The sequence below is a fragment of the Azospirillum halopraeferens DSM 3675 genome, assembly GCF_000429625.1.
Taxonomy (GTDB): domain Bacteria; phylum Pseudomonadota; class Alphaproteobacteria; order Azospirillales; family Azospirillaceae; genus Azospirillum; species Azospirillum halopraeferens.
Window position 1 is genome coordinate 565,667 of sequence record NZ_AUCF01000001.1, and the last position, 55,725, is coordinate 621,391.

The 55,725-nt window shown below is 70.9% G+C and carries 56 protein-coding genes (1 of these 56 running past the window's edge); 30 read left to right on the forward strand and 26 right to left on the reverse strand.

The genetic code is table 11. The annotated features are described in order from the left end of the window. Nucleotides 1–8: 8 nt before the first annotated feature. Together accB and aroQ are read right to left on the reverse strand one after the other, a co-directional pair. Nucleotides 9–467 carry an acetyl-CoA carboxylase biotin carboxyl carrier protein gene (accB, locus tag G472_RS0102685; RefSeq protein WP_029007136.1) on the reverse strand — a complete coding sequence of 153 codons (459 nt, stop codon included), beginning with the start codon at nucleotides 465–467 and terminating at the stop codon, nucleotides 9–11. A gap of 23 nt (nucleotides 468–490) precedes the next feature. Beyond that, on the reverse strand, nucleotides 491–940 hold the full coding sequence (gene aroQ, locus G472_RS0102690; RefSeq protein WP_029007137.1) for a type II 3-dehydroquinate dehydratase: 450 nt from the start codon (nucleotides 938–940) through the stop codon (nucleotides 491–493). 55 nt (nucleotides 941–995) lie between these two features. On the opposite strand from aroQ, the gene G472_RS0102695 reads away from it, so the two are divergent. Together G472_RS0102695 and G472_RS0102700 are read left to right on the forward strand one after the other, a co-directional pair. Beyond that, nucleotides 996–1,763: a methyltransferase domain-containing protein gene (locus tag G472_RS0102695; protein WP_245593364.1), complete on the forward strand. Its 768-nt coding sequence runs from the start codon at nucleotides 996–998 to the stop codon at nucleotides 1,761–1,763. 72 nt (nucleotides 1,764–1,835) lie between these two features. Continuing rightward, nucleotides 1,836–3,299, forward strand: coding sequence for a helicase HerA-like domain-containing protein (locus tag G472_RS0102700; protein WP_051340216.1), 1,464 nt, complete (start codon nucleotides 1,836–1,838; stop codon nucleotides 3,297–3,299). Nucleotides 3,300–3,373: 74 nt separating this feature from the next. On the opposite strand, the gene phbB is transcribed toward G472_RS0102700, so the two are convergent. The 3 genes from phbB to G472_RS0102715 all read right to left on the reverse strand — a co-directional run bounded on the left by phbB (nucleotide 3,374) and on the right by G472_RS0102715 (nucleotide 6,717). After that, entirely contained in the window at nucleotides 3,374–4,096 is a 723-nt protein-coding gene (phbB, locus tag G472_RS0102705) for an acetoacetyl-CoA reductase (RefSeq protein WP_029007140.1), read from the reverse strand. A 109-nt stretch (nucleotides 4,097–4,205) separates the two neighbouring features. Next, nucleotides 4,206–5,381: an acetyl-CoA C-acetyltransferase gene (locus G472_RS0102710; protein ID WP_029007141.1), complete on the reverse strand. Its 1,176-nt coding sequence runs from the start codon at nucleotides 5,379–5,381 to the stop codon at nucleotides 4,206–4,208. Nucleotides 5,382–5,493: 112 nt separating this feature from the next. Then, nucleotides 5,494–6,717 carry an alpha/beta fold hydrolase gene (locus tag G472_RS0102715; RefSeq protein WP_029007142.1) on the reverse strand — a complete coding sequence of 408 codons (1,224 nt, stop codon included), beginning with the start codon at nucleotides 6,715–6,717 and terminating at the stop codon, nucleotides 5,494–5,496. A 533-nt stretch (nucleotides 6,718–7,250) separates the two neighbouring features. Here G472_RS0102715 and phaR point away from each other — a divergent pair. The 13 genes from phaR (at nucleotide 7,251) to queG (ending at nucleotide 18,253) form a co-directional block, all read left to right on the forward strand. Continuing rightward, nucleotides 7,251–7,862 carry a polyhydroxyalkanoate synthesis repressor PhaR gene (phaR, locus tag G472_RS0102720; RefSeq protein ID WP_029007143.1) on the forward strand — a complete coding sequence of 204 codons (612 nt, stop codon included), beginning with the start codon at nucleotides 7,251–7,253 and terminating at the stop codon, nucleotides 7,860–7,862. Nucleotides 7,863–7,980: 118 nt separating this feature from the next. Continuing rightward, nucleotides 7,981–8,259: a HypC/HybG/HupF family hydrogenase formation chaperone gene (locus tag G472_RS0102725; protein WP_029007144.1), complete on the forward strand. Its 279-nt coding sequence runs from the start codon at nucleotides 7,981–7,983 to the stop codon at nucleotides 8,257–8,259. Beyond that, entirely contained in the window at nucleotides 8,256–8,951 is a 696-nt protein-coding gene (gene hybE / locus G472_RS40745) for a [NiFe]-hydrogenase assembly chaperone HybE (RefSeq protein WP_051340218.1), read from the forward strand. Before G472_RS0102725 ends, hybE begins: the two co-directional genes overlap by 4 nt. Beyond that, nucleotides 8,948–10,111, forward strand: a complete 1,164-nt coding sequence (locus tag G472_RS0102735) for a hypothetical protein (protein ID WP_029007145.1) — start codon at nucleotides 8,948–8,950, stop codon at nucleotides 10,109–10,111. Before hybE ends, G472_RS0102735 begins: the two co-directional genes overlap by 4 nt. A gap of 12 nt (nucleotides 10,112–10,123) precedes the next feature. Further along, nucleotides 10,124–10,456, forward strand: coding sequence for a hydrogenase maturation nickel metallochaperone HypA/HybF (locus tag G472_RS0102740; protein ID WP_245593365.1), 333 nt, complete (start codon nucleotides 10,124–10,126; stop codon nucleotides 10,454–10,456). Then, nucleotides 10,456–11,433, forward strand: a complete 978-nt coding sequence (hypB, locus tag G472_RS0102745; protein ID WP_029007147.1) for a hydrogenase nickel incorporation protein HypB — start codon at nucleotides 10,456–10,458, stop codon at nucleotides 11,431–11,433. The genes G472_RS0102740 and hypB overlap by 1 nt, the downstream gene beginning before the upstream one ends. Before the next feature lie 13 nt (nucleotides 11,434–11,446). Further along, nucleotides 11,447–11,671, forward strand: coding sequence for a HypC/HybG/HupF family hydrogenase formation chaperone (locus G472_RS0102750; protein ID WP_029007148.1), 225 nt, complete (start codon nucleotides 11,447–11,449; stop codon nucleotides 11,669–11,671). 41 nt (nucleotides 11,672–11,712) lie between these two features. Continuing rightward, a complete protein-coding gene (hypE, locus tag G472_RS0102755) occupies nucleotides 11,713–12,759 on the forward strand; it encodes a hydrogenase expression/formation protein HypE (RefSeq protein ID WP_029007149.1) in 1,047 nt (348 codons plus the stop codon). Nucleotides 12,760–12,994: 235 nt separating this feature from the next. Further along, nucleotides 12,995–14,446: a S41 family peptidase gene (locus G472_RS0102760; protein WP_035690716.1), complete on the forward strand. Its 1,452-nt coding sequence runs from the start codon at nucleotides 12,995–12,997 to the stop codon at nucleotides 14,444–14,446. 61 nt (nucleotides 14,447–14,507) lie between these two features. Continuing rightward, nucleotides 14,508–15,539: a tRNA preQ1(34) S-adenosylmethionine ribosyltransferase-isomerase QueA gene (queA, locus tag G472_RS0102765; RefSeq protein ID WP_029007151.1), complete on the forward strand. Its 1,032-nt coding sequence runs from the start codon at nucleotides 14,508–14,510 to the stop codon at nucleotides 15,537–15,539. Beyond that, nucleotides 15,536–16,723: a tRNA guanosine(34) transglycosylase Tgt gene (gene tgt / locus G472_RS30890; RefSeq protein ID WP_035690719.1), complete on the forward strand. Its 1,188-nt coding sequence runs from the start codon at nucleotides 15,536–15,538 to the stop codon at nucleotides 16,721–16,723. The genes queA and tgt overlap by 4 nt, the downstream gene beginning before the upstream one ends. After that, nucleotides 16,720–17,187 (forward strand): preQ(1) synthase, encoded by a 468-nt coding sequence (gene queF, locus G472_RS0102775; protein WP_029007152.1) that lies wholly within the window; start codon nucleotides 16,720–16,722, stop codon nucleotides 17,185–17,187. The genes tgt and queF overlap by 4 nt, the downstream gene beginning before the upstream one ends. After that, nucleotides 17,174–18,253, forward strand: coding sequence for a tRNA epoxyqueuosine(34) reductase QueG (queG, locus tag G472_RS0102780; protein WP_029007153.1), 1,080 nt, complete (start codon nucleotides 17,174–17,176; stop codon nucleotides 18,251–18,253). The genes queF and queG overlap by 14 nt, the downstream gene beginning before the upstream one ends. Nucleotides 18,254–18,484: 231 nt before the next feature. Here queG and G472_RS0102785 read toward each other — a convergent pair whose 3' ends face one another. The 4 genes from G472_RS0102785 to G472_RS36705 all read right to left on the reverse strand — a co-directional run bounded on the left by G472_RS0102785 (nucleotide 18,485) and on the right by G472_RS36705 (nucleotide 21,058). Then, nucleotides 18,485–18,949 (reverse strand): DUF2892 domain-containing protein, encoded by a 465-nt coding sequence (locus G472_RS0102785; protein ID WP_029007154.1) that lies wholly within the window; start codon nucleotides 18,947–18,949, stop codon nucleotides 18,485–18,487. Nucleotides 18,950–19,016: 67 nt separating this feature from the next. Then, the gene (locus G472_RS40775; RefSeq protein ID WP_156926961.1) at nucleotides 19,017–19,421 is read right to left on the reverse strand and encodes a hypothetical protein; all 405 of its coding nucleotides are present in this window, start codon (nucleotides 19,419–19,421) and stop codon (nucleotides 19,017–19,019) included. Between the two features lie 241 nt (nucleotides 19,422–19,662). Then, nucleotides 19,663–20,007 (reverse strand): arsenate reductase (glutaredoxin), encoded by a 345-nt coding sequence (gene arsC / locus G472_RS0102795; protein WP_029007156.1) that lies wholly within the window; start codon nucleotides 20,005–20,007, stop codon nucleotides 19,663–19,665. Nucleotides 20,008–20,020: 13 nt separating this feature from the next. Beyond that, entirely contained in the window at nucleotides 20,021–21,058 is a 1,038-nt protein-coding gene (locus G472_RS36705; RefSeq protein ID WP_051340219.1) for a DUF3298 domain-containing protein, read from the reverse strand. Between the two features lie 160 nt (nucleotides 21,059–21,218). Here G472_RS36705 and serA point away from each other — a divergent pair, with 160 nt between their 5' ends. From serA to G472_RS0102815, 3 genes are all read left to right on the forward strand, one after another. Continuing rightward, a complete protein-coding gene (gene serA, locus G472_RS0102805; RefSeq protein WP_029007157.1) occupies nucleotides 21,219–22,466 on the forward strand; it encodes a phosphoglycerate dehydrogenase in 1,248 nt (415 codons plus the stop codon). A 42-nt stretch (nucleotides 22,467–22,508) separates the two neighbouring features. Further along, nucleotides 22,509–23,252 (forward strand): hypothetical protein, encoded by a 744-nt coding sequence (locus G472_RS0102810; protein WP_051340222.1) that lies wholly within the window; start codon nucleotides 22,509–22,511, stop codon nucleotides 23,250–23,252. An 80-nt stretch (nucleotides 23,253–23,332) separates the two neighbouring features. Next, nucleotides 23,333–25,162, forward strand: a complete 1,830-nt coding sequence (locus tag G472_RS0102815; RefSeq protein ID WP_029007159.1) for an SLC13 family permease — start codon at nucleotides 23,333–23,335, stop codon at nucleotides 25,160–25,162. An 18-nt stretch (nucleotides 25,163–25,180) separates the two neighbouring features. Here G472_RS0102815 and G472_RS0102820 read toward each other — a convergent pair whose 3' ends face one another. Together G472_RS0102820 and G472_RS0102825 are read right to left on the reverse strand one after the other, a co-directional pair. Further along, nucleotides 25,181–26,983 (reverse strand): chloride channel protein, encoded by a 1,803-nt coding sequence (locus tag G472_RS0102820; protein ID WP_029007160.1) that lies wholly within the window; start codon nucleotides 26,981–26,983, stop codon nucleotides 25,181–25,183. A 16-nt stretch (nucleotides 26,984–26,999) separates the two neighbouring features. Continuing rightward, nucleotides 27,000–27,662, reverse strand: coding sequence for a TlpA family protein disulfide reductase (locus tag G472_RS0102825; protein ID WP_035690721.1), 663 nt, complete (start codon nucleotides 27,660–27,662; stop codon nucleotides 27,000–27,002). Nucleotides 27,663–27,707: 45 nt separating this feature from the next. Between G472_RS0102825 and argH the strand changes: the two genes are divergently transcribed. From argH to lysA, 3 genes are read left to right on the forward strand one after another with little or no spacing between them, the layout of a single operon-like run. After that, on the forward strand, nucleotides 27,708–29,120 hold the full coding sequence (argH, locus tag G472_RS0102830; RefSeq protein WP_029007162.1) for an argininosuccinate lyase: 1,413 nt from the start codon (nucleotides 27,708–27,710) through the stop codon (nucleotides 29,118–29,120). Beyond that, on the forward strand, nucleotides 29,117–29,332 hold the full coding sequence (locus G472_RS0102835) for a hypothetical protein (protein WP_035690723.1): 216 nt from the start codon (nucleotides 29,117–29,119) through the stop codon (nucleotides 29,330–29,332). The genes argH and G472_RS0102835 overlap by 4 nt, the downstream gene beginning before the upstream one ends. After that, nucleotides 29,329–30,591, forward strand: coding sequence for a diaminopimelate decarboxylase (gene lysA / locus G472_RS0102840; RefSeq protein WP_029007164.1), 1,263 nt, complete (start codon nucleotides 29,329–29,331; stop codon nucleotides 30,589–30,591). Before G472_RS0102835 ends, lysA begins: the two co-directional genes overlap by 4 nt. Nucleotides 30,592–30,631: 40 nt before the next feature. Here lysA and G472_RS0102845 read toward each other — a convergent pair whose 3' ends face one another. The 8 genes from G472_RS0102845 to cobD all read right to left on the reverse strand — a co-directional run bounded on the left by G472_RS0102845 (nucleotide 30,632) and on the right by cobD (nucleotide 38,781). Next, nucleotides 30,632–30,871 carry a hypothetical protein gene (locus G472_RS0102845; protein WP_029007165.1) on the reverse strand — a complete coding sequence of 80 codons (240 nt, stop codon included), beginning with the start codon at nucleotides 30,869–30,871 and terminating at the stop codon, nucleotides 30,632–30,634. Nucleotides 30,872–31,035: 164 nt separating this feature from the next. Then, nucleotides 31,036–31,860, reverse strand: a complete 825-nt coding sequence (locus G472_RS30900) for an ABC transporter permease (RefSeq protein WP_051340224.1) — start codon at nucleotides 31,858–31,860, stop codon at nucleotides 31,036–31,038. Then, nucleotides 31,857–32,789 (reverse strand): ABC transporter permease, encoded by a 933-nt coding sequence (locus tag G472_RS0102855; RefSeq protein WP_029007166.1) that lies wholly within the window; start codon nucleotides 32,787–32,789, stop codon nucleotides 31,857–31,859. The genes G472_RS30900 and G472_RS0102855 overlap by 4 nt, the downstream gene beginning before the upstream one ends. Beyond that, nucleotides 32,789–34,273, reverse strand: coding sequence for an ABC transporter substrate-binding protein (locus tag G472_RS0102860; RefSeq protein ID WP_169732764.1), 1,485 nt, complete (start codon nucleotides 34,271–34,273; stop codon nucleotides 32,789–32,791). The genes G472_RS0102855 and G472_RS0102860 overlap by 1 nt, the downstream gene beginning before the upstream one ends. 229 nt (nucleotides 34,274–34,502) lie before the next feature. Beyond that, complete coding sequence (locus G472_RS37855; RefSeq protein ID WP_169732765.1) at nucleotides 34,503–35,000, reverse strand: ribbon-helix-helix domain-containing protein; 498 nt, start codon at nucleotides 34,998–35,000, stop codon at nucleotides 34,503–34,505. Between the two features lie 70 nt (nucleotides 35,001–35,070). Then, a complete protein-coding gene (locus G472_RS38635; protein WP_029007169.1) occupies nucleotides 35,071–36,126 on the reverse strand; it encodes a helix-turn-helix transcriptional regulator in 1,056 nt (351 codons plus the stop codon). 183 nt (nucleotides 36,127–36,309) lie between these two features. Continuing rightward, nucleotides 36,310–37,602, reverse strand: coding sequence for a sensor domain-containing diguanylate cyclase (locus tag G472_RS0102875; protein ID WP_245593366.1), 1,293 nt, complete (start codon nucleotides 37,600–37,602; stop codon nucleotides 36,310–36,312). A 138-nt stretch (nucleotides 37,603–37,740) separates the two neighbouring features. Next, nucleotides 37,741–38,781 (reverse strand): threonine-phosphate decarboxylase CobD, encoded by a 1,041-nt coding sequence (cobD, locus tag G472_RS0102880; protein ID WP_035690725.1) that lies wholly within the window; start codon nucleotides 38,779–38,781, stop codon nucleotides 37,741–37,743. 42 nt (nucleotides 38,782–38,823) lie between these two features. On the opposite strand from cobD, the gene cbiB reads away from it, so the two are divergent. The 4 genes from cbiB (at nucleotide 38,824) to G472_RS0102900 (ending at nucleotide 42,710) form a co-directional block, all read left to right on the forward strand. After that, nucleotides 38,824–39,786, forward strand: coding sequence for an adenosylcobinamide-phosphate synthase CbiB (gene cbiB / locus G472_RS0102885; protein WP_029007172.1), 963 nt, complete (start codon nucleotides 38,824–38,826; stop codon nucleotides 39,784–39,786). A gap of 107 nt (nucleotides 39,787–39,893) precedes the next feature. Next, nucleotides 39,894–40,889, forward strand: a complete 996-nt coding sequence (locus G472_RS0102890) for a hypothetical protein (protein WP_029007173.1) — start codon at nucleotides 39,894–39,896, stop codon at nucleotides 40,887–40,889. Between the two features lie 23 nt (nucleotides 40,890–40,912). Continuing rightward, nucleotides 40,913–41,938, forward strand: coding sequence for a hypothetical protein (locus tag G472_RS0102895; protein ID WP_029007174.1), 1,026 nt, complete (start codon nucleotides 40,913–40,915; stop codon nucleotides 41,936–41,938). A gap of 52 nt (nucleotides 41,939–41,990) precedes the next feature. Continuing rightward, nucleotides 41,991–42,710 carry a protein tyrosine phosphatase family protein gene (locus tag G472_RS0102900; RefSeq protein WP_029007175.1) on the forward strand — a complete coding sequence of 240 codons (720 nt, stop codon included), beginning with the start codon at nucleotides 41,991–41,993 and terminating at the stop codon, nucleotides 42,708–42,710. A gap of 4 nt (nucleotides 42,711–42,714) precedes the next feature. Here the strand turns inward: G472_RS0102900 and G472_RS0102905 are convergent, their stop codons facing one another. After that, a complete protein-coding gene (locus tag G472_RS0102905) occupies nucleotides 42,715–44,499 on the reverse strand; it encodes an ABC transporter ATP-binding protein (RefSeq protein ID WP_245593367.1) in 1,785 nt (594 codons plus the stop codon). 264 nt (nucleotides 44,500–44,763) lie between these two features. Between G472_RS0102905 and G472_RS30905 the strand changes: the two genes are divergently transcribed. Next, complete coding sequence (locus G472_RS30905) at nucleotides 44,764–45,621, forward strand: patatin-like phospholipase family protein (RefSeq protein WP_245593368.1); 858 nt, start codon at nucleotides 44,764–44,766, stop codon at nucleotides 45,619–45,621. Between the two features lie 28 nt (nucleotides 45,622–45,649). On the opposite strand, the gene G472_RS30910 is transcribed toward G472_RS30905, so the two are convergent. After that, nucleotides 45,650–45,898 (reverse strand): hypothetical protein, encoded by a 249-nt coding sequence (locus G472_RS30910; protein WP_035690727.1) that lies wholly within the window; start codon nucleotides 45,896–45,898, stop codon nucleotides 45,650–45,652. A 44-nt stretch (nucleotides 45,899–45,942) separates the two neighbouring features. Beyond that, a complete protein-coding gene (locus G472_RS39370) occupies nucleotides 45,943–46,119 on the reverse strand; it encodes a hypothetical protein (RefSeq protein WP_169732766.1) in 177 nt (58 codons plus the stop codon). Between the two features lie 165 nt (nucleotides 46,120–46,284). On the opposite strand from G472_RS39370, the gene G472_RS0102925 reads away from it, so the two are divergent. Further along, complete coding sequence (locus G472_RS0102925) at nucleotides 46,285–46,764, forward strand: RT0821/Lpp0805 family surface protein (RefSeq protein WP_245593369.1); 480 nt, start codon at nucleotides 46,285–46,287, stop codon at nucleotides 46,762–46,764. A 22-nt stretch (nucleotides 46,765–46,786) separates the two neighbouring features. Here the strand turns inward: G472_RS0102925 and G472_RS0102930 are convergent, their stop codons facing one another. Then, the gene (locus G472_RS0102930; protein WP_029007178.1) at nucleotides 46,787–47,554 is read right to left on the reverse strand and encodes a porin; all 768 of its coding nucleotides are present in this window, start codon (nucleotides 47,552–47,554) and stop codon (nucleotides 46,787–46,789) included. Nucleotides 47,555–47,755: 201 nt separating this feature from the next. On the opposite strand from G472_RS0102930, the gene G472_RS30915 reads away from it, so the two are divergent. Further along, a complete protein-coding gene (locus tag G472_RS30915) occupies nucleotides 47,756–49,597 on the forward strand; it encodes a potassium/proton antiporter (RefSeq protein WP_051340225.1) in 1,842 nt (613 codons plus the stop codon). Between the two features lie 12 nt (nucleotides 49,598–49,609). Here G472_RS30915 and G472_RS30920 read toward each other — a convergent pair whose 3' ends face one another. After that, nucleotides 49,610–51,415 (reverse strand): putative bifunctional diguanylate cyclase/phosphodiesterase, encoded by a 1,806-nt coding sequence (locus G472_RS30920; protein ID WP_245593370.1) that lies wholly within the window; start codon nucleotides 51,413–51,415, stop codon nucleotides 49,610–49,612. Nucleotides 51,416–51,723: 308 nt separating this feature from the next. On the opposite strand from G472_RS30920, the gene G472_RS0102945 reads away from it, so the two are divergent. Further along, nucleotides 51,724–53,715, forward strand: coding sequence for a tetratricopeptide repeat protein (locus G472_RS0102945; RefSeq protein ID WP_029007179.1), 1,992 nt, complete (start codon nucleotides 51,724–51,726; stop codon nucleotides 53,713–53,715). A 375-nt stretch (nucleotides 53,716–54,090) separates the two neighbouring features. Here the strand turns inward: G472_RS0102945 and G472_RS38640 are convergent, their stop codons facing one another. Then, entirely contained in the window at nucleotides 54,091–54,249 is a 159-nt protein-coding gene (locus G472_RS38640; protein WP_156926963.1) for a hypothetical protein, read from the reverse strand. Between the two features lie 166 nt (nucleotides 54,250–54,415). Beyond that, entirely contained in the window at nucleotides 54,416–55,297 is an 882-nt protein-coding gene (locus G472_RS30925; protein WP_035690729.1) for a LysR family transcriptional regulator, read from the reverse strand. A 135-nt stretch (nucleotides 55,298–55,432) separates the two neighbouring features. Between G472_RS30925 and G472_RS30930 the strand changes: the two genes are divergently transcribed. Beyond that, nucleotides 55,433–55,725, forward strand: partial view of a TerB family tellurite resistance protein gene (locus G472_RS30930; protein WP_084536396.1) — the 5' portion only. Its footprint extends 166 nt past the window's final position; 293 of the gene's 459 nt are visible here — the first part of the coding sequence; it begins with the start codon at nucleotides 55,433–55,435; its stop codon lies beyond the right edge, outside the window.

The following is a 55,725-nucleotide window of genomic DNA, read 5'->3' on the forward strand; positions in this document are numbered from 1 at the left end:
TGCCCCTCTCACTCGATGATCATAAGGACTTCGCCGAACTCGACCGGCTGGGCATCCGCGACCATGACCTCGGTCACGGTACCGCCGCGCGGCGCCTTGATCGGGTTCATCACCTTCATGGCCTCGATGATCAGCAGGGTCTGCCCCGCCTTCACCGTGTCGCCGACCTTGACGAAGGGCGGGCTGTTCGGCTCGGCCGCCACATAGGCGGTGCCGACCATGGGCGAGGTCACCGCGCCGGGGTGCCCGGCGGGGGCCGCGCCGCGGGAGGGGCCGGCCGCGGGAAGGACCGCCGGCGGGGCGGCGGGCGCCGCAACCGTCGGTACGGCCAGCGCGGCCGCCGGGGCGCTGCGCGTCACGCGGATGCGCTTTTCGCCCTCGGCGAACTCGATCTCGCTGAGGCCCGTCTCGCGCAACAGGTCCGCCAGCTTGCGAATCAGGTCGCCATCGATGTCGAAGCTCGCCATGTCTCCTGGAATCCCGTGCTGTCTCAATCGCGACCGACGATCTGCGCCATGGCGTCGAGCGCCATCAGGTATCCCTGAGGGCCGAAGCCGCAGATCACCCCCTGCGCCACCGCCGAAATGTAGGAGTGGTGACGGAAGGTTTCGCGCTTGTAGATGTTCGAAAGGTGCACCTCGATCACCGGCCGCTCCGACAGGGTCAGGGCGTCGAGGATCGCGATGGATGTGTGGGTGTACGCCCCGGCATTGATCACGATGCCGTCGTGGTCGGTGCGCGATTCCTGAATCCAGGACACGAGTTCGCCCTCGTGGTTCGACTGGCGGAAGTCGATCGACAACCCGAGCTGCTCCGCCCGTTCCTGGCACAGCGCCTCCAGGTCGTCGAGCGTCGTCGCGCCGTAGATGTGCGGTTCGCGCACGCCCAGCATGTTCAGGTTGGGTCCGTTCAGAACCAGAATCGACGCATCGATCGCCACGAGACGGCGCCCTCTCACTCTCCGGGGTCAGGACGGGCGTTTATAGCACGCCGTCATGGGAGGGCAAGGCCGGGGGCAGCCGAATTCCACTTTCGACGGCCTGAATGGCGGTGGTCACGCGGCCACCGGTGACACAGCCTCCGGCATGCTACAGAATTCCTCCAAGGGATCTCCACCACAGACGAGGCGCAGCGCCATGGCGACCGAGACGTTCGACCGCCGAAGCCATTGGGAATCCGCCTATGCGTCACGCGATGAGGTGGAACTGAGTTGGTTCCAGGAGACCCCGGAACCGTCCCTGCGCCTGATAGCGGAGTCCGGGGTATGTCCGGACGATCCGTTGGTCGACGTCGGCGGCGGGGCGTCGCGCCTCGTCGATGCCCTGCTCGACCGCGGATTCGGCCGTGTCGCCGTGCTCGACATTGCCGCATCGGCGCTGGCCGCGGCGCGGGCCCGGCTGGGGATCCGTGCCGACTCCGTGGCCTGGATTGCCGCAGATGTCACCGATTGGCAGCCACCGCACCCCTTCCGTCTGTGGCACGACCGTGCCGTTTTCCATTTCCTCACCGATCCGGCGGATCAGCGACGTTATGCCGCCGCCGCCGCGCGCGGGGTGGTGTCCGGCGGCCATCTGGTGATGGGCATCTTCGCCCCGGACGGGCCGGAACGGTGCAGCGGCCTGCCGGTCCGGAGGCATGACCTCCACTCCCTGTCCGCGGTCTTCGAACCGGCCTTCACGATCGAGCATGCAGAACGCGTCACCCACGTCACCCCGGCGGGCCGGGAGCAGCGCTTCGGGTTCGCCCGGTTCCGCAGAACCTGATTGCACCACCCTTGCCAACCGGCCGGGGTACCGCAACATAGTCCGCCCGGAAATCCACGGTCGGAGGGGGCGATGACGACGGACAGCGCGGGACTCGTGATCGGCGGGGCGGACGGGCCGGTGCGCCTGCTCGCCCGCTATGCCAACCGGCACGGACTGATCGCCGGCGCCACCGGCACCGGCAAGACGCTGACGCTCCAGGTTCTGGCGGAGGGGTTCGCCGACCTCGGCACAGCGGTGTTCGTGGTGGACGCAAAGGGCGACCTCGCCGGGATCGCCCGTCCCGGCACGCCGCGTCCAGCCTTCGCGGATCGGCTGGACCGTCTGGGGCTGCCGGCCGACGACTGGCGGGGCAATCCGGCCCTGCTGTGGGACGTGTTCGGGCGTCAGGGTCATCCCGTACGCGTGCCGGTGTCCGAGATCGGGCCGCTGCTGCTGGCCCGCCTTCTGGACCTCAACCCGATTCAGACGGGGGTGCTGACCGTCGCCTTCGCCGTGGCCGACGACGAAGGGCTGCTGCTGCTCGATCTCAAGGACCTGCGCGCCATGCTCGGCTACGTGGGGGAGAACGCGAAGGCGCTGGCCGCCCGTTACGGCAGCGTCAGCGCCGCCTCCGTCGGTGCCATCGGCCGCGCCCTGCTGGCCCTGGAGCAGGAAGGCGGCGACGCGCTGCTGGGGGAGCCGGGACTCGACCCCGGGGATCTGATGCGCACCGACGCGCAGGGGCGCGGCGTGGTCAGCGTGCTGGCCGCCGACGTGCTGCTGGAACGCCCCCGCCTGTACGGCACGGTGCTGGTCTGGCTGCTGTCGGAGCTGTTCGAGACGCTGCCCGAGGTGGGGGACCTCGACCGGCCGCGGCTGGTGCTGTTCTTCGACGAGGCGCACCTGCTGTTCGACGGCACCCCGCGGGAGCTGACCGACCGCATCGAGCGGGTGGTCCGCCTGATCCGCTCCAAGGGGGTCGGCGTCTATTTCGTCACCCAGAGTCCGCTGGACATCCCCGAAAGCGTGCTGGGCCAGCTCGGCAACCGGGTGCAGCACGCGCTGCGCGCCTTCACCCCACGCGACCGCAAGGCGGTGCGGGCGGCGGCCGACACCTTCCGCCCCAACCCCCGCTTCGACACCACCGCGGTCATCGGCGAACTGGGCGTCGGCGAGGCGCTCGTCTCCTTCCTCGACGAGCGCGGCGCGCCGGCCATGGTGGAACGCACGCTGATCCGCCCGCCCCGCTCCCGCGTCGGTCCGCTCACCGCCGACGAGCGCGCGGCAACCGTCGCCGCCAGCCCGGTCGCCGGGGTCTACGACACCGCCATCGACCGCGAGAGCGCCTACGAACGCCTGCGCGCCCGCGAGGGCGCATCGCCGCCGCCATCCCCGGCGCCGGCGCAGCGGGCGGCGGGCCGCTCCCGCGTCCCGGCAACCGCGTCGCGCGGCTCGACGGCGGAGCGCATCGCCACCGGCATCGCGCGCGAGATCGGCACCCAACTGGGCCGCCGCATCGTGCGCGGCATCCTCGGTTCGATCCTCAAAGGGTAGGCGGAAACAGCAACGCCCCTTCCCCGGGCCGGCGGGGAAGGGGCGTCCACGTCACGGCGGAGGACCGCCGCGGATCAGTACATGTGCTGGCCGCCGTTGACCGACAGGGTCGATCCGGTCATGAAGCCGTTGTCGTCGTCGACGAGATAGAGAACGGCCTTGGCGATCTCCTCCGCCTTGCCGAGACGGCCGACGGGGATGCGGGCGACGATCTTCTCCAGCACGTTGGCCGGCACCGCGCGCACCATATCGGTGTCGATGTAGCCGGGGGCGATGGCGTTGACCGTGATGCCCTTGGCCGCGCTCTCCTGCGCCAGCGCCTTGGTGAAGCCGTGGATGCCCGACTTGGCCGCGGCGTAGTTGACCTGACCGTACTGGCCGGCCTGGCCGTTGACCGAGCCGATGTTGACGATGCGCCCGAAACCGCGCTCGCGCATGCCGTCGATGACGTTGCGGCACATGTTGAAGCAGGACGAGAGATTGGTGTGGATCACCTCCTCCCACTGCTTGTAGGTCATGCGGTGCATGACGCCGTCGCGGGTGATGCCGGCGTTGTTGATCAGCACGTCGATCGGGCCGAGTTCGGCGGTGATCTTCTCGCAGCCGGCCTTGCACGCATCGAAGTCCGACACATCGAACTTGTACACAGGAATGCCCGTGCGCTCCGAGAACTCGCGGGCCTTTTCGTCGTTGCCGGCATAATTCGCCGCGACCTTGTAGCCGGCGTTCTTCAGCGCGACGCAGATCGCCTCGCCGATGCCGCGGGTCCCGCCGGTAACCACTGCCACACGTGCCATGAGCTTTCCCCCACTATGGTCTATTGTTGGATTCGAATCGGATCGGACCGCGTGACGCCGGCCGGCGGACCGCCCCCGATCGGAGGCGGCCGCGGCCGGCCGGGCCGCATCAGTCGCGGGCGACGCAGAGGGCGATGCCCATGCCGCCGCCGATGCACAGAGTGGCGAGCCCCTTCTTGGCGTCGCGCTTCTGCATCTCATGCAGCAGCGTGACGAGGACGCGCGCGCCCGAGGCGCCGACCGGGTGGCCCAGCGCGATGGCGCCGCCGTTGACGTTCACCTTGCCGGTGTCCCAGCCCAGGTCCTTGTTGACCGCCAGCGCCTGCGCGGCGAAGGCCTCGTTCGCCTCGATCAGGTCCAGGTCGTCGATGGACCAGCCGGCCTTTTCCAGGGCCCTGCGGCTGGCCGGGATCGGGCCGGTGCCCATGATCGCCGGATCGACGCCCGCCGTCGCCCAGGCGACGATGCGGGCCAGGGGGGCGACACCGCGCCGGGCGGCGTTGTCGGCGCTCATCAGCACCAGCGCCGCGGCGCCGTCGTTGATGCCCGACGCGTTGCCGGCGGTCACCGTGCCGTCCTTGGAGAAGGCCGGGCGCAGCTTGGCCAGCGTCTCCATGGTGGTGCCGTGCTTGGGATACTCGTCGGTGTCCACAACCACGTCACCCTTGCGGGTCTTGAGGGTGACCGGGACGATCTCATCCTTGAAGCGGCCGGCCTTCTGCGCCGCCTCGGCCTTCTGCTGGGAGGAGGCGGCGAATGCATCCTGCTCATCACGGGTGAGCTGCCACTTCTGGGCGACGTTCTCGGCGGTGTTGCCCATGTGATAGCCCTGGAAGGCGTCCCACAGGCCATCCTTCAGCATGGTGTCCAGCATCTCCGCCGAGCCCATCTTCACCCCGCCGCGCAGGTGCATGACGTGGGGAGCCATGCTCATGCTCTCCTGGCCGCCGACCACCATGATGTCGGCGTCGCCCTCGCGGATCGCCTGATGACCGAGAGCCACGGCGCGCAGACCCGAACCGCAGAGCTGGTTGATGCCGAAGGCCGTCGCCTCGGCCGGGATGCCCGCGTTGATGGCAGCCTGGCGGGCCGGGTTCTGGCCCTGACCGGCGGTGAGGATCTGGCCCATGATCACTTCGTTGACCTCGCCGGCTTCCACCTTGGCGCGGGTCAGCGCCTCGCGGATCGCCACCTCACCGAGAAAGTGCGCGGGAACGGAGCTGAGGCTTCCGTTGAAGGATCCCACGGGGGTACGGGCGGCACCGGCGATAACGACCTCGGTCATGTTGACGCTCCTCGATTCTTGACGGATTTATTATGTCGGCGGAAAGGAGATCGGACGCCGATCACCTTAGTTGCAAGAACCCCCTCAATGCAAGACAACCGTGGTTAGCCTCCTAGCCGGTGAGGTTAATCCATTCGGCTATTGGTCGCCATACCCCCTGTTCCGCACCCGAACCAACGACCATCCCGATATGTCCCAGCGGCGGAACGATCATTTGCCCGCCCGGTATTCTGTCGACCAGAGCCTTTGCCGATGCCGGCGGAACGATGCGGTCGCGACCGGGCACCAGGGCCAGCGTCGGCACGGCGACCCGCCGGGGGTCTACCGGCAGGCCGCCGACCAGCCAGGTGCCAAGCGCCGTATCGTTGCGTCCGTACCATCCCGCCAGGGTGTCGCGCGCCACCGCGGCGGCCAGCGGCACGCCGTCGTTCAGCCAGTCCTCCAGCGCCACGAAGGCGCGGGCCGCGGCACCGTCGGGCGCCATCCGGGCGAACCGGCTGAACTTCTTCAGGACGAGGAAGGGGTCGAGCTGGGCGAACAGGGACTGGATGGCGTCCACCGGCAGTTCGCCCCACGCCTCCACCAGCGGCCCGAAGGGCTGGAAGAAGGCCGCGGCCCGGCGCGCCGTGGCGGCGTCGTCGGCATGGAAATCCCAGGGCGTGGCCAGCAGCAGCAGCGACGCCACTTCCCGCGGGCGGCGCAGGGCCAGTGCGGTCGCCAGCAGACCGCCCATGCAATAGCCGGCCACCGCCACCCGCCGCCCGGTCAGGTCGACCGCCGCCTCCAGCGCGCGCTCCAGCCGGCCGGCGATGTAATCGGTCAGGGTGAAGCGACGCTCCAGCGGCCCGACCGACCCCCAGTCCAGCAGCAGCGGCCGCACCCCTTGCCCCGCCAGCCAGCGCATCAGGCTGCGCTCCTCCGACAGGTCCAGCACATAGGCGCGGTTGACCAGCGACGGCACGAACAGCACGGGAACCCCGCCGTCGGGACCGTGGTCGAGCAGGCGGCTGGCACCTTCCGTCCACACGGCGGGCGGGTCGGGCAGCGTGCGGCGGTAGGGGTGATGGCGGTAGCGCTCCAGCCCGGTGAGCATCAGGTCCAGGCGCCGCCGCACCTCCCGGTCAAGAGCGCGGCGCAGCCCGTCGGGGTCGGCGCCGGCCAGGTCCCGGTGCAGCGCCTGCGCCCGTTCCCGCAGGTCCGGATTCCAGTTTGGCCAGCCGCTCCTCCAGGGCGGCAACCCGGCCGGCGAGGACAGCAGCGCGGCCGTCACCGTCGCCAGATGCAACCCCAGCGGCCGCGGCCCCCGGCGCGGCACCCACGGCGGCGGTGCGCTCACGGGGCGGCTCCCGGCCGGGCGGTTCGGCGGCGGCCGGTTCGGCAGCGGTCGGATCGGCAGCGGTCGGCGGTGCGGTGCTGGTCTGCGGCCATGTGCGGAACGCTGCGGGGTTGGGGGGCGGGCGCGGGTCCCAGCCGGTTCCCGGTGCCGCGCCGAAGGCGAAGCCGCCGGAACCGAAGGTGAAGGGGGCGAACGACGCCGCACCCTGCCCCATCGCCGCGAACAGCCGTGCCAGGTTCTCCGCCACCTCGGGATCGGCCGCCATGGCGGCCCACTGGTCCTGCCACAGATCCAGGTAGCGGCGGGCCAGCGCATCCAGGGATGGCGGGTCGGAGTCGGTCGGGTCATCCATGACCAACAGTATAGGAGGGGAGGCGCGCCCTTGACCAGAGTGCGCTTGAAACTCCGCGCCGCGACGTCATGACGCCGCGTCGCGGACGATTGACCGCCAAAAGCTTGCCTGTAGCCCGCGTATGGCGTAGGTCTAATCAAGCGCGATTGCCGCCGGACATTCCGTATCGAAAGACCCCACGATGGCCGACAAGGAAGATCAGAAGTCCGCTCCGATCACGATCAAGAAGTACGCCAACCGACGCCTCTACAACACCGCTACCAGCAGCTACGTGACGCTGGACCATCTGTGCCAGATGGTGAAGGATGGCCTCGACTTCGTCGTGTACGACGCCAAAACCGGAGAGGACATCACCCGCTCCGTGCTCACCCAGATCATCGTGGAAGAAGAAAGCAAGGGACAGAACCTGCTCCCCATCAGCTTTCTGCGCCAGTTGATCGGGTTCTACGGCGACAACATGCAGTGGATGGTGCCGCGGTACCTGGAGTATAGCATGCAGTCGTTTGCCCGGAACCAGGAGCAGATGCGCGACTATTTCCAGAACACGCTGGGCGGCATGTTCCCGTTCGGCCGGTTCGAGGAAGTGGGCAAGCAGAACCTGGCCATGTTCGAGCGGGCGATGCGCATGTTCACGCCCTTCGGCCCCCAGGAAGGCGCCGGTGAGGCGCAGCCGCCCGCGGCCAGGGGCAAGCCCGAGAGCGAGGAATCGCTGGAGGACCTGCAGAAGCGCATCGACGAGTTGCAGAAGCAGATCTCGTCCATCTCCAAGCCGGGGCGCACACCGCCCCGGTGAGTCGACGGGAGCGGGGCACACGCCGGCCCGGCACCGTAAGGCCGCGTTGACGCACGTCAATGCGGCGGTGCCGTGTTGCGGTCGACGCTGCGGCGTTGCAACCGACGATGCGGCTTCCATGTGCCTCGGCATCCCCATGCAGGTGATCGAAACGGACGGACTCGTCGCGCGGTGCGCCGGGCGCGGGGCGGAGCGCACGGTGTCCCTGATGCTGGCGGGACCGGTGCCGCCGGGCGGGTGGGTGCTGGTGCACCGCAACGACGCGGTCCGCATCCTGGACGACGAGGAACTCGGTCCCCTCAACGACGCCCTCGACGCCCTGGTCCTGTCCATGCGCGGCGAGAACACCGATCATCTGTTCGCGGACATCATCGCCGCACGGGAGGCCGAAGGGTGATCACCGCCGGATTCGACCCTGCCCGCAGCCTGGACTGCGGCGACTGCGGGCACCTCTACGACCCCGCCGCCGGCGATCCCGCGCGCGGCGTGCCGCCGGGCACGGCCTTTGCCCGACTGCCCGCCGGCTGGCGCTGCCCCGGCTGCGGCGCCGCTCCCCATCGCTTCGCCGGCCCCGCCGTCAGTGCCGATCCCGCGCGCGAGCGCGTCGTCGCCCTCATCGAGGCGTACCGGCACGTGGCCGCGACGGACATGAAGGGGTTGCCCGTGTGCAACTCCGCCCTGTCGGTCGAGGCGGTGGAGTTCCACCCCTACGGCGACGCCATGCTGGGCGCGCTGATCACACCCTGGACGCTGAACGTCGTCCTGCTTCCCAACGACCCCGCACGCTACGAGTCCCTGAACGACGGCGACAAGGTGTCGGAGGTGATGCCGTCCGCCACCTATGGGTTCACCATCGCCCGTCTGGGGGCGCTGGGCGCCATCGCCGCGATTCCCGCGGTGTCCGACATGACCGTGCTGCGCGACCGCAACGACGCCGTCGCCGCCGCCGTCGCCGCATTGAAGACGGTGCTGACGCCGCGTCCGCCGGAACCGCCGGCCGCACCGGAGCCGGAACCGGCGTCGGCGCCCGCTGCGGAAAGGTCGGGCGGCGTGTCCCGGCGTTCCCTGTTCCGCGGCAGGCGGGCATGACCGCGACCGCCGGCATCGAGGGGGCGGTCGCCATCCGCCTGCTCGTCAGCGCCGGCAGGGTGCGGGAGGCCCGCGTCACCATCCGGCGGCCCGCCGCGGCGCGGGCCCTCGCCGGCCGCCCGCTGGACGAGGCGATGCGCCTCGTCCCGCTGCTGTTCAGCGTGTGCGGCACCGCCCAGGGTGTTGCCGCCGCCACCGCCGTCGAGCAGGCGCTGGCCTTCGACCCCGCCCCGGCGCACGCCGCCGCCCGCGCCCTGATGGTGGAGGCCGAGACGGCAGCCAGCCATGCCTGGCAGGCGCTGGTGGACTGGCCCCGCCTGCTGGGCGAGCCCCCCGCCGCCGATCGCCTGGCGCCGCTGCGCGCCGCGGCAGCCGCGGTGGCGCCGGCCCTGTACCCGGACGGCAACGGCCTGCGCCCCGGCGGCGGCGATCTCCGACCCGATCCGGCGGCGCTGCGCCGTGCGGCGGACGTGCTGGCCGCGGGCATCGCGGCGGACGTGCTGGGCGGCGATCCCCTGCCCGGCGACGCCGACGCGCTGGCCGCCCGGGCCGCTGCCGGCCGCACCCCTGCCGCCCGCCTGCTGCACCGCGTCCTTCAGCCGGACCTGGCCGGCTTCGGCGCCTGCGCCGTGGCGGCGCTGCCGGAGGTCCCCGCGTCCTGGTTCGCCGAGCGCCTGGCGGCGGACGACGGATTCGCCGCCCGCCCCCACCACGATGGCGCGCCGGCGCTGACCGGGCCGCTCGCCCGCCGGTGGCATCACCCGCTGGTGGCGGATCTGCGGGCCCGCCACGGCACCGGCGCCGCCGTCCATCTGGCGGCCCGTTTGGTCGAGCTGGCCGAGGCGCCGGAGCGCCTGCGGGCTGCCGCCACGGCACTCGTCCCCGCACGGCGCGGCGCGCCGGCCACCCGGTCGGGAATCGGAGCCGCGGTGGTGGAAACGGCGCGCGGCCGTCTGGCCCAGCGCATCGTGGTGGAGGACGGGCAGGTCGCCGATCTGCGCAGCGTCGCGCCCACGGAATGGAACTTCGCCCCCGACGGCCCGCTGGCCCGGGGCCTGACGGGTGCTGCCGCCGACGCCGGCCTGGAGCGGCGGGCCGCCGTGCTGGTGGCGGCGCTTGACCCCTGCGTGGCGTCGGCCATCACCGTGGCTGAGGCGTGAGCCATGCACGAGATGGCGTTGACCCGGAGCATCGTCGACGTGATCCGCGATCAGGCCGGGGCGCAGGGGTTCACCGCCGTGCGCGCGGTCCGGTTGGAGATCGGCGCCTTGTCCCATGTGGAGCCGGCGGCCATCCTGTTCTGCTTCGACGCGATCAGCCGCGGTACGATCGCCGAAGGCGCGCGGTTGGAGGTGGAGCGGCCACCGGGTCGGGCGTTCTGCATGCCCTGCGGCGCACCGGTGCCGCTGGCGCAACGGTACGATCCCTGCCCCCTATGCGGCGGGCATCAAATGGTCCTCGTCGGCGGCGAGGAACTGCGCGTGATGGAACTGGAGGTGGAGTGATGTGCACGGTCTGCGGCTGCGGCCAGGACGCTGCGGTGGGCGAAGGCCACGCCCACGCGCATGAACACGACCATGAGCATGAACACGAGCACGTCGGACCCGACGGCACGGTGGTCCGCCACAGCCACGGTCATGCCCACACCCATTCCCACACCCATTCCCACGATCAGGGACATGGGCATGACCACGGCCATGGGCATGACCACGGCCACGGGCATAAGCATGGCCATGGACACGACCATGACCATGGCCACGGCGATCTGCATATGGGAACCGGGCCGGCCGGCGTCAGCGTGGCCGGGATGAGCCAGGGCCGCCTGGTGCGGATCGAGCAGGACATCCTCGCCAAGAACGACGCCTTCGCGGCGGTCAACCGTCAGCTCTTCGCCGCCCGCGGCGTCTTCGTGCTGAACCTGATGTCCAGCCCCGGTTCGGGCAAAACCACCCTGCTGACCCGCACGCTGACCGATCTGAAGGGCCGCTTCCCCATGGCGGTCATCGAAGGCGACCAGCAAACCAGCTTTGATGCCGACCGCATCCGCGCCACCGGCACGCCGGCCATCCAGATCAACACCGGCAAGGGCTGCCACCTCGACGCCCAGATGGTGACGCAGGCGGTGGGACGGCTGGGCATCGCCGACGCCGGCGTGCTGTTCGTCGAGAACGTCGGCAATCTCGTCTGCCCCGCCGGATTCGATCTGGGCGAGACCCGGCGGGTGGTCGTCCTGTCGGTGACCGAGGGGGAGGACAAGCCCCTGAAATACCCGCAGATGTTCGCCACCGCCGACCTGCTGCTGGTCAACAAGGTGGATCTTCTGCCCCATCTTGCCTTCGACATGGCCCGCATGGTGGAGTACGCGCGGCGCCTGAAGCCGGGGCTGGAGGTGATGGAGGTGTCCGCCACCACCGGCGAGGGGATGCAGCGCTGGTACGCCTGGATCGAGTCCGGCCTCGCCGCCGCCGGCGCCGCCCGTTGAGAGGAGCACCGCCATGTGCCTCGCCGTCCCCGCCCGCGTCGTCGAACTGACTCCGGATGACCGCGCCGTCGTCTCACTGGGCGGTGTGCGCACCACCGTGTCGCTGGCGCTGGTCGAAGGCGTGGCCGTCGACGACTACGTCATCGTCCACGTCGGCTACGCCCTCACCCGCCTCGACCGCGAGGAGGCCGAACGCACCCTCGCCCTGCTCGCCGAGGTGGGAGCAACGGCGGCGTGACCCGTCCCCGACCCCACGGAACCGCATCGGACACCGCCGCCATGGACTCCGGCCGCCTCTTCCCCCGCAAGCTCGACCGCGCCCGCGGATCGGTGGACATGAGCCACGGGTCGGGCGGCAAAGCCATGGCGCAGCTCGTGCGCGAGATGTTCGCCGCGGCCTTCGCCAACCCCTTCCTCGACCAGGGGAACGACCAGGCGGCCTTCGACCCGCCGGCCGGCCGGATGGTGGTGACGACCGACGGCTTCGTCGTCTCGCCTCTGTTCTTTCCCGGTGGCGACATCGGGTCGCTGGCCGTCCATGGCACGGTCAACGACGTGGCCATGGCCGGCGCGCGGCCGCTGTACCTGACCGCCGGCTTCATCCTGGAGGAGGGGTTTCCGCTGGCCGACCTCGGGCGCATCGTCGACGCCATGGCGGCGGCGGCGCGCGCCGCCGGCGTGCCCATCGTCACCGGCGACACCAAGGTGGTGGAGCGCGGCAAGGGCGACGGCGTGTTCATCACCACCACGGGTCTGGGCGTGGTGCCGGACGGCGTGGCGCCGTCGGGCGACCGGGCGCGGCCGGGCGACGTCGTCCTGGTCAACGGCACCATGGGCGACCACGGCGTGGCCATCATGTCCACGCGCGAGAACCTGGCCTTCGACACCGCCATCGTCTCCGACAGCGCCGCCCTGCACACGCTGGTGGCCGGCATGGTGGCGGCGGTGCCCGACGTCCACGTCCTGCGCGACCCGACGCGCGGCGGCCTGGCGACGACGCTGAATGAGATCGCCCACCAGTCCGGAGTCGGCATGCTGATCCGCGAGGCCGACATCCCCGTCCGCAACGAGGTGGCGGCGGCGTGCGAGCTGCTGGGGCTCGATCCGCTCTACGTCGCCAACGAAGGCAAGCTGATCGCCGTGTGCGCGCCGGAAGAGGCCGACCGCCTGCTGGCCGCCATGCGCGCCCACCCGCTGGGGCGCGACGCCGCGGTCATCGGCACCGTGCACGAGGATCCCCACCACTTCATCCAGATGGAGACCCGTTTCGGCGGACGGCGGATCGTCGATTGGCTGTCGGGGGAACAGCTCCCCCGCATTTGCTGAGACGGTGCAGAGTTCCCATTTTCCGGTAGAGCGGCTATTCCGGGCGCCGAAATTGAGATCAAGGTTTCGCCATGATAGTTTGCACACTGGTCTCGGCGCAGGTCTCGCTTGCACCCCGGTTCCCGGCGGTGACGGGAGCAGCGGCCGGGGGGCCCGGGCCGAAGGCAACAGTGGCGCAGTGACATCGATGGTCGGGAGCGTGCCGGCACCGCCGGTCAGTCAAGAGGATCGCAGGATGGCGAAACTGGTCGCGGCACTGTTGCTGCTGATGGTGGCGATGGGGCCGGCCTGCGCGGTCGTCCCCTCCGGGCGCGGCGAACTCGCCGGCCCCCTGGAGCAGTATCGGCAGGAATTCGCCAAGCACCGCCAGAACGGCGCCGTACCCGGCACGTCGGACCGCAACTACACCCTGTTCGCCGATGTCCTGCGGCGGGTGATGGCGGAGCATGTGAAGCCCGGCGAACCCCAGGTGCTGGTGCAGAAGGCCGTCGATGGTCTGGCCCGCCGCAAGACGGAGGAACCGCGCGCCGACGACCGCCGCCTGACCGAGGCCGCGCTGGATGCCATGCTCAGTTCCCTCGACCCTTACTCCGCCTTCCTGGATTCGGAGCATTTCCGCTACATGCGGGAACAGACCCAGGGTGAGTTCGGCGGCCTCGGCATCGAGGTGACCATGGACGACGACAGCGGCCTGGTGCGCGTCGTCTCCCCCATCGACGGCTCGCCGGCCGCCCGCGCCGGCCTGCGCACCGGCGATCTCATCGCCAACATCGACGAGTTGCCGGTCAAGGGTCTGAACCTGCGCGACGCGGTGGCCCGCATGCGCGGTCCCGTCGGCACCTCGGTGGCGCTGACCCTGCGGCGGCCCAGCGTCGACAACCCCGTGAAGGTGTCGCTGACCCGCGCGGTGGTGAAGATCCAGCCCGTCCGCGCCCGGCTGGAAGGCGACGTCGCCTACATTCGTATCGCCGCCTTCAACCAGCAGACCGCCCACGCCCTGGACGAGGCGGTGGAGGATATGCGCCGCCAGGCCAACGGGCGGCTGGCCGGCGCGGTGATCGACCTGCGCAACAACCCCGGCGGCCTGCTGGACCAGGCGGTCAACGTGGCCGATCGCTTCCTGGAGGCGGTGGACATCGTCGCCGTCCGCGGCCGCGATCCGACCGAGAACCGGCACTACACCGGCACCCCCGGCGACCTGATGGCCGGCCTGCCCATCGTGGTGCTCATCAACAGCGGCTCGGCCTCGGCGTCGGAGATCGTCGCCGGCGCCCTGCAGGACCACAGCCGGGCCCTGCTGTTCGGCGTGCGGTCCTACGGCAAGGGGTCGGTGCAGACGATCTCGTCCCTGTCCGGCGACATCGGCATCCGGCTGACCACGGCCCGCTATTTCCGCCCCTCCGGTGCCCTGGTGGACTGCTTCGGCATCTCGCCGAACCTGGAGATCCGCCCGGCGATGCCGGTCGTCGGTCCGCCCGGAACGCCGCCGCCGGAGGAGGTCCATGCCGACCCCGCGGGCTGCGACCCGAACGCACCGCCGCCGCCGACCCCGCGCGCCTGGAAGATGGAGGATCTGTGCCCCGACGTGGCCTTCGCCGCGTCCCGGCCGGACGACGACCGCCCCCTCAACTGCGCCGTCGCCGCCATCCGCACCCGGCTGACCGGCACGCTGGTCGGGCGCAAGTAGCCCAAGGAGACCACCCTCTCGCTTCCCATCGGCGCGCCGATGCCCTATATCAGCGCGTCCCATGAAGACCGCCGATTTCGACTTCCACCTGCCGCCCGAGCGGATCGCCGACCATCCCGTTCGCCCGCGCGACGCCGCGCGGCTGCTGGAGGTGGGCCCGTCCCTGTGCGACCGCATCGTCCGTGACCTGCCGGAGCTGCTGCAGCCCGGCGACGTGATGGTCTACAACGACACGCGCGTCATCCCCGCCCGTCTCTACGGGCAGCGCGGCGCGGTGCGCGTCGAGGTGCTGCTGCACAAGCGCGAGGGCGATGACGCCTGGGCCGCCTTCGCGCGGCCGGGCAAGCGGCTGAAGGTCGGGCAGACCATCGACTTCGCCGACGGCTTCACCGCCGCCATTGAGGACAAGCGCGACGGCGGCGAGGTGCGGCTGCGCTTCTCCGTCGGCGGCGCCGCCCTGTTCGAGCGGCTGCACGCCCACGGCGCCATGCCGCTCCCCCCCTACATCCGGCGCCCGGAGGGGGAGGAGGCGTCGGACCGCGAGGATTACCAGACCGTCTTCGCCAGCCGGGAGGGAGCGGTGGCCGCCCCCACCGCCGGCCTGCACTTCACGCCGGAGCTGCTGGCCCGCCTCGACGCGCGGGGCGTACGGCGGGTGCCGGTGACGCTGCACGTGGGGGCCGGCACCTTCCTGCCGGTGAAGGTGGAGGACATCCGCGAACACCGCATGCACGCCGAGTACGGCGAGGTGTCGCCGGAGACCGCCGCCGCGGTCAACGCCGCCCGCGCCGCCGGCGGCCGCGTGCTGGCGGTGGGCACCACGGCCCTGCGCCTGCTGGAATCGGCCGCCGCCGCGGACGGCACCCTGGCGCCCTTCGCCGACGAGACGGACATCTTCATCTTTCCCGGCTATCGGTTCCGCGCGGTCGATCTGCTGCTGACCAACTTCCACCTGCCCCGTTCGACCCTGTTCATGCTGGTCTGCGCCTTCGCGGGCATGGAGCGCATGCGCGCCGCCTACGACCACGCCATCGCCACGGGCTACCGCTTCTACTCCTACGGCGACGCCTCGCTGCTGCGGAGGACCCCATGACCACCGGCCCGACCACCGGCCTGAGCTTCGAGCTGCTGACCACCGACGGGCCGGCCCGGCGCGGACGCCTGACCACGGCGCACGGCGTGATCAACACACCGGCCTTCATGCCCGTGGGCACCGCCGCCACCGTCAAGGGCATGCACCCGGAGCAGGTGAAGGCCACGGGGGCCGAGATCATCCTGGGCAACACCTACCACCTGATGCTGCGCCCGACGGCGGAGCGGGTGGCCCAGCTCGGCGGGCTGCACCGCTTCATGAACTGGCCGGGGCCGATCCTGACCGACAGCGGCGGCTTCCAGGTGATGTCCCTGGCCGACCTGCGCACCATCGACGAGCAGGGGGTGACCTTCAAGTCGCACCTGGACGGCTCGCGCCACCACCTGACGCCCGAACGCTCCATGGAGATCCAGCACCTGCTGGATTCCAACATCACCATGTGCTTCGACGAGTGCACGCCCTTCCCGGCGACGCACGAGCAGGCGGCTGCCTCCATGCGCCTGTCCATGCGCTGGGCGGCGCGCAGCCGGGCGGCGTTCGTCGAGCGGCCCGGCTACGGCCTGTTCGGCATCGTGCAGGGCGGCGTCTACGAGGACCTGCGCATGGAATCGGTGGCGGCGCTGACCGGCATCGGCTTCGACGGCTACGCCGTCGGCGGCCTGGCCGTCGGCGAGGGGCAGGAGGAAATGTTCCGGGTGCTGGACTTCACCACCCCGGCCATGGCCGCCGACCGACCCCGCTATCTGATGGGTGTCGGCCGGCCGAGCGACCTGATCGGCGCCGTGCGCCGCGGCATCGACATGTTCGACTGCGTGATGCCCACCCGCTCCGGCCGCACCGGGCAGGCGTTCGTGCGCCGCGGCACGCTGAACCTGCGCAATGCCCGGCACGCCCACGACGACCGGCCGCTGGACGAGCGCTGCGGCTGCCCCGCCTGCCGGCACTACGGCCGCGGCTACCTGCACCACCTGTTCCGCGCCGGTGAGATGTTGGGTCCCATGCTGTTGACCATGCACAACCTGCACTTCTACCAGGACCTGATGGCGTCCTTGCGGGCGGCCATCGAGGCCGGCACCTTCGAGGAGACGGCGCGCGCCCTGGAGGAAGAGCTGACGCAGGGCGACCTGCCCGCCCTGCCCGATCCGCTGGCCCTGAGCACGGCCGGCTCGGGAGGACGCCGATGAGCGACGAGACCATCTACCGCAACCTGACCCAGCTCGGCGCCAGGACCGCCCTGCCCGACACGCCCGAGGCGGCGGTGATCGAGCGGGTGCCCAACCCCCATCCGGGGGAGCGCTACCTGGTGCGCTTCGCGGCGCCGGAGTTCACCTCGCTGTGCCCCATCACCGGCCAGCCCGACTTCGCCCACCTGGTCATCGATTATGTGCCCGGCGACTGGCTGGTGGAGAGCAAGTCGCTCAAACTCTACCTCGGCTCCTTCCGCAACCACGGCTCGTTCCACGAGGCGTGCACGGTGTCCATCGCCAAGCGGCTGGAGACGGAACTGGCGCCCCTGTGGCTGCGCATCGGCGGCTATTGGTACCCGCGCGGCGGCATCCCCATCGACGTGTTCTACCAGTCCGGCCCGCCGCCCGACGGCGTGTGGATCCCGCCGCAGGAGGTCGCTCCCTACCGTGGCCGCGGCTGACCCGTCCCCGCAGGAGCTGAAGGAGGCGATCCGCGCCCGGGCGCATGCCCTCGGCTTCGACGCGGTCGGCTTCGCCCCGGCCGCGCTGGACGACCGCGACCGCGACCGCCTCGCCCGGGCGCTGGCCGAGGGTTGGCACGGCGGCATGGAGTGGATGGCCGAAACGGCGGAGCGCCGCGGCGACCCCCGCAGCCTGTGGCCGGAGGTGCGCAGCGTCATCGTGCTGGGCCTGTCCTACGCGCCGGCCGACGATCCGCTGGAGCTGCTGGAGCACCGGGACCGCGGCGTCATCTCCGTCTACGCCCGCAACCGCGACTATCACGACCTGATCAAGGGCCGGCTGAAGCAGATCGCCCAGTGGATGCACCAACGCTTCGACGCCGGCGTGAAGGTCTTCGTGGACACGGCACCGGTGATGGAAAAGCCGCTGGCGGCGCGCAGCGGCGTGGGCTGGCAGGGCAAGCACACGGTGCTGGTGTCGCGCCGCCACGGAAGCTGGCTGTTCCTCGGCGAGATCTTCACCACGCTGGACCTGCCGGCCGATCCGCCGGAGCGCGACCGCTGCGGCACCTGCCGGCGCTGCCAGGACATCTGTCCCACCGGCGCCTTCCCGGCGCCCTACACCCTGGACGCCCGGCGCTGCATCGCCTACCTGACCAACGAGCACCACGGCCCCATCCCCGAGGAGTTCCGCGAAGCCATCGGCAACCGCATCTACGGTTGCGACGACTGCCTCGCCGTCTGCCCGTGGAACAGCTTCGCCGCGGCCAGCCGCGAGGCCGCCTTCCTGCCGCGCGAGGCGCTGACGGCGCCGAAGCTGGCGGACCTGGCGCGCCTCGACGACGCCGCCTTCCGCGCCCTGTTCACCGCCTCCCCCATCAAGCGCCTGGGGCGCCACCGCTTCGTGCGCAACGTGCTGATCGCGCTCGGCAACTCCGGCGATCCCGCAATGGCCGCGGTGGCCGCGGAACGGCTGGACGACGCCGACGAAACCGTGCGCGACGCGGCCCGCTGGGCGGTGGCGCGGCTGCGGCCGTCGAGGGGCATACCGACGGAATCAAATTGATTCCGTCGGTTCTCTAATCGGTCTCAAGGCGCGCCGAGGCCAGACGCCGGAACCCCGGGCGATCGAGCGGAATCCCTCGCGAGCCAGTTCCCCAACGCGGTCGGCGGTCGGCGACGTCCATTCGATGGTGAAGCGGCCGTCCACCCGCAAGCGGTCCGTCATGCAATGCGCCGTTTTTGTCGGGTCGGCGAGGAACCCGGACCGATACCGGCCGCGGGCACCTCGGTTGGGTCATGCCACGGCGGCGTCCAACGCCGCCTCGGCGCGCCGGCGCGGGTTCGTGTTCAGGGACGTCGTGTCGAGCCGCCGGAAGTCGCCGCGCAGGGCCTTGAGCGCGTACCGCTCGCGGTCGATCTCGGCGGTGGTACGAACGCCCAGGCGACGGAACACCGGGACCGGCGGGCACCAGCCTTGGAGAGCGTGCTGGAGCAGGAACCCGGTCACCACCGCGGGCAGGACGAGGAAACGGCGGTCCACCAGGGCGCCCAGCACCGTACCGGTCAGCGCCAGCGTCGCCGCGTTGGCCTCGAGCATGCGCTCGATGTCCCACTCGTGGTCGAGCTCGTCCAGGCGCCGTTCGATCTCCTCCGGGTGTTCGGCGTGATGGCGCAGGCTCTCCTCGATCTCAGCGGCGAAGCGGCGGTTGAGGTCCGCGGACGTGGCGTTTTCGACGCGCGACGCGGTGGCGGGCAGCATGGTTCACTCCTGTGTCGGTTCCGGTGCACGGCGCCGCGAAAAGGCGGCGCCGTCTGCCCTGCAAACATTAGGGCAGACTGATGCGTTCCCGGATGGTGTGGTCCGGGATGTCTGCGGGGCAGACCACCGCGTGGCGGCGCTGCCCCCACTCCCACACGACCGCCGCCGCGGTGGTGGCGGCGCCGACCACGGCCGGATGGAGGCGGTACGGCTCGAAGTGGGCGAGCAGCAGGTCCGCCCCGAAGACCAGCAGCAGGAGCTTGTTGCAGGTCGGGCAGGCGACCCCGAGGAACCAGAGAACCGCATCACAATCGCAGGCCGGGCACACGGGACGCCCGTTCGTCTCCGGCCAGGGGATCGCCGCGAACACCGTCTGGGCTTCCATGTCCGACAGGCGCAGCACGGTCGCCGGCGACAGCGTGCGCGCCGCGGCGGTGAGAAGAATGTGCCGGCTTTTGCTGTGACGGGGCATGGCGATCTCGGACACGGTGATCGCCCGGGTCTACCCGGCCACGACTCCGCGGTGATTCGCTAAGTTCATTATTTGTTCTGATGCGGTCAGTTCACCCGCCCGCCATGGTGGCGGATGCTCCATAAGTCCGCATAATGGGCCACGGCTGCTCTCCTCTCGCGGCTATTTCCCCGGGGCAGGGTAACCTTGACCCCGTGCCAACGGGAGAGCAGCCACCAGCCGATTACGCCATGTAGGACCCCTACAGGATCTCCAGCACGCTCTCCGGCGGGCGCCCCACGCGCGCCGTGTCGCCTTTGACGACGATCGGGCGCTCGATCACTGCGGGGTTGGCGACCATGGCGGCGATCAGCGCCTCGTCGTCCAGGTCCCGGCCGATGGCGGCCTCGGCGGCCTCCCTGGCGCGCAGCAGTTCGGCCGGGCGCCAGCCCAGGGCGGTGAGGATATCCTTCAGCTCCTGCGCCGTGGGCGGGGTCTTCAGATACTCGACCACCGTCGGCTCGACGCCGTTGGCGCGCAGCAGGTCCAGGGTCTGGCGGGACTTGGAGCAACGCGGGTTGTGGTAGATGGTCACCGGGGCGCTCATGGGCATCTCCTGGTCAGCGCTTGGGCGGCAGCGGGCCGTCGGGCCGCAGGTAGGGAGCCAGCAGGGCGTAGCTGACGGCGACCTCCAGCGGTCCGGCCGAGTAAGGCGCGGCCGAATAAGGATCGAAGACGATGTAGGCCATGTCGGTCTCCAGGCGCCAATGGGACAGGTCGGCGACCACATCGGCCAGGTCCTCCGCCCGCTCCACCAGCAACTCCAGGTCGACCTGGCGGGCCTGGCGCCGCAGGTCCGCCAGGGCGTGCGCGGCCAGCGCCTCGCGCCAGCCGCTCTCCGGCCGGAACACGGCGTCGGCGCCGAACGGGCGGCCGGCGCCGAGGTCGTAGTGCAGGCCCTCGTGCAGCGTCAGCCCATGGGCGGCGCCGGCCACGTAGGTGCTCACGTCGAAGGACACGGAGACCAGCCGCGGCGACGCGTAGGCGACGTCGTAGCCGATCATCAGGTCAGAGCGGAACTCCTCCGGCGCGTCGGCCTCCGCCTCGGCGGCGGCGGCGCGGAAGGAGTCGATATGGCGGCGGATGCGCTGCTCCACCAGCGAGTTGAAGCCCGCCGCACCGGCCACCGCGGGGTCGAGGGCCGGGTAGGAGACGTCCAGGTCGTAGCGCCGGGCGTCGTTGCTCTCCTTGATCGGCTGCGGCTCGATCAGGGCGCTGACCGGCAGCCCCTCGGTCAGCCGACGCAGGGTCTCCAGCCGGTCCATGGTCACCGCCAGCAGACAGCCGGTGAGGCCCGACAGGTCCCCCGGCGTCACCGTCCCCGTCGGCACCTCGCACACCCGGTCGCGCCACGTCAGCCATTCCCGCTGCCCGCGGTGCAGCCGGTCGCGCAGGGCGTCGCCGACCCCCTGACCGGCCGCCGCGGCCAGCAGGGCGTCGTAGGCGTCGCCCATCCGCTCGTCGGCGCGCGACAGTTCCGGCGCGGAACAGATCAACTGCTCCACAGGGCGGCGGGCGTCCGTGCAGGGGAAGCTGGCCGCACCGGCCGTGCCGGCCGTCAACAGAACCGCAATCCCCGCCCCGATGCCGCGCATCATCACAGCCCCTCCCCGCCGGTTTCCGCAGCAGACTGATAGCGCGCCCCGCGCCCCGCGCCAAGCCGCCTTGCGAATGCGCCGAAGCCCGTGACAAGACGAACCGGTGCCGTTACTGTCCGGCCGCGCCCGCGGGTATGCGCGAGAATCGAGGATCGCCGACGTGACGAAGCTTTCGCTTTCCAAGGACAAGATCAACATCCTCCTGCTGGAGGGAGTCCACGACACCGCCATCGCCGAACTGGCGGCCCGCGGCTATGCCAGCGTCGAGCGCCTGCCCCACGCGCTGGACGAGGCGGAACTGCTGGAGCGGATCGGCGCCGTGCACATGATCGGCATCCGCTCGCGCACTCACCTGACCGCCCGCGTCCTCGAAGCGGCGCAGCGGCTGTTCTGCGTCGGCTGCTTCTGCATCGGCACCAACCAGGTGGATCTGAAGGCGGCCCGCCGCCAGGGCATCCCGGTGTTCAACGCCCCCTATTCCAACACCCGATCGGTGGCGGAACTGGTGATCGGCGAGATCATCATGCTGATGCGCGGCATCTTCGAGAAGTCGTCGGACGTCCACGCCGGCGGCTGGATGAAGACGGCAAAGAACTCCTACGAGGTACGCGGCAAGACGCTGGGCATCGTTGGCTACGGCCACATCGGCAGCCAGGTCTCCATCCTGGCCGAGGCGATGGGCATGCAGGTCCGCTTCTTCGACGTGCAGCGCAAGCTGGCGCTGGGCAACGCCCATCCCTGCAACTCGCTGGAAGAGCTGCTGGGCGTGTCCGACGTGGTATCCCTGCACGTTCCCGACACGCCGCAGACCCGCAACATGATCGGCGACGCGCAGCTCCGCATGATGAAGCGGGGCAGCTATCTGCTGAACCTGGCCCGCGGCAAGGTGGTGGACATCGACGCGCTGGCCCGCGCGCTGGACGAGAAGCACGTTCTGGGCGCCGCCCTCGACGTCTTCCCCAGGGAGCCGTCGGGCGAGGGCGACACCTTCGAGAGCCCGCTGCGCGGTCGCCCCAACGTCATCCTGACGCCGCACATCGGCGGTTCCACCCTGGAGGCGCAGGCCAACATCGGCGCCGAGGTGGCGCAGAAGCTGATCGAGTATTCCGACAACGGCTCGACCATGGGGGCGGTGAACTTCCCGCAGGCGGCCCTGCCGGTGCATGACGGCGCCACCCGCTTCCTGCACCTGCACCGCAACGTGCCGGGCGTGCTGCGCAAGATCAACGACGTGTTCTCGTCGCGCAACCTCAACATCGCCGCCCAGTATCTCCAGACCGACCCGGAACTGGGCTATGTCGTCATCGACGTGGACGGCGACGCGGACGAGGTGGAGGTGCTGAACGACCTGCGCGCCATCGACGGCACGCTGAAGACGCGGTTCCTCTATCCCGGCCGCATCGGCTGAGGACGGGGACCGTCCCTTGCGCGGGGGCGGGAGTCTACCGACATGACCGGAATGGCCCCGTCTCCGCTTTCCCGCTTCACGGTGTTGACCGTCGCGTCGGCGGCCGCTGCGGCCTGCTGGCTGGCGGCCGCGGCTCCCGCCGTGGCGCAAGCCGACGGCTGCCCGGCCTTCGAGCGGCCACAGGTGAGCGTTTCCCTGACCAACGCGCCGCTGCGCCGGGACTTCACACGCACCATCCAGCAGCTTGCCCGCATCCCCGGACGGGCGCCCGGTCCGGCCGGCTCCGGGTCCGGCCACATCCTGGGCCTGGCCCACGCGGTGTTCCAGCAGACCTACGACATCGCCGTCAGCTACGGCCAGTTGGGGGACGGTGCCTACTGCGGCGCCCTGGCCTCCGTCTCCGTCACCTTCGGCACGCAGGAGCGGGTGGTCTACGTGGCCCGTGAACTGCCCCGCGGCTCCTGCATCCACCGCGAGGTGCTGGACCACGAGATGCAGCACGTCGCCGTGGACGACGCGCTGATGGAGGAGTACCTCGCCATCATCCGCCGCCGGGTGGCCGCGGTGGCGGCGCAGACGGGGACGGTGCGCTCGCGCAGCCGGCAGCAGGTCATGACCACCCTGCGCCGCCCCATCGACGCGGAGATGCGCACGATCCTCGACGAGTTCACCCGCGAGCGCGACCGCCGCCAGGCCGGCGTCGACACCGTCGACGAGTACGAGCGGGTGAGCCGGAGCTGCGGCGGCGAACTGGGAAAGTATGTGACCGGCCAGGGCCGGATGTGAGCGCAGGCGCGGGGGACCAACCCATTGCCGCCCCGTCCACCCTGTGCTAGGGCCGTGCGGGCAACCGCACCCGACGGACCATGACCGCCGATCTCATCCTCGTTCTGCTTCTCCTCGCCGCCGCCATCGTCATGTTCGCCGCCAACCGGCCGCGCATGGACGCCGTCGGGCTCCTGATGATCACGGTGCTGCCCTTCACCGGCATCATCACCATGAACGAGGCCCTGTCCGGCTTCAGCGACCCCAACATCGTGCTGATCGCCGCCCTGTTCGTGATCGGCGAGGGGCTGGTGCGCACCGGCATCGCGCGGCGCCTGGGGGACTGGCTGATCGCCCGCGCCGGGCGCAGCGAAACCCGCCTTCTGTCGCTTCTGATGGTCATCGTCGCCGGCGTCGGTTCGGTGATGAGTTCCACCGGTGTCGTCGCCATCTTCATCCCCGTGGTTCTGCGCATGGCGCGCACCGCCGGCATCGCCGCGGGGCGGCTGATGATGCCGCTCAGCGTCGCGGCCCTGCTCAGCGGCATGATGACCCTCGTCGCCACGGCGCCGAACCTGGTGGTGAACGCCGAACTGGTGCGCCACGGGTTCGACGGGTTCCATTTCTTCAGCATCACGCCCTTCGGCCTGCCGCTGCTGGTGCTGGGCGTCGGCTACATGCTGTTCGCCCGCCGCTGGCTGGCCGGCCGGCAGCCGGAGCAGCCGGTGGAGAGCGTGCGGCCGGCCCTCGCCGACTGGGTCCGCGACTACGGCCTGGCGGAGCGGGAGCACCGCCTGCGCGTCGGCCCGGACTCGCCGCTGGTCGGCAAGCGTCTGGACGAACTCAACCTGCGCAGCACGTCCGGCGTGAACATCATCGCGGTGGAGCGCAACGGCCGCTTCGAGCACCGCCTGATCCGCCCGCAGGCGGAGACCGTGCTGCACGGCGGCGACGTCCTGTTCCTCGACCTGTTTTCGCCCGCCATCGACATCGCGGAGGTGGCGCGGCGGTACCGGCTGGAAAAGCTGACCCTGTCGGGCGCCTACTTCTCCGACCGGTCGCAGGACATCGGCATGGTCGAGGTGATGATCCCGCCGACGTCGGCGCTGGTCGGCAAGACCGTGGTCAAGGCGCGCTTTCGCACGCAATACGGGCTGAACGTGGTGGGGCTGCGGCGGGGCACCGTGCCGCACCGGGAAAGCCTGCTCGACGAACACCTCAAGGTCGGCGACACGCTGCTGCTGGTGGGCACCTGGAAGGCGATCCGCCGGCTTCAGAGCGCGCCGGTGGACCTGATCATCCTCAACCTGCCCGGGGAGCTGGACGAGATCGTGCCGGCCGCCGCCCGGGCGCCGCACGCCCTGGTCGCCCTGGCGGTGACCGTCGGCCTGATGATCACCGGCGTCGTGCCCAACGTTCAGGCGGCGCTGATCGGCTGCCTGCTGCTGGGGGTGCTGCGCTGCATCGACCTGGACGCCGCCTACCGCTCGATCCACTGGCAGAGCCTGATCCTGATCGTCGGCATGCTGCCGTTCTCCATCGCCCTTCAGAAGACAGGCGGTGTCGATCTGGCGGCAGACACCCTGTTGACGCTGGCCGGAGACGCCGGCCCCCGCATGATCCTGGCCGGCCTGTTCGCCATCACCGCCGTGTTCGGGCTGTTCATCTCCAACACCGCCACAGCCGTGCTGATGGCGCCGGTCGCCCTGGCGGTTGCCGAGACGCTCCAGGCGTCACCCTACCCGTTCGCGATGATCGTTGCCCTGGCGGCCTCCTCCGCCTTCATGACGCCGGTGTCGTCGCCGGTGAACACGCTGGTGGTCGGCCCCGGCAACTACGTCTTCACCGATTTCGTGAAGGTCGGCGTGCCCTTCACGGTGCTCGTGATGATCGTCAGCGTGCTGCTGGTCCCCTGGCTGCTGCCGCCCTGACGACCCGGCCCGGCCGGATCAATCACGCCCGTACAGCCCCTGGTCCCCCGTCTCTTCGCCGCGCAGCCGCTCCAGCTCGCGGCTGTAGCGGCGCAGGGCGAACGCCTCGGTGATGTAGCCGAGGATGGCGCGCTCTCCCGCCGCGGTCACCGGCAGGATCTCGGCTTCCGAGTCGCGGAAGCGGGCGAGCACGGTGCGGATGTCATCGCGCTCGCCCAGCACGGCGTCTCGGTGGAGCGCCAGGTCGCGCACGCACATCCCCTCCAGTTCCGGGTCGTAGGACGGGTCATGAACCGCCGCCATGTCCACCACGCCGGCGTAGCGCCCGGCGGTGTCCACCGCGAACACCGCCTTGACCGAACCCAACGGGAACAGGCGGCGCAGACCGGCCAGCGTCGTGGTCTCCGGCACCGTCTTGTGATCGCGGCGCATCAGCCGGTTGGCCGTCAGCTCGCCCATCCAGCCCACGTCGTGGGCGCCACGGATCGGCACGCCGCGCAGGTGAAAGCGCCAGGTGGTGAAGGAATAGCCGAAAGCGTGGCGCACCACGGTGGTGGACACCACCACCCCGGTCAGCACCCCGGCCGCCGCGGTCAGGTCGGCGGTCGCCTCCAGAACCAGCAGCACCATGGTCATCGGCCCGCCGACCACCCCCGCGGCCACCGCTCCCATGCCGACCAGGATCAACGCTCCGGCATCGAGGCCGAGACCGGGAACATACCGTTCCGCCAGAAGGCCGAGAAGACCGCCGAACAGGGCGCCCAGGAACAGCGATGCGCTGAACAGTCCGCCGCGGAACCCGGCCCCGAGGGACAGGGCCGACGCCAGAATCTTGGTGACCAGCAGGGCTGCCAGGGCCGCCGCGCCGATCTCCAGCGGCGGCGGGGCGGCACCGGGGCCGGCGCCCAGCACCTCCGGAAAGGCGAGCGCCAGGAGGCCGACACCGAAGCCGCCCAGGGCCGGGCGCCCCCACACCGGGCCGGGCAACGCGCGGAACGCACGCTCCGCCAGCGTCACCGCCTGCATGGCGGCAATGGCGAGCCACCCGGACAGGAACCCCACCCCCGCACACGCCAGATAATCCCAGCCGTACAGGGCCACGCCGGCGGGCGCCGCCACCGCCGCGTGCCCGGCCCCGGACAGCCAGGTGGCCACGGCCACCGACACGCCCGCCGCCGCTCCCACCGGTGCCAGCGTCGCCAGCGTGTATCCCCCCAGCACCAGCTCGAAGGCGTAGAAGGCGCCGGCCAGCGGGGCGGAGTAGGCAGCGGCGATGGCCGCGGCGGCGCCGCATCCCACCAGCGTGCGCAGATCGCCGCGGCGCACCCGGAGCCACTGCCCGGCTCGCGACGTCATCCCCGATCCCGCCTGGGTATAGGCTGCTTCCATCCCCACCGACGCGCCCGAGGCGTTGGAGATCAGCGTCAGGTAAGTCAGCCGTACGCTGTCCAGCAGCGACATCCGGCCGCCGAACAGGGCGTTGGCCTCGACGGGATCGACGATGTCACGCGGGCGCCAGCGCTTGAGCCCGGCCAGCAGCAGCCCCAGCGCCAGCCCGCCCACCGTGGGCACCGCCACCACACGCCAGTCCGCCAGGGCGGCGTCGGCGCCGAGGTGGGTCCCCGCCGGCAGGTGGAAGGCCGTCCGCTGAGCCCACGCCACCGCGGCGTGCAGCATCGCCACGCCGGCGCCCACCGCGCCGCCCAGCGTCGCCGCCAGAACGATCAGCGCCAGCGGGCTGTCGCGCAGGGCGTGCCGGGCCCGCGCCGGCGCGGCCGCGGCCGATTCCGCCCGGTTCCCCGGAATGGCGGATTCCGTCATGACGGACGGCGCGCCTTCAGCCGCCGGTGTTGACCAGCCCGCCGCGGTCGCGCGGCGCCACGCCGCCGCCGCCGGCACCGTGTTGACGCAGGTAGGCCATCATCTCCGGCGAGTCCCACTCGGCCGCGCCCTCCAGGCGGGCGATCTCGCGGCCCTGCTCGTCGATCAGCAGCGTGGTGGGCAGGCCGCGCGGCGACAGGGCCGCCATGCTGGCGTTGCCGGGATCGAGGAAGAGCCCCAGTCGCCGAACCCCCAGTTTCTCCAGGAACGGCTGCACCGTGTCGCGCCCGCCGCGGTCCACCGACAGGGCGAGCACGAGGAACCGGTCGCCGCCCAGCGCCGCCTCCAGGCGATCGAGGGCCGGCATCTCCTTCACGCACGGCGCGCACCACGTGGCCCACAGGTTCAGCAGCACCATCCGGCCGGCGAAATCGGCCACCGTGACCTTGGCGCCGTCGCCGTCGACGAAGGCGAAGTCCGGCACCGGCCGCGGCGGCGACACCGCCCGGAAGCGTTCCGGGCCGGCCGCGACCGTCCCCGCCGCGGGCGAGGCCGCGGCCCCGGCCGGCAGGGTCACCACCGTCGGCGCCGCCGCCGGGGTCATCCATGCGCCGGCCGCCAACCACGCCGCGACGCCCACGGCCACCGAAAGGATTGCGGAGACCGCCAAAGTCCGCATACTCACCGTCCTCACCCCCATCCCGATTCGTCCGGTCACCCAGCCATGAGCGCCGACAGCACCAAGCCGACCTCCCCCGCCGCCAGCCAGATGTGGGGCGGCCGCTTCGCCCGCGGACCGGCCGCCATCATGGAGCGCATCAACGCCTCCATCGGCTTTGACCGGCGTCTCGCCGCCCAGGACATCGCCGGCTCCAAGGCGCACGCCGCCATGCTGGCCCGCCGGGGCATCATCACGCAAGCCGATGCCGACGTCATCCGCGACGGACTCGACCGCGTGGGACAGGAAATCGACTCCGGAACCTTCGTCTTCAAGACGGAGCTGGAGGATATCCACATGAACGTGGAGGCCCGCCTGGCCGAACTGGTGGGCGAGCCGGCCAAGCGGCTGCACACCGCGCGGTCCCGCAACGACCAGGTGGCGACCGATTTCCGCCTGTGGGTGCGCGACGCCATCGACCGCACCGACGCCGGTTTGCAGGCGCTCCAGGCCGCCCTGATCGACCTGGCGGAGCGGCACGCCGACACGGTGATGCCCGGCTTCACCCACCTGCAGGCGGCCCAGCCCGTCACCTTCGGCCACCATCTGCTGGCCTATGTGGAGATGGCGGGGCGCGACCGCGGTCGCTTCCGCGACGCGCGCGCCCGGCTGAACGAGTGCCCGCTGGGCTCCGCCGCCCTGGCCGGCACGCCGTTCCCCATCGACCGCCACGCCACGGCCGCCGACCTGGGCTTCGACCGGCCGACGGCCAATTCCCTGGACGCCGTCTCCGACCGGGACTTCGCGCTGGAGTACCTGGCGGCAGCCTCGATCTGCGCCATGCACCTGTCGCGCTTCGCCGAGGAAATCGTGCTGTGGTGCTCCGACCAGTTCCGCTTTGTGCGGCTGTCGGACGCCTTCACCACCGGCTCCTCCATCATGCCGCAGAAGAAGAACCCCGACGCGGCGGAGCTGGTGCGGGCCAAGGCCGGCCGGGTGATCGGCGCGCTGGCCGGCCTGCTGGTCGTCATGAAGGGGCTGCCGCTGGCCTATTCCAAGGACATGCAGGAAGACAAGGAGCCGGTGTTCGAGACCGACGACACCCTGGCCCTGTGCATCGCCGCCATGGAGGGCATGGTGCGCGACATGATGCCGCAGCCCGCGGCCATGCGCGCCGCCGCCGAGCGCGGCTTCCTCACCGCCACCGACCTGGCCGACTGGCTGGTCCGGGTGCCGGGGATGCCCTTCCGCGAGGCGCATCACGTCACCGGCCGCGCCGTCAAGCTGGCGGAGGACGGCGGTAAGGGACTGTCCGACCTGACGTTGGACGAGCTGCGGTCGATCGAGCCGCGCATCACCGGGGAGGTCTACCAGGTGCTCACCGTCGAAGCCTCCGTCGCCAGCCGCACGAGCTTCGGCGGCACCGCGCCCGACCGCGTGCGCGAGGCCGTCCGGGCCGCGCGGGAGCGGTTCCTGTGATCCCGCGTCTCACCCACCGCCGCGCCGTCGGGCTGGCCATGGGCCTGCTCGTGGTGGCGCTCGCCCTGTCGCTGGGGGCCTGCGGCAAGAAGCCGGACTTCGTCGACCCGCCGCAGGGGCGCGACGCCGACCGCTTCCCCGGCACCTATCCCGATCCCGCCACCCTCAACCCGCGGCCGGGCGAGCTGGCGCCCGGAGTGAAGTTCCCATGAGCGTGTTCACCTACCGCAACGGCGTCCTGCATGCCGAGGACGTCGCCCTGCCCGCCATCGCCGACGCCGTGGGCACGCCCTTCTACTGCTACTCCCACGCCGCGCTGACCGCCGCCTACCGGTCCTACGCCGACGCGTTCGAGGGGCAGGACGCGGCCGTCTGCTATGCGGTCAAGGCCAACTCCAACCTCGCCGTCATCCGCACCTTCGCCGACCTCGGGGCCGGCGCCGACGTGGTGTCGGAAGGGGAGATGCGCCGGGCGCTGGCGGCCGGCGTGCCGGCGGAGCGCATCGTGTTCTCCGGCGTCGGCAAGACGCGGGGCGAGATGCGGGCGGCCCTGGAGGCCGGCATCCACCAGATCAACGTGGAGTCGGTGCCGGAGCTGGAGGCGCTCAGCGAGGTCGCCACGTCCATGGGGGTGGAGGCCCCCATCGCCATCCGGGTCAACCCCGACGTGGACGCCGGCACCCACGCGAAGATCGCGACGGGCAAGAAGGAGAACAAGTTCGGCATCGACTGGGACCATGCGCGCGAGGTGTACGGCCGCGCCGCGGCACTGCCCGGCCTGGCACCGCTGGGCATCGCCGTGCACATCGGTTCCCAGCTCACCGACCTCGCCCCCTTTCGCGCGGCGTACGAGCGGGTGGTGGAGCTGCTGCACGCCCTGCGCGCCGACGGCATCGACATCCGCCGCCTCGACCTGGGCGGCGGGCTCGGCATCCGTTACCGCGAGGAATCGCCGCCGGACCTGACGGCCTATGCGGGCATGGTGCGCTCCATCACCGGCAACCTCGGCTGCCGCGTGACGCTGGAGCCGGGGCGGTCCCTGGTGGGCAATGCCGGCATCCTGGTGGCCCGGGTGATCTTCGTGAAGCAGGGGCTGCACCGCCGCTTCCTGATCGTCGACGCGGCCATGAACGACCTGATCCGCCCGACGCTGTACGACGCCTACCATGCCATCGTGCCCGTCCGGGAACCGGGGCCGAACCCCGACATCGCCCCCATCGACGTGGTCGGGCCGGTGTGCGAGAGCGGCGACACCTTCGCCCTGCAACGGCCCCTGCCGGCCATGGGTGCCGACGAACTGGTGGCCTTCCACTCCGCCGGGGCCTACGGCGCGGTGATGTCCTCCACCTACAACACCCGGCCCCTGGCGCCGGAGGTGCTGGTGCGCGGCGATGCCTTCGCCGTGGTCCGCCCCCGCCCCTCCATCGAGGCCATGCTGGCCGCCGAGCGCATGCCCGACTGGCTGGCCTGACCGGTGCGGGCGGGCATGACCATGCCGGGTTCCGGGTGTATCAGTGTCCCGCCCTGCGCCGCACAGGATCGTTGAAGACGGTGATCTGCACCTGCCCCAGGCCGCTCGACACGCTCATGTAGACGTCCTGCGCGTCGAGTTCGGCCGGCGGGTCCAGCGTCCTGATGCACAGGTTCTTGCGGGCGATCAGCTCCGCCAGCACCGCCTCGGCGAGGCGGGCGACCGTTTCGTCGTTCATGGTGTCGAACGCCATTGCCGCCGGTTCGGACATGGTTCCCATCGTGCCGCTCGTCATCCGTGCAAGCTGCCGGCATCTTCGGTGCGCCTCGCCGGTTCGGACACGCGCTTGCCGCGAGTCCCAGGGTGCGACGGAAAACCGGTGCAATGCAATGCCGGCCGAGGATGCTCGGCCACCATCTTACGGATGGGGTCGCGGCAGGCGCCTCATGCACCCGACGGGGACACCGGCCGCCGTCCGTCCATCTCCGCCGCCCGATCGGCCGCGAGATGGCAAACCAGGGCAATGGCGAAGACCGTGACCATCGGTGCAACCGCCAGAATCGGTGCCCTTTCCAAGGCCGCCAACCCGTCGCGGATCAGACCGCCCAGCGTCGGGTCCGGAGCACCGAGTCCGAGGAATCCCAGGGACGCCTCAACCAGTATGGCCGTGCCCACCAGCGCCGCCGCCCGGTTCAGCATCAACCCCCGGATGGCGGGAAGTACGTGGACCCTGGCGACGTGCCATCCCGAAGCGCCGGACGCGACGGAGGCGTGGACATAGCCTTCGGCCAGCGTCGCGAGCACCGCCGCCCGCGCCAGGCGGACGATGGTGGGAAAGGACGCCAGCGCCAGCGCCCCGGTAACGCCGACGGCGCCGCCGCCCAGCACCGCCGCGGCCACCATGGCCAGCAGCAGCCGCGGGACGGCCGCAACCACGTCCGCTGCCCAAGACAGCACCGCGTCCGCAATCCCGCCCGCGACGCCGGCGGCGATTCCGACAAGGACACCGCCGGCGGTGGCCAGCGCCACCGCGGCCAGCGAGACGGTGAGCGATGTGCGGCACGCCGCAAGCAGCCGGGCCAGCATGTCGCGCCCGAGCGCATCGGTGCCAAGCCAGTGCGCCGCCGACGGCGGTTGCATCGCCGCCAGCAGGTTGGTGTGGGTCGGGTCCCAGGGCATCAGCCCCTGAATCGCGGGCAGAACCAGGACGAAGACGGCCACCGCCGCCACGATGCCTGTAGGGTAGCGGCCCCGCCGCCGCGTCGTCACGGGGTGGTTCCCGTCCCGATGCCGCTGCGCCGGCGCGGGTCGATCCAGGCCGCCAGCAGGTCGGCGGTCAGCATGGCGGTGGCATAGACCACCGCACCGCAAAGGACGACGGCGACCGCCAGCGGATGATCGCGGGCCCGCATCGCCTCGACCGCAAGTCGGCCCAGCCCGGGGATGGCAAAGATCTCCTCCACCACCGCGCTGCCGCCGATGAACGCGCCGGCCAACAGGGCGAAGATGGTCAGCAGGGGGCCGGCGGCGTGCGGCATGGCATGCCGGACGATCACGGCTGTCGGCCCCAGGCCCTTGGCCCGCGCCTGACAGATGAAGGGGCGCTCCAGGACGTCGACCAGCAGGGCGCGCGTCCAGCGCCCCACATGCCCGATCGCCGGCAGCGCCAGCACCAGCGTGGGCATGATCGCATGCGCGGGCTTTCCCCAACCGAGCGGCGGCAGCACACCCAGGGACACGGCGCCGATATGGATCGCCAGCGCCGCGGCAACCGGCAGCGGCGCTGCCAGGCAGGCGACCATGAGAAGGGTGATCACCCGGTCGACCGCCCGCCCCCGGTGCAGGGCGGCCAGCACTCCGGCCCCCATTCCCGTCGCCGCGGCGACGAGCAGGGCGCCGGCCACAAGCGCCAGTGTCACCGGCAGAGCCTCGGCGATGAGGGCGAGCACCGGCGTGTCGGCGTAGCGGACGGACCTCCCCAGGTCTCCCTGCAGCAGTGCGGCCACCTGGCGAAGCACCTGTAGCCAAAGCGGTGCATCCGCCCCGTCCACCGCCAGGGTTGGATGAACCGGCCGGTCGTGCAGCGCAAGGGCCGGCGAGCCGCCGGGCGACAGCCGGACGGCCAGCGCCGCCAGCACCCCCACGGACCCCAGCAGGGCCAGCCAGGCGCTCAGGCGGTGGACGGCCAGCGCAAGCATCAGTTCGGCTTCACCGCGCCGGCGTTGCGCCCGAAGCACAGGGCGCCGGCCGGAGTGAGGCAGACCGGCGGCCCGTCCGGCCGCGTCAGCAGTACATAGGACGGCGTGTACAGGGGCACCGCCGCCACATGGTCCCGCAGGATGCGGTCGATGGCCGCGTAGAGGGTGTGGCGGCGATCCTCTTCCAGGGTGACGCGCGCCTCCTCGATCAGGGCATCCACCTCCGGGTGGGCGAAGCGCGATACGTTGAACGGGCTGGTGGAATGCCACAGGGGCCCCAGAACGCTCATCATCTCGGGATAGTCGGCGGTCCAGCCGCCGAGGAACAGCGGGAGTTCGCCGGCCGTTGCGGCGGCCAGATAGGCGCTGCGTTCCATGATCCGCACCCCGACCGGCCGGCCGAGGACACTGCCGACACGATCGGCCAGATAGGACAGCTCATTGCGGTGCACGCTGATCCCGGCGATCTCCAGAGGCGGCAGCGGAGTGCCGGATATCGTGCCGGGAGGGGTGGCGGGCGCGGGTGCCGCCGCCTCTCCCACCCGCTCGCGGTTCGCGGCGTGGCCGGCGAGTCCGGGAACGGTGAAGCCCGACAGGGGCACCGCCGCCTCGGCATACAGTGCGCGGCCCAGCCCGGCGGAGTCGACGGCAGCGGCGATGGCGGCACGCACGTCCCGGTCGGCGAAAGGCGGATAGCGGCTTCCGTTCAGCCCGAGATACCGGAACTGGACGCGCCGGAACAGGAGCGCCCGGTCCCGGTAGCGCGGGTTGCCCAGCACCCGGCCCACACCGTCATCGGACACCACCGCCACATCCAGCATCCCGGCGTCATAGGCGTTCAGAACCGCGTCGATCCCGGTCAGCACGGCATAGCGCACCGCGTCGACCGGCGGCGGGGCACCCCAGTATCCGGGGGCCGCCGCCAGATGCAGGGACACGTTGGGGGTCCAGCGCTCCAGGCGGAACGGCCCGGTTCCGGCGGAACGGTGGCGGTGCCAGTCGGGATCGTTCCGTGCCACGGACACGTCGAAGATGTACATGGGATAGCCGGCGAACAGGGCATCCGGTCCCGTCAGGGTGATCTCCACCGTGTCGGCGTCGACCACCTCCACACCGCTCAACCCCTGCGCCGTACCCGCGGTCAGTTCCGCGGCGCCGGCCACGTTGCGCAAGAGAAAGGCGAACAAACCGGGCCGGCGGCCCGGCCGCAGGATCTCCTCCAGGCTCTCCTTCACCGCCGTGGCATCAAGCGGCCGGCCGGTGTGGAAACGCACGCCGTCGCGCAGGTGGAAACGCCAGACGCGCCCATCCTCCAGCCCTTCCCAGCGCACCGCCAGGGCAGGCTGTGGCCGGCCTTCCGGCCCCGGTGCCGTCAGCCCTTCATAGACAAGGTCGAGCACCTGGAAGCCGACCTGCCCGAACAACCCCGACGGATCAAGGGTCGGCGGGTCATTCGCAAGATTGACGTCGATACCCCGCGCCACCGACACTCCCGGAGCGCACAGGAATGCAACCACCATCACAGCGCGCAGTAAGCCGCTCAGGAACCTCAGAGAAGCGCAGCGAATGCCCATATATTCAACTTACCGTTCATCGGGTTCACGCCTTCACGCCCTCCGGGCTTCTTGCCGGGCGGGTGTGACGGCGTGAATATCATAGGATGAACGGCAGCGGTAGGACCGGAATTGACACAGCATCAGCCGGTCCGCAGGGTCAGGCGAAGCGGACACCATCCTCGTGCAGGCCGGGCAACGGATGAATGCGGCCGCGCAGGCCGGACGACACCGCGCCGGCACCGACCACGCCATCGCAGGGCCAGGTGTCGGGATCACCTGCACCGTCGCGGACATGAAGAAGAATATAGACCCGCAGAGCCGCTTCGATCCGCTCCCGCGCTGCCGGTTCGGCATCGACCGTGGTCGTCGTCGCGACCTCCCGGACGATCCGCCCCGTCGTGCTGTCCCGGTCGTGCGCGATGCGATCGAGCACGTCCCAGAGATAGGCGCTGATGCGGATCACCGTTCGGCGGCCGTTGACGACGATGGTCCGGCTGATCTCTTCCTCACCGTCGAGAGCATCCATCGCGGCATCAAGAATGCTGGACATGGCCTGTGCCTCCCGATCGGACCGGCGCGAAGCGTTGCCGATCCCTGTGTTGTTTCCCGCCGGCGGTTGCACCCGGTACGACCCGCCGGTCTTGCGGGCCCGCACCTGCACTCTCTGGCATGCACACCACCGACCTCCTATCGAGTCCTCTTTGCCCACAGAAACCTGAACGGCCCTATGGCTGAATTCGCGGCCGGAAGAACAGGGCCAGACGCGTGACCAGCCTGACCAGATCGGGCTGCCGGCCGATATCCATCTTGGCGAACACGGTTTGAAGCTGCGTGCGAACGGTGTTGAGTGACGTTCCATACTTCTGGGCAACCTGCTCCGGACGATCCCCCTGGCCTATGGCCAGGGCGACCCGGGATTCGGCCGGCGTCAGGCCGTACATCGTCGTCAGCGCAGATGCCGGGACGTCTGCCGTTTCATGGGGATCGAACACGCTGACCATCGCCATTCCCGCCCCGCTCCGATCCGTATGAACGGAGAACGGCGCCACCTTCACCAGATACTCGTCCTGTTGCTCGCCGCTGACCCGCAGAAGATCGAAGCCATTCGGATCGCCGTTCGCCAGCACCGCGGCGAGTTTCGTATAGAAATCATCGTTCTCCGCCGGCATCCTGAACCGGATGCGGCCGCCCATGAGCCCGAATGCGGTGGACTCTCCCAGCATCGCCCTCATGGTGCTGTTTGCGTCCACCAGAATGCCCGACGCCGTGATGACCGCGACCCCGCCGGAATTGGCGTCCAGTGGATTGGACGTCAGCCCCCCCAACGCACCGAGCCAGGCGCGCGGACCGAGAAGCGGACCCGAACCGCGCAAGGACTGCGCCAGCTTGTCCGTGATGTCCACGCGGCAGAGGTAGGATCCGGTGCCGGCCAGAACCTCATGGGTCACCAGGTATATCCGTCCGTCGGGATACTCCTTCGTAAACTGCGCGAAGCGGTGATTGCGCCGGAACTGCTGGGCCTGCGATAGCCAGGCGTCCGGCTCGCGGTAAGGCTCGGGCCCGATGAACCGGCGGTGCTCCAGCGACGCACGGAAGACGTCCGCATACGTGGGCGACCGCGAAAAGTCGAGAAACGAGAATACTTTCGAATTCCTCTCGTTCGAGTGGCAAACCCGATCCTCATGATCGAACACCATGAGCGCGGCCCCGGTGGCATTCGCATTTTCAATGATGAGTTGCGTTGCGCTCATGGTGGTCGCCGAACGGGGTGACACGCTCATCTTCTGTATTCCTTTCACGGCCCCGGCGTCATACAGCAAACGCAGTATGGACGGACGAATTCCACCTGCAAGACCGCAGTTGGCGAAACGGACCGCCGGAGTCCGGAGAAAGAGTCTCGGGAGACGGGTTGAAGACACGCGATAATAATCGCTTGGATGGCGCCGGGAGCCGTCCGCCTGCCGTCACATCCCCGGTTCGTACGGGACAACCCGGTTGCGGCCTTCCCGCTTTGCGCGGTAGAGGGCGAGATCGGCGCGGTGAATGGCCTGATCGAGGGTGTCGCACCCCCCCTCCACCCCCGCAATGCCGATGCTGACGGTCACGTGGAAGCGTCCATTCGGGCCGGCGATGCCCAGGCGCGCCAGGTAGCGGCGCAGGCGCTCGGCGACGACGCGCGCTTCGTCCACGGTGGTGCCGGGAAGGCAGACCATGAACTCCTCCCCGCCCAGGCGGCCGAGGATGTCGTACTCGCGCAGGATCGACTGGCAGGCGCCGGCCACCGCCCGCAACGCGTCGTCACCGACGGCGTGCCCGAAGCTGTCGTTGACCGACTTGAAGTGGTCGACGTCGAGAACGAGAACCGACATGGGCTGGTGAAAGCGGCTGGACCGTGCCAGCGCCTGCCGGGACATCTCCATGAAGGAGCGGCGGTTGTAAATGCCCGTCAGCGGGTCCCTGGATGCCATGTCACGCAGCGCCTCCTCCATGTTGCGCCGCTCCGTATAGTCGTAGATCCAGGCGAGGTTGACCTCCACCCCCTGTATGACGGCCTGGTTCACCGAGAACAGCGTCCAAAAGGCGGAGCCGTCGGCGCGCCGGAACTGCACCTCCATGTTGAGCACTGAGCCGGAGCCCTTCAACTCCTCGACGACCCGGCCGCGCTGGTGGTCATCCACATAATAGTCGCGGGCGCGCGAGCCGACGATGCGATCGCGCGGCAGCCCCACCAACTCGGCGAACCGGGTGTTGGCGAACTGGATGATTCCGGTGTCGCGCCGCGAGACGGACACGCCGATGGGACTCTGTTCCAGTATGACGTCGAGGCGGGCGTCGTCAGGCGCGTCCTCCATCGCGTGGATGACCCCGGCGATCGCGCCGGCGTCCGCGGCGTCCCGGAAGACCGCCTTGCGGGCGGTGCGGTGGCGGGGGGCGTCGGTGAAGACATGCAGGGCATAGGTCACGCCGTCGGGCCCGGTGAACGGCCCCGCGACCTCGTTCAGCCGCACACCCGTTCCGTCGGGACGCGCGAAACAGCGTTGATGGCCGCCGTCCGCGGACGGTCCGGCATCAGCGGCGTCCCACCCAAGCGCCGCCAGGTCGCTGCCGGCCAGCGCGCCGGGTGCGCGTCCGAGCAGCGCGTGCAGGGATGGATTGGCGTAAGCGATCCGACCGGACGGATCGGCGATGCAGACACCCGCCGGAAGGGCGTCAAACATCACCCATGCGCTTTGCCAGCCGGCCTCGACACGGGTCATCGGCGCCATCATGGGGGCAATCGTGTCCAACATCTGCCGATTTTGCACATCGTTTTGTATGACCGCAATCGGGCTATCGGCTTACGCGTAGCGACAATGGCGAAATCCATCACCGGTGTGCCATTCTGTCGCGGATGATTAGCCCCCGAAGCACGTTCCGGCGGCTCGCACGACATCCGAGAGCCGAACCGCAGCGTCTTCGTCGGCGGGCAGGCCCAGGCGCAGCAGGTCCGGGCGGTCGGGAAATCGGCGGACCAGTATGCCCGCCCGGCCAAGCGCCCTGTACAGGGCCGGTGCGCGGGCATCGCGGATCAGGCGGAACAGATCGGTCCCGCCGTCCACCACCAGCCCGCCGCCGGTCAGCCGGCGGTCCAGGGCGGCCGACGCATCGGCCAGCCGGCGTCGCGTCGCCTGCGCCCAGGCATCATCCTCCAGCGCCGCGGTGCCGATGGCCAGCGCCGGGCCGGCCACGGCCCACGGCCCGACCGCGGCACGCACCGCCGCCGCCAGCACCGGCTCCGCCAGCGCGAATCCGAGGCGCACCCCGGCCAGTCCGTAGAACTTGCCGAACGACCGCAGCGCCACCAGCCCCTGCCGCTCCCCCGCCGCCGCGGCCACGGACGCGGCGGGGGCCACATCGGCGAACGCCTCGTCGACCACCAGCCAGCCGCCGCGGGCCGCCTGCCGCTCCGCCACGGCCAGAATTTCGTCGGGCGGCACGATGCGGCCGTCCGGGTTGTTGGGGTTGACGACGACGACGACGTCCGCATCCCCCGCGTCCGCCACCGCCGCCACGGTCGCCACCGCGTGGCCGGCGGCGGCCCAGCCGCGGGCGTGCTCGGCATAGGTGGGGCCCGCCACGGCGACGCGGCCGGGCGGGCGCAGCCGCGGCAGCACCTGGATCAGCGCCTGGGACCCCGGCGCCGCCGCCACCCGGTCGGGTCCGGCGGCGCCGTACCGCCGGGCGGCGGTCCGGCGCAGCCGCTCCTCCGCCGCGGCACCGGGCAGCCGGGTCCAGGCCTCGGCGGGAAGATCCGGCAGCGGATAGGGCCAGGGGTTGATCCCCGTGGACAGGTCGATCCACGGTTCGGGCGCCCCGGGGAAGGCGGCGCGCGCGGCGTCCAGGTCGCCGCCGTGCAGCACCGTTCCGCCCTTGGTGCCGTTCCCCGTTTGCGCCATGATCACCCTCCCCGCCCGCCGCACCGAATCCCCGGAGTCCCCGTGGACGCCCATCTGTCCGTCCTTGCCGCCGCCCTGATCATCGAGGCGGCCATCGGCTACCCGGACGCCTTGCTCGCCCGCATCGGCCACCCGGTGGTGTGGTTCGGTGCCCTCATAGACCGGCTGGACCGGATGCTCAACCACGACGACGCGGAGCCGTGGCGGCGCCGGCTTGCCGGAGTGCTGGCGCTGGCCATCCTGCTGACGGTGGTCGGCGTCGCGGCCGCCGCCGTTGCCGCGGCGGTCCGGGTGCTGCCGGGCGGCTGGCTGCTGGAGGCGGCGCTGGCCTCCGCCCTGCTGGCTCAGCGCAGTCTCTACGATCACGTGTTCGAGGTGGCCCACGCCCTGCGTCTGGGCGGGCTGGAGGGCGGGCGGGCGGCGGTGGGGCGCATCGTCGGCCGCAACCCGGCCACCCTGGACGAGCACGGGGTGTGCCGGGCCGGCATCGAGAGCCTGGCGGAGAACTTCTCCGACGGGATCGTGGCGCCGGCGGTCTGGCTGGCGATCGGCGGCCTGCCGGGCATCGCGCTGTACAAGGCCATCAACACCGCCGACAGCATGATCGGCCACCGCACGCCGCGCCACAAGAGCTTCGGCTGGGCCGCCGCCCGCCTGGACGACCTGGTCAACCTGCCCGGCTCCCGCCTGTCGGCGCTGCTGATCGCCGCCGGGGCGCGGCTGACGCCGGGGGCCGACGCCGGCGCCGCCCTCGCCTCGGTGCGCCGGGACGCCCGCCGCCACCGCTCGCCCAACGCCGGCTGGCCGGAGGCGGCGATGGCCGGCGCGCTCGACCTGCGCCTGGGGGGCCCGCGCACCTACGGCGCCACCCGGATCATGGACGCCTGGATGGGCCCCGGCCGCACCGCCGCCACGCCCGCCGACATCGACCGGGCGCTGGCCGTTTACGTGCGGGCCTGCGCCGTGCTGCTGGGCGCCGCGGTGGTGCTGGCGGCCCTGCTCTGAGCGGAACCGGGCGGCGGCGGATCGCACTTATGTCGCAGGGACGGCCATTGCGCACCGGCGCCCGCCCGCCTAGGGTGGCATGTCCCTTCCTGCCCAATTCCGACCGGATGTCCCGCTCCAACGACTTCGCGCAGGCGTTCGCCGCCGCTCACGCCGACCTCGGCCTTGCCCGCGTCTCGGTCACCCACATCCTGCAAAGAATTGCCGAGGACCCGGCCTTCCTGTTCGGGGAGGAGTTGCGGAGCTTCGGCGGCCAGTGCCCGGTGCACGCCGGCACCAACCCGGAGGACCGCGACAAGGTCGCCGTCAACACGCTGCTGGCGTTCCTCTTCCACGGGCTGAAGACGTTCATGGAAACCCACCTGCCCGCCGACGGCGCGGGCAGCATCCCGCTGGTGCCGCCGCCCCGCTCGCCGTACCGGGAGGCGCTGGCCGACCCGGCGGCGCGCGCCGCGGCGCCGCCGGAGGTGCTGGTCTCCTACCTGCGCGACAGCACCTGCCATCTCCTGGACGAGGTGATCACCCGCTGGGCGGCCGAGGTGCTGGCGGAGGAGGAGCGCTGCCGGCAGCAGGGCGGCGGTTCCATCACCACCGTCGCCGCGGCCAGCTTCGTGCTGCGCACGATCCTGGAGGGATCGGAGCTGTACCAGCGTGCCGGGTACGACATGCTGTCGATCACCAAGACCGGCAGCCACACCGCCATCCACATCTGCTGGTCGCTGGTGGAGGCGGCACCGCTGCTGGTGCCGGGCCGCGACGCCGCCTTCTACGACGATCTGGTGCGGCGCAGCCTGAAGCAGGTGGTGCCCCTGTCGGTGTCCAGCCTGGGCATGCTGGTCCACTACATGGAGGCCAGCGGCATGGAGCCGCCGGACGGTCTGGCCATCCACCTGCTGCCCAAGGACCAGACCGCCTTCGCCCTCGACGACGCCGGACTGATCCGTCTGCGCGCCGCGCCCATCACCCCGTTCCGCAAACCGGACGAGCAGCATTACACCGGCTGCCCCGCCTTCTATGTGCCGGGCCTGATCAAGCTCTACATGGACACGGTGGCATCCATCGCCCGGGACCACGGCGTCTACGCGCGCCTGGCCGAACGCTGATCCGCCACCGTCGCGCCACCGCCATGACCCGCCCCAACGACTTCGCCCAAGCCTACCTCGCCGCCCACGCCGAGGCCGGGCTCACCCGCATTTCGGTCGCCCACATCCTGCACCGCATCGCCGCGGAGCCCGGCTACCTCTTCGATCCGGAGTTCAGCCGGCTGGCCGGCCAGTGCCCGGTGCGCCACGATACGCGGCAGGAGGATCCGGAGAAGGTGGTGGTGAACACCACGCTCGCGGTGCTTTATGATTCGCTGCGCCGCTTCATCGTCGGCCGGCTGCCGCTGGACGCCGAGGGGCGCCTGCGCCTGCCGCCGCCGCCGGAAAGCCCTTATGGCGTCCATCCCGACGATACCGCGGCGCTGGCGGGCCTGTCGGCGGAGGACCTGTGCGCCTTCCTGCGCGATTGCACCTGCCACCTGCTGGACGCCCTCATCACCCGCTGGGCGGCCGGCGTGCTGGCGGAGGAGGAGTCCTGCCGGCAGGCCGGCGACGGCATCACCGCCGGCGCCGCCGCCAGCTTCGTCCTCGCCCGCATGCTGGAGACCTCCGCCCTCTACACCAAGAGCGGCTACGATCTGCTGTCGATCACCAAGACCGGCAGCCACACCGCCCTGCACGTCTGCTGGAGCCTGGCCGAAGCGGCGCCGCTGCTGCTGCCCGGCCGCGACGCGGCCTTCTACGACGCCCTGGTCCGGCGCAGCCTGAAGCAGGTGCTGCCGCTGTCCATGGGCAGCCTGGGCATGCTGGTGCGCTACATGGAAGGCAGCGCCATCGAAGCGGCCGACCACCAGGCCACCCACGTGCTGCCGCTGCACCAGGGCGCGTTCGTCCTGAACGACGGCGGAGGCGAGCCGTTCATCCGCCTGTCCACCGCACCCATCGTCCCCACCGCCAAGCCGGGGGAGCAGCACTACACCGGCTGCCCCGCCTTCTACGTCACCGGCATGATCGAGCTGTACATGGAGATCGTGCTGGCCGCTGCGGCGGCGTACGGGGTGTGGGACCGCCTGCAGGACCGCACCGCGCCGGCCGCGCCGCGCACTTGACGGACGCGCCGCACTCCCTATGTTGGCGGCCTGCCGCAATGCGAGGTGATCCTTGGCGAAGAAGTGGTTGCTGCGCCGTTACGCCGCCGGCCTGTCGGACGGCATCAAGCGCAGCCGGGCGACGATGGCGACACCGTGGCAGCGCGCCCTGGGGCACCTGGAATCGGTCTTCATCGACCACGCCTGCTTCCGGCTGATCTACGCCAACCTGCACCGCCTGTCGCCGCGCATGTACCGGTCGAGCCAGCCGTCGCCGGTGCATGTGCGCCGGGCCGCCGCGGCGGGCATCCGCACCATCGTCAACCTGCGCGGACACCGCGACTGCGCCTCCTACATCCTGGAGGGGGAAGCCTGCGCCGCCGCCGGGGTGGTGCTGGAGAACTTTCCCGTGAACTCCCGCGACATGCCGAAGAAGGAGACGCTGCACGCCGCCCGCGCCCTGTTCGAGCGGATCGAGTATCCGGCGCTGATGCACTGCAAGTCCGGCGCCGATCGCGCCGGCTTCATGGCGGCCCTCTACCTCTTCATTCATGAAGGCGTGCCGCTGGAAACGGCGACCCGCCAGCTCCACTGGAAGTACGGCCACTTCAAGCAGGCGAAGACCGGCATCCTCGACTATTTCTTCGAGCTGTACGCCGCCTACAACGCCCGCCATCCCATCGATTTCTGGGACTGGGTGGACCGGGTCTACGACCCGGTGCAGGCCAAGGCCGACTTCCGCTCCCGCCAGTGGGCGGACACGGTCGTCGACCGGCTGCTGGCGCGGGAGTAGCCGCTCACCCCGCGGCCACCCCCTCCTCGCCGAACTGCAGGCGGCACAGCCGGGCGTAGGCGCCGCCGGCCGCCAGCAGGGCGTCGTGGGTGCCCTGCTCCACCACCTGGCCCTGCTCCATCACCACGATGCGGTCGGCGGTGCGCACGGTGGCCAAGCGGTGGGCGATTACCAGAGTGGTGCGCCCCTGCGTCAGCCGGTCGAGCGCCGCCTGCACCAGCCGCTCGGATTCGGAATCCAGGGCGCTGGTCGCCTCGTCCAGCAGCAGGATGGGCGCATCCTTGAGGAAGGCGCGGGCCAGGGCCAGGCGCTGGCGCTCGCCGCCCGACAGCTTCAGGCCGCGGTCGCCGATCACCGTGTCGTAGCCCTCCGGCAGGGCGGCGATGAAGTCGTGGGCCGCCGCCGCCCGGGCCGCCGCCTCGATGGCTCCCGGATCGGCGTCCGGGCGGCCGAAGGCGATGTTGGCGCGCACGGTGTCGTTGAACAGCACCGTGTCCTGGCTGACCACCGCCACCGCCCGGCGCAGGCTGGCCAGCGTCACGTCGCGCACGTCCTGCCCGTCGATCAGCACCCGCCCGCCGGTCACGTCGTAGAGGCGCGGGATCAGGTTGAAGACCGTCGATTTGCCGGCCCCGCTGCGCCCGACCAGCGCCACCCGGCTGCCGGGGGGCACATCCAGCGTCAGGTCCTTCAGGGTCGCCGCCCCCTCCTCGTACGCGAACTGCACGCCCTCCAGCCGGATTCCCGCCCGCTCCACCCGCAGCGGCACGGCACCGGGCCGGTCGGCGATGGCGGGCTTGCGGTCGATCAGCTCGAAGATGCGCTGGGCCGCCGCCAGCCCCTCCTGAAGCGCGGTGTTCAGGGTGCCGATGGCACGCACCGGCTGGGCGGCGATCAGCAGGGCGCCGATGAAGCCGGTGAATTCCCCCACCGTGCCGGCACCGGTGGCCATCCGCCACCCGGCGAAGGCGATGACCGCAGCCACCGCCACGCCGCCCAGCACCTCCAGCATCGGATCCAGGCGGGAGCGCTGGCGGGTCGCCTTCATGGTGAGGGCGTAATTGGCCTCGAACGCGTCGGCCGCGCGGCGGCGCTCGTAATCCTCGAGGTGGAAGGTCTTGACCATGCGCGCGCCGGCCAGGCTCTCGGTCAGCAGCGAGGTCATGTCGCCGACCTGCGCCTGGGTCTGGCGCGACACCCGGCGCAGGTGGCGGCCGATGCGCACGATGGGAATGGCCGCCAGCGGGTAGAGGACGAAGACGATCAGCGACAGCAGCCAGTCCAGGTAGAACATGGCGCCGACCAGCGCCACCACCGTCAGGATGTCGCGCACCAGGCCGGTCAGCGTCCGGGTCAGGGCGTTGCGGATCTGCTCCACGTCGTTGATGAAGCGCGACGTCAGGGTCCCCGTGGGGGCCGCCTGAAGCTGGGCCAGGTCGGCGGTCAGCAGGTGCCCGAACATGGCCATGCGCACGTCGGTGATCACGCGCTGCACCACCGCGGCGGTCATCACCGTCTGGGCGTAGAGGGACACCGCCTTCAGCGTCGTCACCGCGATGATGGCGGCGGGGACCAGCAGCAGCATGCGCGGGTCCTGCGCCTCGAACATGGTGTAGGACTTCTCGATCAGCAGCGGGTAGGCGCCGGTTGTCGCGGCCACCACGCCCATCAGCAGGATCGCCAGCACCAGCCGGCCGCGGTAGGGGCGGATGAACTGCCGCCACATGCGCAATGCCAACTCTTCGGTGGCCGCATCCAGGCGCAGCCGCTCTGCCTTCTTCGTGGTCACGTCGGTGCCTTCCATCCGGGATGCGATGGCAATACCCGACCCGTGCCGCGCTTGTCCACCGACGGCGGCCGTTAACCGCTCCTTGATCCCCCTTTGGTCATAATGGGGGCGAAAACCCTTTCTCCGTTCGGCGGAGGGCGGCATGGCGATGGATGGCTCAACGGTGCGGATACGGCCGCGCATCGGCGTGGCGCTGGGCGGCGGCGTCGCCCGCGGTTGGGCGCACATCGGAGTGTTGCGGGCGCTGCTGCGGCGCGCGGCGTCGTGCCGGACGTGGTCTCCGGCTCGTCGGTGGGGGCGCTGGTGGGCGGCTGCCACCTGGCCGGCCAACTGGACACGCTGGAAGGCTGGGCGCGCGGCCTGACGCGCCTGAAGATCGTCTCCTACCTGGACCTGCGGCTGCGCAACGGCGGCGGCCTGATCGGCGGCAACCGGCTGGTGGCGGAGATGCGCCGCCATCTGGGATCCACCCGGATCGAGGACCTGCCCTGCCCCTTCGTCGCCACCGCCACCGACCTGTTGAGCGGGCACGAGGTGTGGCTGCAACGGGGTGATCTGGTGGATGCGCTGCGCGCCTCCATCTCCCTGCCCGGCGTCTTCCCGCCGGCGTCGGCGGACGGGCGTTGGCTGGTGGATGGAGCGCTGGTGAACCCGGTTCCCGTGTCGTGTTGCCGGGCCCTGGGCGCACAGGTGGTCATCGCCGTCAACCTGGCAGCGGACGTGCCGGGCAAGGCTCGCCGGCCGGGCACAAACCTGCCGACCGCGGCCGGCTTCGACCTCACGGACCTGCTGGACGGACGGACGCCGGATGGACCGGCCATCTCGCCCATGGGCGCCCTGGCCAAGCGGATCTTCCGGCGTGATTACGACGGGCCCAGCGTGTTCGGCGTGATGGTGTCGGCCCTGGGCATCATCACCGACCGCATCACCCGCTCGCGCCTGGCGGGGGAGCCGCCGGATGTCCAGGTGGCACCCCGCCTGGGGCACGTCGGCCTGCTGGAGTTCGACCGCGCCGACGAGTGCATTCGCGAGGGCGAAGCGGCGGTGGAACGGGCCATGCCGGACATCGTGGACGCCCTCGCCGTGTTCGGCGGAGCGCCACGGGAACCGCATCCGGCCTGACCCGCCCCATCCGTCCCGCCGGGGGTCGTCAGTCGAACAGGTTCTCGCCGGGCACCGTGCCGGGCCGGGTCAGCGCCCCGGTGGCCGCACCGGCCGCACCGCCGATCAGCGCTCCGGTGCCGACATTGCCGCCGGTGGCACCACCGATCAGTGCGCCGCCGGCGGCACCGATGCCGCCGCCGTACAGAGCCCGGCGCTGCTGCGTGTTCATGTTCTCGCACGCAGCGGTGGCGAACAACATGAGGCCGAGAAGAACGGCCGCGAAGCCCTTAATCATCACGATCTCCCTGGATGGTCCGACAGGGCGGATGCAAGCCGCCGTCAGTCGATCATGTCGCCGAGAACGGCGCCGCCGGCACCGCCGATCACCGCACCGCGCGGTCCGTCGACCGCATAGCCGCCCGCCGCCCCGGCGGTGCCTCCGACGACGCCGCCGGTGGAGCAGGCCGCAAGCATCAGCAGGGCCGCGGCGGCTCCGATCAATCGCAGATGGGTCATGTCCTTACTCCGCAAAAGCGTGGATTCCGTCGGTAAACACCGCGAGGCCCCGGATTGCTCCCCGGATTCGATCATGCCGCCCGCGGATTCGCGGTCCGCACATCGGAACTTCGGGATGCGGGGCCGGTTTGCCGGGCAGACCAAGCCGCAACGGAGGAACGGACGATGAGGATGCTCGGCAAGACGACGGCCTGCGCCGTGCTCGCCCTGTCCCTGGCCGCGTGCGAAGGAGGAGGCTTCGGCGGCATGACCACCGGGGAGACCGTCGGGACGCTCGGCGGCGCCGCCGGCGGCGCGCTGCTCGGCTCGCAGATCGGCAGCGGTACCGGCCAGATCGCCGCGACCGCGGTCGGCACACTGCTCGGCGCCTACGCCGGTCGCGAGATCGCCCGCCACTTCGGGCAGACCGATCGCACCCGCGCGCACTCGGCGGAACAGCAGGCAGTGGCTCAGAACTCCACCGTAAGCTGGAACAACCCGCAGTCGGGCTATGGCGGAACGGTGCAGCCCCTCGACACCTACCGCAACGCCAGCGGCCAGCTCTGCCGCGAATACACCCACACCATCAATGTGGAAGGCCGCACGGAAGCGGCGCGCGGCACCGCCTGCCAGCAGACGGACGGCACCTGGCGCCTTGCCGCGTGACGGCGCGCACCCGGGGCGGGGCTCAGAACGCGATGCGGGTACCCAGGCGCAGGACGGTGGTCTCCTCCTCGGACCGTGTCCGGGTAACGGCCGCCGTCACCGCCACGCCCGGGGTCAGCCGGTACCGTACGCCGGTATCCCATCCGCCGGAGGACGGTGTGCCGTCCTCCAGCGTTCCCGCCATCTGACCCCGCACGCCCCAGGAGCCGGTCTCATAGGCGATGCCGGCGCTCCAATTGCGGCGGGTGACCTCGGGCACGGTCTGCTCCCGCACCGCGCCGCCGAAGGAGAGATGCCGCCAGGTCACCGCGCCGCCGGCCATCAGCGAACGCAGGGGTGCCGCCAGCAGCGGGTTGCGTGCCCGTCCCCGCACCCCCCCGACGGTGAAATCCAGAGCGGCGCCCCGCAGATGGGTGGCATGGCGGACCGCGCCCTCGATCACGTGGCGGGCGTCGCCCAGGCTGGCACCGAATACGGTGGGTGCATAGCTGACGCCCACCTGAAGGTCGCCGAAGGGTGACACCAGATAGGTGGCTTTGGCCGCCTCGCCGCTGCCGATCCCCTGGCGTGGCCAGAAGCGGGTGGCGGGTCCCGTCACCATCAGACGGGCCGGCGCTCCCGCCGTTTCGCCCACTTCCAGTGCGCCCCATGCGCCGTCCAACCGAACGAATCGGTCGGCGAACCCGAGCCCCGAGGCGGCAGCGGACCCCGCTGCGACGACACCGTGCAGCGCGACGATCGCGCCGATCAGGGAAGGAAGCGCCCGGCCGGCGCGCGTGGTGGGTGCCACGGGATCAATCTCCGTATTGGTTCCGTCGCCCGCCATAGCAGGTTGGGGTGGGGTGCGGCTGCGACAAGACCTCTGCCGCCGTGACAACCGCGCTCACGGCCGGGCCGATGCGAAAGCCTTGCTTGCGGCGCAGCAATCGGGTGGACTCAACCGGTTGGCGCCGCCCCGGCGGGCGGCCGAAGGCAGGCGGGTGCGGGGGCGATGGAGGCGGCGAGCTATTTCATCCTGGTGGGATCGACGCTGCTGATCGCCAGCATTCTGACCAGCTACGTCGCCATGCGGGTGGGCACGCCGCTGCTGCTGATCTTCCTCGCCGTCGGCCTGCTGGCCGGCGAGGACGGGATTGGCCGCATCTATTTCAGCGATGCGCCGATGGCCTTCCTCATCGGCTCCATCGCCCTGGCCGTCATCCTGTTCGAAAGCGGGTTCGACACTCCCATCCACAGCTACCGCACCGCTGCGTGGCCGGCGCTGACGCTGGCCACGGTCGGGGTGGCGCTGACCACCGGCATCGTCGGCGTGGCAGCCCACTGGCTGCTCGGTCTCGGCTGGGTGGAGGCGTTGCTGGTGGGGGCGGTGGTCAGCTCCACCGACGCCGCCGCGGTGTTCTTCCTGCTGCGGGTGGGCGGCATCACCATCCGTGAACGGGTGCGATCGACCCTGGAGATCGAATCCGGCAGCAACGACCCCATGGCGATCCTGCTGACCGTCATGCTGGTGGAACTGGCCACCACACCGGAGGCGGGCACACCGACGGGCATCGCGCTGATGTTCGCGACACAACTCGGCGGGGGTGCGCTGGGCGGTATCATCGGCGGCGCGCTGCTGGTCGCCTTCATCAACATGGCGCGCCTGGAGTCGGGCCTGAACCCGGTGGTGTCTCTGACCTTCGCCCTGTTCGTCTTCGCCGCTACCAACGTGCTGGGAGGGAGCGGCTTCCTGGCCGTCTACGTCGCCGGCCTGGTCGCCGGCAACCTGCCGCTGCGCGGGGCGCAGGGCCTGCGGCGCTTCCACAGCGGCCTGACCTGGCTCAGCCAGATCGTCATGTTCGTGATGCTGGGCCTGCTGGCGACGCCGCGCACCTTCGGCGAGGTGGCGCTGGCCGCGGTGGCGCTGGCGGTGGTGCTGATGCTGGTGGCGCGGCCCCTGGCGGTGTGGCTGTGCCTGCTGCCCTTCCGCTTCACCACCAACGAGACGACCTTCATCGGCTGGGTCGGTCTGCGCGGCGCGGTGTCCATCCTGCTGGCCCTGGTGCCCATCCTGGGCGGCCTGCCCAACGGGCAGGAGATCTTCAACACCGCCTTCCTCGTGGTGATCGTATCGCTGGTGGTGCAGGGCTGGACCATCCGCCCCATGGCGCGCTGGCTGCGCCTGATCGTGCCGCCGCGCACCGCCCCGGTCGAACGCGTCGAGCTGGAGCTGCCCGGCGAGGCGGAGCACGAGCTGGTGGCCTACACCGTCCACCCCGCCTGCGCGGTGGCCCGCGGTCAGCGCCTGCCGCGCTGGGCCCGGCCATCGCTGGTGATCCGCGAGGGGCGCGTGGTGCCGCTGCACAAGGCGCGGCCGCTGCAACCGGGCGACCGCGTCTACCTGTTCATCGCGCCGGACCGGCTGGCCCTGCTCGACAAGCTGTTCGGCGGTACCCGCCCGCTGACCCAGGACGACCGTGACTTTTATGGCGATCTGGTGCTCCTGCCCGACGTCACCGTGGGGCAGTTGGCGGAGCTGTACGGGCTGCCCCTGTCACTGACCAACGCGGAACGGACCCTGCGCGACCTGTTCGATGCCGAGTTCAGCGGCGCCTTCGAACCGGGTGACCGCATCCGCATGGGCGGCGTGGAGCTGATCGTCCGGGACGTGGAGGACGGCGCGCTCACCTCGGTCGGCCTGGCGCTGGAACCGGCTGTCCCGCGCCACCGCCTGGTCGGCCCGCGAACGGCGTTTGCCCGTCTGCACGAGCGTCTGCGCGACCGCTGGCGCCGCGCCGCCTTCCGCCGCTGGGAACGACGCGAGAAGCGGCGCCAACACTCCCGCGGGGAATGACGGCCGGTTCGCTCAGCCCTGCGCCGCGCCTCCCGGGGCGATGCCGGCCCGGGCGCGCACCAGGTCGGCGAAGGCGTCGGGGGGCATGGGCCTGCCGAACAGATAACCTTGCAGCAGGTCGCAGCCGATGGCGGTCAGGAAATCCTTCTGCTCCTCCAACTCGACACCTTCGGCGACGGTGCTGAGGCCGAGACCGTGTGCCATGCCGATGGCGGCACGGACCAGGGCCGCGTTCTTCGTGTCATGGGGAACGCCGATGATGAAGGCGCGGTCGATCTTCAGCTTGGCGACGGGCAACTGCTGAACGTAGCTGAGCGACGAGTAGCCGGAGCCGAAATCGTCGATCGCCGCCTGCACGCCGATGCGGGCCAGTTCGCCCAGCGTGTGCACCGCGGCCTTGAGATCGCGCACCGCCGCCTGCTCGGTGATCTCCAGGCCGAGGCGCCCGCGCAGGCACGGGTGCGGGGCCAGAAGCTCCTCCAGCCGGTGGGTGAGGTTGCCGCGCAGGAACTGCTGGCCGGAGATGTTGACGAAGACGCGGTCGGGCAGCACGCCGTCGCGGTCCCAGGCGATCATGTGGCTGATGACCCGGGTGAACACCCAATCGGTGATCGGAACGATCAGCCCGCTTTCCTCGGCCACCGGAATGAACTCCGCCGGGGAGATCGGGCCCAGCGAATGGTGGTTCCAGCGCAGCAGCCCCTCGGCGCTGACGACGGTGCCGGTGCGGCCGTCGACGATGGGCTGGAAGACCATGTGCAGCTCGTCCCGCTCGATAGCGTGGGCCAGATGCATGGTCAGCAGCATGCGCCGGGTCGCCGCCGCGGCCATTTCGGGGGTGTAGAAGCAGACGGCGTTGCCGCCGTCGTGCTGCACCGACTGAAGCGCCAGCTTGGCCTTGGCGTTCAGCTCCTCCAGCCGCTCGACGGTGCGGTCGAAGACGGCGGCGCCGATGGAGACCCGCAGGCGCACCCAGTGCCGTTCCGCGTAGATGGACGCGGTCAGCCGGTCGTGCAGCGCGTCCGCCAGGGTGCGGCCGACCTCCGCGTCGGGCACCCGCGACAGGGCGGCGAACTCGTCCGCGGCGATGCGGCAGATGTAGGTTTCCCGGGGCAGCACCTCGGTCACCCGGCTCACCAGCGCCTTCAGGGCCGCGTCGCCGACGTGGAAGCCGAACGCCTCGTTGATATCGCTGAACTGGTCGACGTCGAGGGAATAGAGGGCGTAGCACCGCTCCTCGTCGTGGGCGGCGTCGCGCAGGACCGCTTCGCACTCCTCCAGGAAGGCGCTGCGGGTGAGAACGCCGGTCAGCGGGTCGTGGCGCGCCAGGAAGCTGGCCCGCTGCTCCGCCGCCAGCCGGTCGGATATGTCGCGGATGATGCCGACGAACGCCACCTCGCTGCCCAGCCGCGCCTCGCCGACGCTGAGATGGATGGGAAAGACGGTGCCGTCCTTGCGCTTGCCCAGCGAGTCGCGGCCGATGCCGATGATCCTGGCCCGCCCCGTCTCCAGGTAGCCGTCCATGTACCGGTCGTGATCGCGCGAGAACGGCGGCGGCATCAGCGCCGTGACGGACCGACCGACCAGTTCCTCCTCGTCGTAGCCGAACTGGTTGCAGCAGGCCCGGTTGATGGACCGGATCACGCCGCGCCGGTCGGTGATGATGATGCCGTCGACAGCGGCGTCCAGCAGGGCAGCCACGAAGGGATCGCGCCGTTCGAACACATCGGTGATGCGCGCCGCGTCGGCGGCGCCGGGCCGCTCCGTCGCGTCCGGACTGTCCGGGTCCGCGATCTCCGCGGCAGGACTTGTCGACAACACCGTTCCAGTGGTCAAGGCATTACACGGGCAAGAGGTTGGTCGAGGCACCCGGTCGAGCCGGGCGGGAATTATGTACGTTCTGCGTCCCCTTTCCAACCGTTCCGCTCCGAGGACCCGGCAACCGTACGACGTCGGCTGGCAAAGATGGACTGCGTATAATGGACCGCCGCGGCCGCCGCAACAAAGCCATGACGAACGTAAGAGTTCCGCCCGTGGCGTCGCCGCCTGCGCGGCAGGCATTGCAAGCGGTCTCCGCCGGCCCATAATCGGCACCGCCCTTGTCCATCAGGCGGAATGCGGAGCCCATGGCCACTCTCCAGGAAGCGCTGAGCATCGCGCTCGACCACCAGATCGCCGGCCGCACCGCCGAGGCCGAGGAGTTGTACGGCCGCATTCTCGACGCCGCGCCGGAGGAACCCAACGCCCTGCACCTGCTGGGGCTGCTGCACGCCCAGTCCGGGCGGCTGGACCGGGCCGAGGCGCTGATCGGCCGCGCCGCGGCCCTGTGCCCCGGTGCCGGCGATGTTCACGCCAACCATGGCAAGGTGCTGCGGGCGCTGGGCCGGGACGGGGCGGCGGCGCAGGCGTTCCACACCGCCCTGAGCCTGTGCCCGGAGTCTCCGGAGCTGGCCCTGTCGCTGGTCACCCTGGACCAGGCGGCGGGACGGCACGACCGGGCGGCGGCGGCGGCGCGCCGGCTGCTGACGCTGCAGCCCGAACTGGGCGAGGGGGCGCTGCGCCTGGGCACCAGCCTGCGCCACGCCGGCGCCTTCGCGGACGCCGCCCGCTGGCTGCGCCGCGCCGTGCGCCTGCGCGCCGATACGGCGGCGGCGTGGCACCAGCTCGCCATCGCGCTGATGCGCCTGCGCGACCGGGAGGCGGTGCCGGTGTTGCGCACGGTCATCGGACTCGATCCCGCCAATGTGCAGGCCCGTCTCAATCTCGGTCGCGCCCTGCGCGATGCCGGGCGCCACGCGGACGCCGCCCTGGCGTTCCGCTCCGCCCTGGCGCTCGATCCCGGTCTCGGGGTCGCTCACGATCTGCTGGCCAAGATGCTGGCGGTGGCCGCCACCCCGGCCGAGGCCGCCGCCGTGGCCGGGCGGGCGGTGCGCGTCGAGCCGCAGGCGACGGCGACCTGGGATCTCTATGGCCGCATGCTGCGGCGGTCCGGCCGGCCGGCAGCGGCGGTGGCGGCCTTCGACCGGGCGCTGGCCCTCGACCCCGGCATGGCGGCCGCCATGGCCAACCGCGCCAATGCCATCGGCGACCCCGCCCGGATCGCCGACTGCCTCACCTGCCACGACCGTGCGGAGCGGCTGGCGCCGGACGAGCCGATGATCCGCTGGAACCGGGCGCTGGTGCTGCTGCTGGCGGGCCGCTACCGCGAGGGCTGGGAAGGCTACGAAGCGCGCTGGTCGATTCCCGGCTTCCCCACCAAGCCCCGCGGGTTTGCACAGCCCTTGTGGCAGGGCGGCGACATCAGCGGCCGCACCATTCTGCTGTACGAGGAACAGGGGCGCGGCGACGCCATCCAGTTCGTCCGATACGCGCCCCTGGTGGCGGCGCGCGGTGCCCGCGTGGTGCTGGAGGTGGGTGCGGACCTTGTGGATCTCATGCGCTCCGTGACGGGTGTGGCCGAGGTGGTTGCCCGTGGCGCGCCCCTGCCCGCCTTCGACGTGCAGTGCCCCCTGGTGAGCCTGCCTCGGGCCTTTGGCACGACGCCGGAGACCATTCCGGCCCGGGTCCCCTACCTGCACGCCGATCCCCGGCGCGCCGCGGCGTGGCGGCCGCGCCTTGCCGGACCGGGGCCGGCAGTCGGGCTGGTGTGGGCCGGCAACCCGGTGTTTCCCGGTGACAGCGTGCGGTCACCGGGTCTGCCGGCGCTGCGGCCGCTCCTGGCGGTGCCGGGGGTGCGGGTCTACGGCTTACAGGTCGGTCCCGGACGCGACGCGCTGGCGGGCTTCACGGCGCCGCCGGGCTTCACCGATCTCGGTCCGGAGATCCGCGATTTCGCCGACACGGCGGCGATCATGGCAAACCTCGATCTGGTGATATCGTCCTGCACCGCCCCCGCCCATCTGGCCGGAGCCCTGGGCGTGCCGCTGTGGGTTCTGCTGGCGCACGGACCGGATTGGCGATGGCTGCTGGAGCGTGCGGACAGCCCCTGGTATCCCACCGCCCGCCTGTTCCGCCAACCATCGCCCGGCGATTGGACGAGTGTGGCGGGAGACGCCGCGGCGGCCCTGGCTGCGTTCCGCGACGCCGGTCAGGCCCGCCGGACGTCGGGCGTGGTGTGACGGTGGCCCCGGCCCGCCGCTGAACGGGCGCGCCAGACACGGGCGCGCACCCGGATCTGTCCGCGGCACTCGGCCGAGCAGTACAGCGGCGCCGGCCCGCGCCGATTGGCGCGGTGGAACGGACGCCCGCAGCAGGCGCAATAAAGGGTGCGTTCGGTGGTGTGGGTGCGGCTCATGGCCGGTCTCGGCGTGCAGCTTCGGTCGGGGCGCGACCATAACGCCGGACTGTTACAGGATATCGTGCGGAACGCCGCGTCCCGGACAAACCGGGGATGCTCGAACAGGAGAGGAAGCGGAGCCACGCTCCGCAAGCACGGGCCGGCGTCGGACGGGCCCTTCGGCAGCCGCGCCGGCTCGTGCGGAGGGCGATATGCCCTACATGGCAGCCGGACGATGGGCCAGAGCAGCGGCCTGGAGATAGTCTTCGTCGGTGTGCGGCTTGTCTTTATCGGTCGTTGCAGGTTCCGTGTCCTGCACGGGGGTGTTGGCGGTGTCGAAGCGGGCGAGATTGTCTTTCCGGTCTTCGGCCGTCATATTAACTCCATAATCGGCTTCATTCATTTGAACGCAACGGAAATACCACACATTGCCCCCCGGGCCAAGGTTCCTGTTGCCGCACGGCGGAATTCGTCCGAATGCTCCACGCTCTCTGATCGACACGGTGCGGCATCCCCCTGGTGGCGAATCCACGATCGGGCGCTCAGACCGGTTCCTTCGCGATGTCGATGAAGGCCCTGGCAGCGGTTGACAGACACCGGCCGGCGGGATGGACCAGGTACCATCGGTGGGGCATCGGGAAGCCCCGGACATCGACGCGGACGAGCCGCCGGTCGTCATCGTGCTCCAGGGACACCTGCGGCAGAATGGACAGGCCGAGGCCGCCGATGACCGCCTGCTTGATGGCCTCGTTGCTGCCGAGCTGCATCCGCACGCGCGGGCGCAGGCCGTTGTCTTCGAACAGACGGTTGACGGCCGTGCGGGTGCCCGAACCCGGCTCCCGCAGGATCAGCGGTTCCTGCACCACCTCCTCCAGCGGCACGCCGGAGCGGCCGGCCAGAGGATGATCCGCCGGAGCAACAACGACCAGCGCATCGTCGCGGAAGGGAATTGCGTCGACCGCGGGCTCCTCCGGCACCTGGCTGAAGACATAGAGATCGTCCAGTCCCTCGCGCAGGCGCGCCAGCACCTGTGGCCGCCCGACGACCTCCAGTTCCACATCGACGCAGGGATAGAGGCGGCAGAACGCGCCGAGGAGCCGCGGCACGAAGTACTTTCCGGTGGTGGCCGCGGCAACGCGCAGCGTTCCGCGCTGAAGGCCCCGGCGCTGCGCCAGCGCCATTTCGAATCGGGCGACGGCGCCGAAAACCTCGCGGCACATGATCAGCAGCTCCCGCCCTTCCTCCGTCAATCGCAGCGTGCGCCCGACATGATCGAACAGCGGCGCCCCGACCTCGTCGGACAGCTTTCGGATCTGCATGGACAGCGTCGGCTGCGTCAGACGCAGTTCCTCGGCCGCCCGGGCCATGCTGCCCAGCCTGGCCGTCGCCTCGAACGCCTCCAACTGGCGGAACGTGGTGTGCATCGTGCCTCTCCGTCAGGTGCCGTCCGATTCTTAGATGAACGTCTATTGAATATCTGCCATGCATCAACATATGCCAATCGCCGCCGGCTCAGACGGCGCCATCGTTCCACATGGCTCCCACAGGAGACTTGTACCATGCCAAAGCCATCCCCCGCGTGGATGCCCGCCCGCGCCGATCTTTCGGCCGCATTCATGGCCCAGCGCAAGGAGCCGCTCCTTGACACCATCGCCATGGCCTGCGCCGCCGTCGCCTTCGCCGACGGTTGGGTGAAGCCGCGGGAACGCCGGCGCATGCTGGCTGCCGTACGGACGAACGGTCTGCTTGCGGTGTTCCCGCCCGAGGATGTCCTTCAGCATTTCGACGACGCGGTCGAGCGCTTCGAACGTGACGGCGAGGCGGCCGAACGGGCGGCGCTGGAGCAGGTCGC

Coding starts and splice junctions, on each gene's coding strand:
- accB (WP_029007136.1), bottom strand. CDS start 467: ATGGCGAGCTTCGACATCGATGGCGACCTGATTCGCAAGCTGGCGGAC.
- G472_RS0102695 (WP_245593364.1), top strand. CDS start 996: ATGGGAGGGCAAGGCCGGGGGCAGCCGAATTCCACTTTCGACGGCCTG.
- G472_RS0102700 (WP_051340216.1), top strand. CDS start 1,836: ATGACGACGGACAGCGCGGGACTCGTGATCGGCGGGGCGGACGGGCCG.
- phbB (WP_029007140.1), bottom strand. CDS start 4,096: ATGGCACGTGTGGCAGTGGTTACCGGCGGGACCCGCGGCATCGGCGAG.
- G472_RS0102710 (WP_029007141.1), bottom strand. CDS start 5,381: ATGACCGAGGTCGTTATCGCCGGTGCCGCCCGTACCCCCGTGGGATCC.
- phaR (WP_029007143.1), top strand. CDS start 7,251: ATGGCCGACAAGGAAGATCAGAAGTCCGCTCCGATCACGATCAAGAAG.
- G472_RS0102725 (WP_029007144.1), top strand. CDS start 7,981: ATGTGCCTCGGCATCCCCATGCAGGTGATCGAAACGGACGGACTCGTC.
- G472_RS0102735 (WP_029007145.1), top strand. CDS start 8,948: ATGACCGCGACCGCCGGCATCGAGGGGGCGGTCGCCATCCGCCTGCTC.
- G472_RS0102740 (WP_245593365.1), top strand. CDS start 10,124: ATGGCGTTGACCCGGAGCATCGTCGACGTGATCCGCGATCAGGCCGGG.
- hypB (WP_029007147.1), top strand. CDS start 10,456: ATGTGCACGGTCTGCGGCTGCGGCCAGGACGCTGCGGTGGGCGAAGGC.
- G472_RS0102750 (WP_029007148.1), top strand. CDS start 11,447: ATGTGCCTCGCCGTCCCCGCCCGCGTCGTCGAACTGACTCCGGATGAC.
- hypE (WP_029007149.1), top strand. CDS start 11,713: ATGGACTCCGGCCGCCTCTTCCCCCGCAAGCTCGACCGCGCCCGCGGA.
- G472_RS0102760 (WP_035690716.1), top strand. CDS start 12,995: ATGGCGAAACTGGTCGCGGCACTGTTGCTGCTGATGGTGGCGATGGGG.
- queA (WP_029007151.1), top strand. CDS start 14,508: ATGAAGACCGCCGATTTCGACTTCCACCTGCCGCCCGAGCGGATCGCC.
- tgt (WP_035690719.1), top strand. CDS start 15,536: ATGACCACCGGCCCGACCACCGGCCTGAGCTTCGAGCTGCTGACCACC.
- queF (WP_029007152.1), top strand. CDS start 16,720: ATGAGCGACGAGACCATCTACCGCAACCTGACCCAGCTCGGCGCCAGG.
- G472_RS0102785 (WP_029007154.1), bottom strand. CDS start 18,949: ATGCTGCCCGCCACCGCGTCGCGCGTCGAAAACGCCACGTCCGCGGAC.
- G472_RS40775 (WP_156926961.1), bottom strand. CDS start 19,421: ATGCCCCGTCACAGCAAAAGCCGGCACATTCTTCTCACCGCCGCGGCG.
- arsC (WP_029007156.1), bottom strand. CDS start 20,007: ATGAGCGCCCCGGTGACCATCTACCACAACCCGCGTTGCTCCAAGTCC.
- G472_RS36705 (WP_051340219.1), bottom strand. CDS start 21,058: ATGATGCGCGGCATCGGGGCGGGGATTGCGGTTCTGTTGACGGCCGGC.
- G472_RS0102810 (WP_051340222.1), top strand. CDS start 22,509: ATGACCGGAATGGCCCCGTCTCCGCTTTCCCGCTTCACGGTGTTGACC.
- G472_RS0102815 (WP_029007159.1), top strand. CDS start 23,333: ATGACCGCCGATCTCATCCTCGTTCTGCTTCTCCTCGCCGCCGCCATC.
- G472_RS0102820 (WP_029007160.1), bottom strand. CDS start 26,983: ATGACGGAATCCGCCATTCCGGGGAACCGGGCGGAATCGGCCGCGGCC.
- G472_RS0102825 (WP_035690721.1), bottom strand. CDS start 27,662: ATGCGGACTTTGGCGGTCTCCGCAATCCTTTCGGTGGCCGTGGGCGTC.
- argH (WP_029007162.1), top strand. CDS start 27,708: ATGAGCGCCGACAGCACCAAGCCGACCTCCCCCGCCGCCAGCCAGATG.
- lysA (WP_029007164.1), top strand. CDS start 29,329: ATGAGCGTGTTCACCTACCGCAACGGCGTCCTGCATGCCGAGGACGTC.
- G472_RS0102845 (WP_029007165.1), bottom strand. CDS start 30,871: ATGGGAACCATGTCCGAACCGGCGGCAATGGCGTTCGACACCATGAAC.
- G472_RS0102855 (WP_029007166.1), bottom strand. CDS start 32,789: ATGCTTGCGCTGGCCGTCCACCGCCTGAGCGCCTGGCTGGCCCTGCTG.
- G472_RS38635 (WP_029007169.1), bottom strand. CDS start 36,126: ATGAGCGTGTCACCCCGTTCGGCGACCACCATGAGCGCAACGCAACTC.
- G472_RS0102875 (WP_245593366.1), bottom strand. CDS start 37,602: ATGACCCGTGTCGAGGCCGGCTGGCAAAGCGCATGGGTGATGTTTGAC.
- cobD (WP_035690725.1), bottom strand. CDS start 38,781: ATGGCGCAAACGGGGAACGGCACCAAGGGCGGAACGGTGCTGCACGGC.
- G472_RS0102890 (WP_029007173.1), top strand. CDS start 39,894: ATGTCCCGCTCCAACGACTTCGCGCAGGCGTTCGCCGCCGCTCACGCC.
- G472_RS0102895 (WP_029007174.1), top strand. CDS start 40,913: ATGACCCGCCCCAACGACTTCGCCCAAGCCTACCTCGCCGCCCACGCC.
- G472_RS30910 (WP_035690727.1), bottom strand. CDS start 45,898: ATGATTAAGGGCTTCGCGGCCGTTCTTCTCGGCCTCATGTTGTTCGCC.
- G472_RS39370 (WP_169732766.1), bottom strand. CDS start 46,119: ATGACCCATCTGCGATTGATCGGAGCCGCCGCGGCCCTGCTGATGCTT.
- G472_RS0102925 (WP_245593369.1), top strand. CDS start 46,285: ATGAGGATGCTCGGCAAGACGACGGCCTGCGCCGTGCTCGCCCTGTCC.
- G472_RS30915 (WP_051340225.1), top strand. CDS start 47,756: ATGGAGGCGGCGAGCTATTTCATCCTGGTGGGATCGACGCTGCTGATC.
- G472_RS0102945 (WP_029007179.1), top strand. CDS start 51,724: ATGGCCACTCTCCAGGAAGCGCTGAGCATCGCGCTCGACCACCAGATC.
- G472_RS38640 (WP_156926963.1), bottom strand. CDS start 54,249: ATGACGGCCGAAGACCGGAAAGACAATCTCGCCCGCTTCGACACCGCC.
- G472_RS30925 (WP_035690729.1), bottom strand. CDS start 55,297: ATGCACACCACGTTCCGCCAGTTGGAGGCGTTCGAGGCGACGGCCAGG.